The organism is Amycolatopsis sp. N2S4-7 (assembly GCF_058119595.1).
This window is the reverse complement of record NZ_CP172299.1, coordinates 10,155,133-10,211,204: the sequence shown is the minus strand read 5'-3', so window position 1 is coordinate 10,211,204 and position 56,072 is coordinate 10,155,133. Positions and strand designations below refer to the sequence as shown.

The window sequence follows — 56,072 nt, the reverse complement described above, 5'->3', positions numbered from 1 at the left end:
GCCGCCACCAGGGCGGACGTGGAAATGACCATCGTCTGGGGGTTCGCCGGTATCCGGGCCTTCGATCTGGCGCAGGCGGTGGTCGCCATGAGCAGCGGCTCGCTGCAAACATCGACCGCACCCGGAGTGGATCTCGCCGTCCTCTTCCTCGTGCTCATCGAATCTCTTGCGCTCTGTTCGTGGCTGGTGCGGCGGCGATCCATACGGCCGTTGCAGTGGCCGGTCTCGGCGGATTTCGGTGCCGCCCTGCTTGTGCTCTGCTCATCACTGATCTACGTCGCTCCCGAAGACCGCACAAACGTCTGGGTGATGTGGTCCTACCCGGTGACGCTCTCCACCACGGTCCTGATCGGTGCAGCATTGGCTCGCTGGCAATACGCACTCGTCACGTCGGCGCTGATCGCGGCAACCTACGGCGGGGTCGTCGCATTGCCGTTGACGGGCACCCCTGCGGGACAGGCCACCTCGATCGCCAACGCACTGGCTTATCCAGGGTTCGCGATGGTGTCGTACCTGTTCATGAGCTACCTGCGGCGGCTTGCCGATACGGCTGACGGCGCCAAGGCGAGAGTGGCCGAGCTGGAACGCGACCGGAGCAGGGCCATCGTCCACGACCTCCTGCCGTATTTGCGGCTGGACAGGTTCGCGGACGCAGACCTCGACGCACGGCTGGCGATGGTCGCGCAGGCCGGCCGTACGTATGAACATATGCGTTCGTTCGTCGACGGCACTCAGCACCCGTTGCGCGTGCGAGACCGGATCCAAGCCGTGCTGGACCTCCGGCCGCGTCCCAACGTGCGGGCCGTCATCGACCTCGAGCCGTCGATCGAGCTGCCGGAGGACGTGCTGGACCACTTGCACCGTGCTCTGGACACCGCGCTGGCCAACGCAGAGCAGCACGCGCCGGGCGCGGCCATCGTCGTCACCGCCCACGGTGACGACACCAAAGTCATGGTGACTGTTCGCGACAATGGCCCAGGCTTCGACATGTCGACAACTCCACCCGGGTTCGGCATCGCCGAGGTCCTCGTCCGGCACCTCGCCGTCGTCGGCGGCGTGAGCCGGATAGAGTCGGCGCCCGGCCATGGCACAGAAGTCCACATCACCGTGCCGAGGAAGCAATGAACGATGCGACCGGTGGACCGCCTTCCGCTCTGCCTCTGGCAGCGCCGGACGAACCAGTGCACTACGTTCTCATCGACGATGAGCCTCGCTACCGGCAGGGTCTCGGGCAAGTCGGCGAATTTCCGCTGACCCAAGTGGGCAGTTGGGGGACCATTGACGACTTCGTTCATCTCCAACAGAACGGTTGCCACGTCGTCGTGTTGGATCTGTGTCTGAACCGGCAAACCGGCGATACGGCAGTCCTACAAGGCGTGCGAGCCATCAGCAAACTCGTGCACGAGCACGGCCAGCGCGTCCTCATCTACACCGCCGAAGCGCGGCCGGAACCCATCGCACGCTGCGTGGCCGCCGGCGCGGCCGGGTACGTCAGCAAGTACCTCGGCGACGACCGCACACTGGCGCAAGCGGTGATCGAGATCGGCCGCAATGGCACCATCGTGACCTCCGCCCTGCACGACGCCCTACGCCAGTTGATCAGGCAATGCCGCGACGTCCGGCTGTCCTTGCCACTCGAGGAGACACTGGCGCTGCTCGACCGCGGTCTGTCCGACCAGGAGGTCGCCGACCGCCTTCACAAGTCGAAGCGCACGATCGAGGAGCACAAGCGCAAGATCCTCGAGCTGTTCGGCGAACAAATGGAGAACCGCCAACGCGGCTTCGGCGACCTGCGCCACGAGTACGGCGTCGGACCCGGTGATCTCGTCAACGACCAACCCGGAAACCGGCCCGCGAGGGGACTGCTCAGACGAGCGTTGTCCTGGCTGGCCAAGAGCGAGCGACGTGCCTGAAGTTCCAGCCACCTCACATCAGGGTCCGGAGAACCGGGGCAACGCCACAGTGTCCGACCACCGTCGGAAGCTCATCCAGGTGTCGATGCGCTGCAGCGCCGCGCGGAACTCACACCACCGCTCAAACGTCCTCTTCTGCCGATGTGGGTACGACCGTGCTACCGCGGACCGGTGCGGTCAGGTGATCCGGCGGGCAGATCGGCGGCGAGGAAGGGAGCCAGGAGGCGGAGCAGCTCCTGGGGGCGGTCCAGCGGAATGATGTGACCGCAGTCCTCGATGAGGTGACCGGTGAGGTCATCGGCGATCGGGCGCAACTGCCGTTCCAGTGCGCGGCCGACCGGGTGGGCGCCGATCGCCATCGTGGGCGTCGTGAGCCGGCCGGTTGCCACGACCTCGCCGATCTGGCGCGCACTGGCCGGCTGGGCACGATAGTGGGAAAAGGCGCAGCGCAGGGCGTCGGGCCCGGTGTAGGCAGCGGCGAAGGCGTCGCGGATCTCCGGCGGCACACCCCGCCCGTGGGTGCCTGCGGCAAGGAACCAGTCCAGGTACTCCGCCTCGTGTCCGAGCAGGACCGTTTCCCCCAGCCCGGGAACGGAGTGGAACCCGAACCACCACGGCGGCCCCGCGGCGAGGAAGTCCTCGGCGCCCGGCAGAGTACCCAGCAGCGACTCCATCACGACGAGTCGCCGGACCCGGTCCGGGCGCCGCATGGCGAGCAGGAAGGCGACCGGGGTGCCGGCGTCGATGGCGACCACGGCGGCGTCGGGTTCGCCGAGGGCGTCGAGGAGGCCTTCGGCGTCGGCGGCCAGCGTGCCGGCGTCGTACCCTTCCGCCGCGCGGGTGCTGGCGCCGAGCCCACGCAGATCCGGGGCGATGACGCGGTGGTGGTGCCGGGCCAGGGGGCCGATGATCTCGGTCCAGAGCCGCCAAGTGTGCGGAAAGCCGTGCAGCAACAGGATTGCCGGTCCGGCGCCGGCGACGGCCACGTGGGCTTGGATGCCGTTGGTGGCGATCCGCCGCAGCACGATGTCCGCGCCGGGCCTTGCCGAAGTGGTCGCGAATGGCGTGCCGAGCACGTCGCCTCCTAGGGAGTTACCATTGGTTACCAGGGAACGGTAGGTAACTTCAGGTGTGCTGCCAAGACGGCACCTTCTCCACAGGTGGTGAGCTCCAGGTGACCTCCCCGGCGACGCGCCCGGCCGGAAGCGGGCGCGGTGACTTGTTCGATCCCGGGTGCCCGACCCGCAAGCTGCTGGACCGCATCGGCACGAAATGGACCTCGATGGCGGTCAAGGTCCTCGCGGAAGCTGCTCCGCACGAGGTGCGTTTCGCCGAGTTGCGGCGCCGGATGCCGGGTGTCTCGCAGAAGATGCTGTCGGTGACCCTGCACAGCTTGATCCGCGACGGCCTCGCCGCTCGCAGGGTGGAGCCCACCGTGCCCCCACGCGTGCACTACCGGCTCACCGACCTGGGCTCGTCGCTCGAGGTCCCGCTGGCGGCACTCCGGAGTTGGGCCGAGGAGCACATGGCGGAGATCGACTGCGCCAACGCGGCCAGCGACGCCCGGATCGATCCTGCCGACGGAGAGTGAGGGTCGCCCGCGAACCACACGCACCCGGCGGGGGCCGCTAGGCGGTCCGCGGGGCTTCGCGGAGTATCCGCCAGCACAGGTAGAGGCAGGCGCCCGCCGAGGGCGCACCTCCCAGCAGCGTGGCGGCGATGCCGAGTGCGGTGGTCTGGCCGGCCACGTACAGCGGCACCTGCACCGCCGTCGCGATGGCGCACTTCACCACGAACACCGCCGTGCACAGCTGGTAGCGCCGCCGCGCTGCCGGGTCGCGCCGCCAGCCGAACCGGTCTCGGCGCACCACCCCCATCACCACCCCGACCACCGGCCACCGCACCAGCATCGACAGCAGGAAGACCGCCCCCTGAGCGGCCTGGATCACCACGGCCGGGAGGTAGAAGTTGATCGCCTGCCCGGTGGTCCCGGCCAGCAGGGCGGAGCCCCCGACGATGGCCAGCCCGATCGCCGCCGACCAGTAGCGCCGGTCGGTCCACACCCGCACGGCCGCGAGCACCGCCACCCCGCCGACGGCGATCAGCGCGGCGGTCCACACCCGGCCGGTCAGCAGGTAGGCGACCAGGAACACCACCCGGGACGCGACGCCCTCGACGACCGTGCGCCAACCGCCCACCGCGTCGAACAACGACAGGGACTTCCGGGTCAGCACGTCGAGGCTCATGCGCTCGCCTTCGCCGCGACGGGCGTGAAGCTGGTGCGGCGCATGGTGTCCTCGTAGGCGCCGATCGCGTCGAGCAGGCCGAGCCGGCCACGGTGCGCCTCGGCCAGCACCTCCCCGAGGCGGCGGGCGTCCCGCATCGCCAGGTTGCCACCGAAACCCGGGGCCAGGTGGATGGCGTCGCCGATGACCGTCACCGGACTGGCGGGCCAGGCGGGCACCGGCGGGATCGTCCCGATCCGGAGCGCGGCCGTGACGTCCGGCCAGGCCTCGGCGACGATCAGCCGCAACGTCGGGTGCAGGTCCGCGGCCAGGTTCCGGGCCTGGCGCCACACCGTGGCCGGTGAGCCGACCCGTTCTCGTGTGCTGGGCAGGGCCCACATCACGTAGTCCTCGGCGTCGACGACAGCGCGGGAGTTCAGCGCGGGCAGCAACTCCTCCCGCGCGGTCACCGGCCGCCGGGTGAACCGCAGCACGCCCAGCACCATCGTCGCGGCGCCCACCCGCGCGGCGGCCGGGCTGTCACCGACCAGCCCCGGCAACCCGGTGCCGGCCACCGCTCGCAGCGGAGTCGCGCCCATGATCATGCGTCGTCCCGTGTCGGCCACCCGCGCATCCGGCAGGTACTGGCGGCGAACCGCCGAACCGATCCCGTCCGCGCCGACCAGGACGTCCCCGGTGTCCGTTCCACCGTCGGCGAAGAAGACCCGGACCGTGCCATCGGCGCGCTGCTCGAATCGCGTGAACTCCGCTCCGAACCGGACGACGTCGTCCAGCCCCGTCAGCAGCACCGCCCGGAGCAACGGCCGGTCGACCTGGCGGCCCGGCCGCGCCCGGCCGGCCGAACCGTCGGACGGCTGAGCGCCCACGACCGTCAGCTCTCCCGCCACATCGGACAGCATCAGGGTCTGCTCGCGCGGCCCTCCCATGGTGGCCTCCGCCATCGCGGCGTGCGCCGGGGGCAGGCACGCCCTCAGCGCCGCCACGCCCCGGTCGTCGACGTGCAGGCTCACGCCCTGCGGACGTCCCTGCGCGCCGTCCCGCTCGTACACCGCGACGTCGATGCCCGCCCGGCGGAGCCCGTGGGCCAGCGTCAGCCCGCCGAGACCGGCCCCGATCACGATCACTCTCATGTCCGCACCCTTTCTTCACCACCTGATGAAGAACACGCTACGGCGGGTTCGGGCAAAACTCCACCGATCGATGAAGAAAGGGTGCTAGGCTCCGGTGGTCATGACGGAAGACGGCACCCACGGCCGCCCCGGACGCTGGCGGTCCGGCGCGGAGAGCAAGCAGCGCATCCTCCGGACCGCGCGCGAACTGTTCGGCGAACACGGTTACCGCGCCACGACCGTGCGCGCGATCGCCACCGCGGCGGGGGTCGACCCGGCCATGGTGTTCTACTTCTTCGGCACGAAGCAGGCCCTGTTCGGCGCCGCCGTCGAGATGTCCGGCACCGTCCCCCCGGCCATCGAGTCGATCTTCGCCGGCGGCCTCGACACCATCGGCGAGCGCATCGTCCGGACCCTGGTGGAGAACCTCGACAAGTCCGGCCGCACCCCCCTGGTGATGCTGACCAGATCGGCCCCGACCGACGCCCGGTCCGAAGCACTGCTGCGCGAGTTCATCGACCGCGAGATCACCGACCGGCTGGCGACGCTGCTCGGCACACCGGACGCCGCCCTGCGGGCCGCCATGGTCAACGTCCAGATCCTCGGTCTCACGGTGGCGCGGTACATCATGCGGATCGAACCGATCGCGTCCTCCCCCGTCGACGAACTGGTCGAACGGTTCGGCCCCCTCGTCCAGCACTGCCTGACCGGACCCACGGCATCATCCTGACCGCGGTGTGACGGTGGCCCCGCGGCCCTCGGCTTGCCTCCGCGCCCGGTGAGGCCACGTGGTCCCACGCGTCGATCGTTGGCCGTGTCTCCGCACAGTCGATCGTGGGTGGGGCGGCGAGATCGTCGGCGACCGGGTCTGCTCGGCCGACGTTGGACCATTCGAGTGGCGTAGGCCGCCGAGTATCAACGAAGCGAGCTCGCCGAGCGTGGCGCTGGTCGCGGGTCCGGACCAACCGGACCCGGCGACACGAAGGAGATCTCGTGGGACTCACCCGGCAAGAGATCCGAAACGCCAAGGCGTCCGGTACACGATGGAGACGCGGATGAACGCGCGATCAAAGCTGTTCCGGGCGATCGCGTTCACCGCCACGATGACCGCAGCCTGCTTGCTGCCGGTGTCGGCCTCCGCCGACACCGGGTCTCCGGCCGCCCCTCACCGCGGCGACCTCGGCCCAGCCGCGGCCGGAGACCGGGTGCAGCGATCGGGCACCCACTCCCACGACCTCACCGGTGACGGGGTGCCGGACCTGCTCGCCCGTCAGCCCGACCTGAACAACGGCTCGCTGTGGGTCTACACGAACTCGGGCAAACTGCAAGGCACGTCCACGTTCAACGCGAAAACGCTGGTGGGCACCGGGTGGAACTCGATGAACTGGGTCGGTACCGCCGAAATCACCGGCGACGGCGACGAGTACGAAAAAGTCAGTGAGCCGCCCGCGGATCTGATCGGTCGTCGCGCGTCCGACGGCGCGCTCTTCGTCTACCCGCACAGTGGCGTCCTCAACGCCGGGAGCACGTTCAAGCCGGCGATCCAGATCGGCACCGGCTGGAACAGCATGGTGTGGATGACTTTCGCCGACGTGACCACCGACGGGTTCGACGACATCATCAGCATCGACGCCCAGGACAACTGGTGGGTCTACCCGCACAGCGGCACCTTCAACGGCACTTCCACCTTCAAGGCGCGCGTCCAAGTCCGGAAAGGACGGCCGCTGTGGCAGCTGATGCCGACGTGGAGCCGGGAGAACGCCGACATGGTCGGCGTCTCGACCGCCACCGGAGAGATGATGGGGTGCGCCCACACGAACAAGTTCAGCGGCCTGGACACGTTCCACACCGACTGTAAGACGCTGGCGCCGCCCGGGACGTTCGCCCAGCCCACCACCTCGTGGATCTCGCTGGTCGACGCCGACAGCAGCGGCACCGACGACGTGCTGAAACGGTTGCCCAACGGACAGCTGACGGTGTACCCGTTCCTCGGCTGGAACCACGCCCCCGTACTGGGCAGCCCGGTTGTGGTCGGCTCGGGCTGGAACATCATGGATCTGATCACGTGAGGGCGGCGATGAAGTCACGTTCCCTGAAGCTGGCCGGCGTGCTGACGCTCGTCACCGCGTTGCTGATCAGCCCGCAGACCGTGTCCGCCGGCACCGTCCCGGCCACCACGGCGCAGACGGCCGCGGTGGCCTACACCGCCGACTCCCGGCTCAACGACGCCGAACTCCCGGTCGACCCCGTCACGTTCGACGAGTGCGACCAGAACTACACCGACCCCGGCCCGTATTGGTTCAAGAACAGGTTCAACATCTGCCGGAGCGTCATCCTCCGGATCATCTACCGGAAGCTCGTCGACGGCGCACCGAAGGAAGTCGGACGCGGCTACTTCCGCAGCACGCTCATCGGTGTGGCGCAGGACAAGGAAAGCCGGATCCGGTTCGGCCTCCGGGTCAAGTACCTGTACACCGAAGACGAGGAGATCTCCGACGGTCACATCACGTTCGGGCTCGAATGCTTCAACAACGACCCGCAACGCGTGAGTGCGTGCAACCATCCCACGGCCCCGGTGGACAGGACGGTCGCCGAGTGGCGGAGCCCGGCCGGTGCCGAACCGATCTACTGGGACGCGACGACCTCCACGACTTCTGTACCCGAGGAGAAGTACAAGGTCGAGAAGCGCGGCTTCTTCGCCTTCAACTTGGTGGAATCGGCCGTGTTCGCCGGGCTGCCGACGGTGGTCAGGCAACCGCAGGAGTTCTTCCGCTGCGACTCGGCGACCTACGCGACACGAGGCAGCCATTGCGTCTTCACGACGGTCACGCCCACGCTGGTTTTCGACCTTCACGATCCGGGCTACGGGGAGTCGGCCGCGTTCATCAAGGACGCCCAAGAGGACATCACCAGGACCAAGCCCGGGCTCATCGGCAAGGAGGTGCCCGGCCGCTTCCGCGAGACCACGCTCACCTACCTCTACCCCGGCTACGACGTCGGCAACACGAAGAACGGCTCCAGGAACAAGATCCGGCGGGTGTGCAAGGCCGGATGGGGCGCCAAGTACACCAAGGACACGAACGGGAATTCTCGGCAGTGCGACGAATACCCGTTCGCCAGCACCTACCAGAATTCCGCGCGAGTCGACGAAAGCACGAAGTGGAGCTACGCGGTCAGAGCGATCGCGGCGACCCACAACGAGGCAGGCGGCCGTCTGCTCGCCAGTTGGTACGGCCGTGAACACATGCTCGACGGCGACGGCTTCTACGTCGTAGTGCGCTAGGCGAGAGCACCCGGGCGGACCTCACGGCGAGAACGATCTCGACAACGGGTCCGCCCGGGCATGACCAACCGGATCGGTGCGGCCTGGCCTTCATATTCCTCTGCCGGCCCTCCTCCTCTCCGGATCAACGGGACCGACGGTGAGGAAGCGCCCCTGCCACAGGCCGTAAAGCTCGGTCAGGAGGTCTTCGGTCAGCTCGACGCCGAGCCGGCCCAGCGGTGTGACCCCGTCGGCGCCCATCAGCAGGTCGTACATCGCGGCCGAAATCGTCGCACGGGGACCGGCGGTGTAGTCGAGGTAGATCTCGTGCGAGACTCCGGGACCGCCGCCGGGTTCGGGAGCGAGCCGGCGGACGACCTTCGTCACCGGCCGGAAACCGACGGTGAAGTCCTCCAGCGCCAACGGCAGCTCGGTCCGCCTGCGCACCACGAAGTCCTCGATCACCAGTGCGTCGAGGGTCGTCGTGAGGTAGCTCGCGAGGACGTCCTCGACGGACTGCACGATCGGCTCCGCGTTGTTGTTGAACGACGTGTTGAGCAGCACCGGGGTGCCGGTCAGCTCACCGAAGCGCGTGACGAGCCGGTGGAACCGCGGATTCGTCTCTTCGGTGACGACCTGGACGCGCGCGCTGCCGTCGACGTGGGTCACCGCGCCGAGCAGCTCCCGGCGGTCCGCGCGCACCGGCACGACGAACGACATGAAGTCGTGGTGTCCCACCGTCTCCGGCAGATCGAAGTAGTCCGCGGCCGACTCCGCGGTTACGACCGGGGCGAACGGGCGGAAGCTCTCGCGCTTCTTCACCATGGCGTTGATGCGCGTCTGGTTCTCCTTCGGGCGCGCGTCGGCGAGGATGCTGCGGTTGCCCAGCGCACGCGGCCCGAACTCCGAACGGCCGTGCGCCCAGCCGATCGCCTCGCCGGCGGCGAGCAGGTGCGCGGCGGCCTCGACGATGTCGTCGGCCCGCTCGACGTCGACGAGCGGGCTCCACGACTTGAGCGTCCGCTCCAGCGAGTCGAGGTCACCCAGCTCCGGGCCGAGACTCGCGCTCGTCAGCCGCGGCAGCGGCCAGACGCGTTCGCCGAGGTCCCGCGCGACAGCGAGGGCGGCACCCTCGCTGGACCCGGCGTCGTGCGACGCCGGGTGGATGAACACCTCGTCGAACAGGCCGGAGGAGAGGATGCGGCCGTTGAGCGTCGAGTTGTGGGCGACCCCGCCGCCGAACGCCAGGTTCCGCAGGCCCGTGCAGCGTGCCCAGTGGCCGAGCACGTGCATCGCGATCTTCTCGGTGACCTCCTGCAGGCTCGCCGCGAAGTCCATGTGCGCCTGCGTGAACGGTTCACCGCGACGACGGGGGTGGAGACCGTGCTCCCGGAGGACCGCGGTCGTCCGGTAGACCACGCCCCCGCGCGGGACCAGCTCGTAGGTACCGTTCGGGCCGAGCGAATACAGCGTCGAGAAGAGCGCGCGATACGTGGCCGGGTCGCCGTAGGGGGCGAGACCCATCACCTTGTACTCGTCACCGAAGCCGTAGCCGAGGTGGCGGGTTCCGTACAGGTAGAACATGCCGAGCGACTTCGACGCCGGATACGACCCCAGCTCGAGCAGCTCCGGCCCGTTCGACCGGTAGATCGTGGTGCAGTTCCGCTCGCCCGCCCCGTCCATGACGACGATCAGTGCCTCGCTCATGCCCGACCGGTAGTACGTCGACATCCCGTGCGCCAGGTGGTGGGGCACGTAGTGGAGGATGTCCGGCGGCGCCGCCCAGCCGAGGTCGAGACGAAGACGTTCCAGGATCATTTCGCGCGAATACCGCGTCGGCACCCTCGCGTGCTCGGTGTAGAGCTGCTGGAACATGTCGTCGATGCTGTCTTCGGTGAAGTAGTAGCCGATCGCGTCGACGTCCGCCGGAGTGGCCCCCGCGCTCGCGAGACATTCCCGGATCGCGTTGGCGGGGAACTTCGTCGTCTTCTTGATCCGGTTGAGCCGCTCCTCCTCCACCGCCGCAACGAGAACCCCGTCACGGACCAGGGTGGCGGCGGCGTCGTGCAGGTAGTGCTCGCCGAGGTTCGGCACCACGTCGGCGTCCGCCGCGGACACATTCCCGTTCAGGCCAAGAACCAGCATGCCGTCCCCCTCCGCGGGCCGGGCGCCCGCCATGATGAACCAACCCCAGAATCAGTGCGCGCGGGACATGGATGAGCAGACTCAGGTGACACCCCACCGGTTTGCCGGAATCGACAGCTTCACCCGAAATGTCCGGTCTGTGTCGAACGCGAGCGATCCGCCTCACACAATTCGCAAACCCCAGTCCTGCTTATTGTAGCCGGGGGGTTTAGCGGGTCAAGTACTTCCCCGCGAATTTGACATACATTACTTCGGGCACGATTAGCACCGGAAGCGGGCTTGTCGAGCGCGGACAGGAACTGATATTACGGCCGACGGAATCGACCGGAACGGCCGACCTTGGCCAAGATCAAGTCAAGGGAAGTCACCCGATCGCCCGCCCCCGGTTTCCGCTGCGACGTTTCGCTTCAACCGCCGGTCCTTCGGGTCCGCATCGACGCCCCGGCCCGGGATCCGCGCGCAGCTGCTCACGGGACTCGGGAGCGGCGGCCGCTCGGAGGTGTCCGCGATGGTCGGCCCTTCCCCCAGCTTGCGTTCGCGACGATCAGGGGGCCTGGTGCACCACCCGAAGAGACCCGCGGCCTCGATCCGGAACCGGGAAAGCAGGGACGAGAAGCCGGTGTCGCTCGTGGCGGTCCTGCCGGCCTCGGCCCTGGCGCTGACCGGCTGCGGCGAGCCGGGGCAAGCCTCCGCGCCGGATGGGTCGGCGGGTCCGCGGCAAAGCGCGAAGCCGACGGTCCGCGAGCTGGACCGGGAGTACCTGACATGAGCAACGTCATCGCCTGGTCGTGCGCAACGGCTCCCACCCACCACGCGAGGTGCTCACCAGCGCCGGCGCGGTGCAGGTGACCGCACCGCGGGTCAACGACCGCCGTGTCGATCCCGACACCGGCGAACGGAAGCGGTTCGCCTCGGCGATCCCGCGGGTCCGGCTCGTCGGCGCCGATTCCCCCATTACGGCGCGAGATCACCGCCGAGCAGCTCGGCGGACCGGTGCTCCTGCGGCCCCTCCGCAGCGCGGCGCGGCACCGGGAAACGGTGCCGCGCCGCCCTCATGTCCGCCCGGCGACGTCACCAGTAGCGGACCCAGAGTTCGTAGTCGTCGCCGGGGACCCAGCTGCCGTTGATACAGACGTAGCCCAGCCACTCGCCGCGGCCCACACCATCGCGTCCGCGGTTCTCGCAGTCGGACTTCCACACGTAGTAGCCCGTGAAGTAGTAGCCAACCGGCCCCGGGCCCGGCCCGTCGACCGCGGCGAGCACCGCTTGCGTCTGCGTGGTCCCGGCCGGTGCCGCCTGGGCCGCCGTGGGCGCGACCGCCGCCAGCGCCAGCGCCGCCGCGGCGACCGGCAGCACGCGCAGCGCCACGGTCCGGGTCTTCCTCGGCTTCGTCGTTGTCGTCCGCTCGGATCTCATACAGCCCCCTCCGTTGATGTGCCCGGCCGCCCGAATGCGCCCGGACGTTCACTTTCTGGCACGTTGCCCCTGCACTCGATCGCACGCCCCCCGACCTCGAATCCGTGGCCGGGGCGATCGCGTTCTCGACGATCAAGTCATACCGGCGCGGCGGTGTTCAGTGGAGGCTTTGACCTGCCCGAACGACAATCGCTGAACAACAAGGCCGGGTTCGTCACCGGCGCGGCCAGGCCGCGGCTGCTGGACAACACCACCTGAACACGCTCAGCAAGGCGGGTTGTACGGGATACCGGGGAAATAGCGATCCCAGGTGGTGCGGTCGACCGGCGAGTCGGCCAGCATGCATACGCGGGCGCCGGCGACGCCGGGGTCGATGTCCCAGAGCCGGGCGGTGTGGTCCTGGCCGGCGCTGGCCAGGGTGTGCCCGTCGGGGCCGAACGCGACCGAGTACACGCGATCGGTGTGCCCGGTCAGGTCGGCCAGGGCGGTGGGGTGTTCCCGGTCGTGGACGTCCCACAGCCGCACCTGTCCGTCCGCGGCCGCGGACGCCAGCGTGGCGCCGTCGCCGCTGAACGCCACCGAATAGACGACGTCCGGGTGCACGATCAGACCGGTCGTGTCCCGCGGCTTGTCCGGGCTCGGGTTCGGCGGAAACCTTTCTCTGCCTCGGGGGTTGTCCAGGTCCCACAGGCGTACCGTGGCGTCGCGGCCGGCGCTGGCCAGGAAGTGGCCGTCCGGGCTGAACGCCACCGACTTCACGTCGCTGTCGTGGCCGCTCAGCAGTGACGGCACCAGCGGGTCCGCGGGGTGGGTGATGTCCCAGATCCAGATGTTGCCGTCGTCGCCTGCGGCGGCGAGTCGGCGACCGTCCGGGCTGAATGCGAGTTCCTGGATGCCGGCGCCCACCGGGATTGTCGCAACGGTGTGCGGTGATCGCGGATCGCTGACGTCCAGCAGTACGACGACGCGGTTGCTGCCGCCGGCGGCGAGCAGTTTGCCGTCGTGGCTGTAGGCCACGGTGTTGACTGCGTCGGTGAAGCCGGGCAGTGCCGGGCCCTGTCGGGTGATGTGGCGCAGATCGTGGGTGTCCCAGAAGCGCACGGTGTGGTCCGCCGAGGCCGAGACCATCGTGCGGCCGTCCGGGGCGAACACGACGGAGTTCACCGGGCCCTGGTGGGCGGCGAGGACGACCGGCTTGTCGGGGGTGGCGATCTTCCGCACCAGGATCGTGCCGTCGTAGCCGGCGGTCGCGACGGCCTTGCCGTCCGGGGACAGCGCCACGTGGTACACGGCGTTGCTGTGTCCGCCGAGCAGCGTGCCGGCCAGGTCCCACAGCCGGACTCCGCGGTCGTCGCTGCCGGTGGCCAGGCTGTGCCCGTCGGGGCTGAACGCGGCGGAGTACACGGCACCGGCGTGCCCGGCGAACGTGATGAGTTCGGCCAGTTCCGTTTTGCCGACGGTCCACAGCCGGACCATTTGGTCGGTGCTGGCGGCAGCCACGGTTCGCCCGTCCGGGGCGAAGGCCACTGCGCGGATCACGGCCGCACGGGTGAAGGCCGACGCAGTCTGGGTGGCGTGCGCGGGATCGGTGACGTTCCACAGTCGCAGGGTCTGGTCCGCGCCGCCGCTGACGAGGGAACGCCCGTCCGGGCTGAACGTGATCGTGGAGACGTCCCCCGCGTGGCCGGTCAACGGGGCGCCGGTGGCCACCGGGCGGCGAGGGTCGGTCGTGTCCCACAATCGGATCGTCCGGTCGCTGCTCGCGGTGGCCAGCAGCTTGCCGTCCGGCCGGAACGCCACGGACAACACCGTGTCGGCGTGCCGGGTGATCGGATCACCCAACGGAGCCGGGTGTTCCGGGTCGGAGAGGTCCCAGAGCCGTACCGTGCGATCGGTGCTGCCGGTGGCCAGCGTTTTCCCGTCGGCGGTGATGGCCACGGCGTTCACGCAGTCGCTGTGGCCGGTCAGGGTGATCGGGTCGGCGGGACGGGCGGGCTTGCGGATGTCCCAGATCCGGACGGTGTGGTCCCAGCTCACGCTGGCCAGCACGCCGTGCCCGAACACGACGCCGTTGACGCCGGCCAGGTGCCCGGCCAGGTTGGCGAGCATCTTGGGGTGGTGGCGTTCGCGGACGTCGTAGAGCCGGATGGTGTGGTCCATGCTGGCGCTGGCCATCAGCGTGCCGTCCGCCGAGTACGCCACCCCGCCGACCGCACCCCGGTGCCCGGGCAGCTGCGTGGCATACGGCGCACCTGACGTGCTCAGCAGGGCGCCGCGGGCCTCCGGCGTGGGCGAGATCCGGTACGCCGCCAGCGCCAGCTGAGCCGACAGCGCCGGATGCGCTGCCCGCTCCGCCGACGCCTCGATGGCCCCCCGCTGGGAAACGGCGATGTTCCGGTCCCGGGCCGCGCCCAGCTCGGACCGGAACGCGTACACGCCGGCCGCGACGGCCAGGAGCAGCAACACCGACAGCACGGCGACCAGCTGCCGCAGCCTGCGGCGCTGCCGGTGCTCGCGCACCTGTTCCTGTTCGCGGGCGGCGATGCTGGCGTCGAGGAACTCTCGTTCCCGCGCGGTCAGCTGCTCGCTCGTGCGGCCGGCCCACTCGCGGGCGGAATCCAGGCGAATGCCCCGATAGAGGGCGCCGGGGTCCCGGTCGAGCGACTCCCACGCGTTGGCCGCCTCGGTGACCTGCCGGTGCACCCGGCGGCCGTCACGGTCCTCGGCCAGCCACTCACGCAGCCGCGGCCACGACCGCAGCAGCGTTTCGTGCGTCATCTCGACCGAATCCTTGCCCAGCATGACCAGCCGGGCCGCGGCCAGGCGCTCGAGCACGAACGTCAGCTCCGGGTCGCTGTCCAGCTCGTCCAGGGCGACCCGCGCGGTGACGTCGCCGACGTCGTCCCGGACCGCGGTCAGCCTCAGGAACAGCCGCCGCACCAGCAGCTGCTGCCGGGGTTCCAACTCGGCGTACAGGTCCTCGGCGGTGTTGGCCAGTGCCCCCTCGATGCCACCCGCGGCCTCGAAGCCGGTCAGCGTCAACGTGTTGCCGCGTCGGCGACGCCACGTTTCCAGCAGGGCGTGGGAAAGCAGCGGCAGCATGCCCGCATGCCCGCTGACCTGGGCGACCAGCGCGGTGAGCAGTGAGCCTTCCACCCGCGTTCCGGCGCGGGCGGCCGGTTCGACGATGACCTCCCGCAGTTCCTCGGCGGTCATGGCGCCGACTGCCACCTGAGCGTCCCGCAGGTGGGCGAGCAGGTCGGGCGAGTCCATGCAGTGGCCGTAGAAGTCCGCCCGCACGCCGAGCAGCACGCGGCACCGGCTGTCGGCGTCTTCGGCCAGGCCGACCAGCCGGGAGATGAACTCGTCGCGCTCGGCGGCGTCCTGGCAGCGGGTGTAGACCTCTTCGAACTGGTCCACCACGATCAGCGTCTCGCCGTTCCCCGCCGGCAGCGCGTCCATCCGTTCCGACGGGTGTTCGCCCGGTGTGAACAGGACGACGTTCCGCGCCGGTTCCTGCCATCGGTGGATGACGCCGGCTTGCAGCAGTGAGGATTTGCCCGCGCCGGACGGGCCGAACACCCCCACGAGCCGGTGCGTGGCCAGCCGCTGCAGCACCTCGTCGACCAGCCGGGTACGCCCGAAGAACGTGTCCGCGTGCTCCGCTCGGAAGGCACTCAGCCCGATGTACGGCGGTTCCTGTCCGTCCGCTTCACCCGAGGACGGCCGGCCGGCCAGCTCTTCCGCCACCTGCCGCCAGCGCCGCTCCCAGGCGGCGACATCGCCGGCGCAACCGCGCACATACGCGAGGGTGACCGGCAGGCTGGGCAGTTTCCTTCCGGACGCCGCCTCGGACAGCGACGCCGCCGAGTAGTGCACCCGCCGACCCAGTTCCCGGTATGACGGACTGCCCGCTTTGGCCCGCAGTGCGCGCAGATCCGCCGCGAAAGCCAGCACCGACTCGTCCCCCAGCCGCAGCGGCTGCTCACGACGTGGCACTCCCCCACCCCCGAATCCATTGTTGGGGGGTGGGCGTGACCACGTCCAGCACATCCCCCGTGCGGACGAATCAGTCCGGAGGCGACGGCACCAGGCCCAGCGCACCAACCGGGTGTTCATCGACCGGTCGCAGACCAACCCCGCCAAGGCGACGGTCGCGCCCTGCCCCTGCGCGGCGGCGACCGACCGTCCGTGTCCACCCCGATCACCCGGGACGCAGCCGAAACCTGCCGCCACGGCACGCGTCACCCACCACGGCGACCTGCTCGCCAAGCCTCAGGTACTCGGACGCACACTCGGCGGAAGGAGCGAACTCGCCTCGCCGCCGTGCAGTTCTGCCCAGCGGCCGGGGCGTTTCGGCAGCACGACGTCCTCGGCACCGGCCGACCAGCCCGCCGGCCGGGTGCGAACGGCGTACCACTCCGTCCGTGCCCAGGCTCGTGCCAGCCCCGGCGGGGCGGCGAACGATGCCCCGGAGAAGTCGGCGTGACCGGTGAACCGGGCCTCGGCGAACCGGGTCCTGGCCGCGAACCGCACGTCGCGGACGGAAGTCCGGCCGGCGAATCCGGCGGCGATGGCGTCGAACGGCCCGCCGAACCGTGCGCCGGTGAAGTCGGTGAGTCCGGAGAACCTGGCCTGCTGGAAGCCGGTGGGTCCGGCCACGGTGGCTCCCGGGAACGAGGCCGTACCGGTGAAGGTCACCCGGTCGAAGCTCGCCGCGCCCCGGATTTCGGCCTCGCGGAACCGGGCGTGCCCGGCGAAGCAGGAGTCCGCGAACGTGACGTCCCCGGTGAAGACGGTGCGGACGAACCGGGTGGTGCCGCCGAGGCGCACCTCGTCGAAGGTGAGGTCGCGGACCTCGCAACCCGAGAGGTCGACGGCGGTGAGGACGGCGAACTCGACCCGGAGGTCGATGCCGTTTCGGGGTCCGGCAGGTAGCGGTGGGACGTCGTCCAGGCCGGCACCCGCCGCCGCACGGCGCTCTTGCGCAGGAGGAAGATACGCCCGTCTGCACGGCGAGAGCGACGAGGACAACGTCGAGCACGGCCTGTGCCGCCGCCGGCGGAAACCGGACACGGACGGAGTGTGCCCGGGAGAACGAATCCGGGACAGCGAGATACTCGGAGGCCCTCCACCGGAAGCGGCGACCGCTCGTCGCCGCCGCCGAGACGCCCGGTCAGCCGGTGCGATCAGCGCGGGAACCGCCGGGGCGGACACCGTGGTACCTCTCTTGCGGTCCTCATCGAGGAGCTGTCGCGGCGTCGCGAAGGCCGGTTCCTCAGGAGTCCCGTCTCCAAACTTCAATACCCTGGTCAGCGACGGTGGACCTGTTCGAGAGGGGGCAGTACGTGGTCACGATGGTGCGTTTGCTGGGAGAAGTGGACGTGCTGGTCGACGGGCGGCCAGTGAATCTCGGCACGCCGCGCCAGCGATGCATCATGGCGGTACTCGGGCTCGAATCGGGCCGCGTGGTGACGGCTGACCGGTTGGTCGCGCGCGTCTGGGGTGCCGATGTCACGCCGCGGACGCGGACCACCCTTCACGGGTACATTTCCCGGTTGCGCGCGGCGATGGCCCAGGCCGACGGGATCAGCCTCGTGCACCGTTCCGGTGGTTACGCCCTGATGACCGACCCGGATCTGGCGGCGGTCGACGTGCACCTGACCCGCGAGCTCCGCACGAACGCCCGGCGCGACGACGAGCGAGCCGTGCCGTTGCTCACGGAGGCACTGGGGTTGTGGCGGGGAGAGCCGCTGACCGGGTTGGGCGGGGACTGGGCCGAAGCCGAACGCGCGCGGCTCGAGCAGGAGCGGCTGGTCACCTGGCAGGACCTCGTCGACGCCAAGCTCCGGCGCGGGATCGGCAAGGAACTGGTGGTCGCCCTCTCGGCCCATGTCAGGGAGCACCCGCTCGACGAACGAACCGCGGGCCAGTACATGCTGGCCCTGCACCAATCCGGACGGAGCGCTGAGGCGCTGCAGCACTACCAGCTGGTCCGCGGCCTCCTCATCGACGAGCTGGGTGCGGACCCCGCTGCCGCGCTCCAGGAAGTGCACCGGCAAATCCTGGCCGCCGACCCGCCGCCGGCACAGGCGGCCGGCACGCCGGGGGCGGCGACTGAGCCGGTTCTGCCGCGGCAGCTTCCTGCCGCGCCGGCGTCGTTCGTCGGTCGCCGTGCGGATCTGGCCGACCTGGACGGTTGGCTGACCCCTCCAGGTGCTGCCGCCACAGTCGTGATCTCGGCGATCACGGGCGCCGGCGGGATCGGCAAGACCTGGCTGGCGCTGAGCTGGGCGCACCGCCACGCCGACGAGTTTCCGGACGGCTGGCTCTTCGTCGACCTTCGCGGGTTCAGCCCGGCGGATGAGCCGATGCCCCCCGAAGTGGCGGTGCGGGGGTTTCTCGACGCACTGGGCGTGCAGCCGGCGCGGATCCCGCCTGCCTTGCACGCGCAGACCGCGCTGTTTCGCAGCCTGATCGCGGACAAGCGCATGCTCCTGCTCCTTGACAACGCCGCTACCACCGCCCAGGTCGAACCGCTGCTGCCGGGGACCTCGACCTGCGCTGTGGTGGTGACGAGCCGAAGGCGGCTGTCGGGTCTGATCACCGGGCACGGAGCCCGGCAGCTCCTGCTCGACGTGCTCACCGACGTCGAAGCTCGCACGTTGCTGGCCGACCGCCTCGGCGAGGACCGGCTCGATGCCGCCCCGGCTGCGATCGACCAGCTGATCGGACTCTGCGGCGGGTATCCGCTGGCGTTGAGCATCATCGCGGGCCAGGCCCAAACCCGCCCGCACCTGCCGCTGTCGGTCCTGGCGGACGAACTGCGCGAGCTGGGTCTCGGTGCCCTGGAGGACGACGACCCGACCGCCAGCCTGCCCACCGTGCTGTCCTGGTCCTACCGGACCCTCACCCGCGAGCAGGCCGCGATGTTCGCGCTACTCGCCATCTCGCCCGGCGCCGACATCAGCCTTCCCGCCGCCGCCGGCCTCACCGGATTCCCGTTGACGGACGCCCGGGCTCACCTGCGCGCCTTGGAGGACGCCTCCCTGATCACGCGAGACGCACGCGGCCGCTACGGCATGCACGATCTGATCCGGCACTACGCCGGCGACGTCGCCCAGCGAGACCTGACCGGAGAAGAGCGCGCTGCGGCTCTGCGACGAATTATCGACTTCTCCATCCACACCGGCTACGCCGGCGAACGGCTCCTGGCGCCCTACCGTCCGTTGATCCGGCTTGAGCCGCCGGCGCCGGGAAGCCAACCGCAGCCGCTGCACGACGTCGTGGGAGCGGTGGCCTGGTTCGAGTCCGAATACGCCACTCTGCGGGCCGCCCAGCAGCTGGCTATCGGGCTCGGCTGGCACCGCGAGGTATGGCAGCTGGCCTGGACCTTGACCACGTTCCACTATCGCCAGCGTGATCTCGAGGAGCGCCGGGCGGTCTGGCAAATCGCCTTGGAAGCCGCGGAGCAGCTCGGTGATCCCGAGGCTGTCATCGTCGCGCACGCGTACCTCGGCCACGCGCACGCCGAGCTCGCGAGATACGAGGAGGCTGCGGAACACCTGCGCATCTCCCTGGCGTCGGCCGAGCAGCACAACGACCTTGCCGGGCAGGCATACGCCCACTACTTGCTCGGACAGTCCCTGGGGTACCAGGAGAAGTACCGGATGGCGATCGACCACGTCGGCCGGGCGTTGGAGTTGTTCCGCACTCTCGACCAGCCGGTGTGGGAGGCGTTCGCGCTCAATCATCTCGGCTGGCATTTCGCCTGCCTCGCCGAGTACGACACGGCCCGTGAACACCTCAAGGCCTCGGTCGCCTTGTACCGGCGGGATCATTCGGCGCCGAACGAGGCTCATCCTCTGGGCAATCTGGGCTACGTCGCCCACCACACCGGCCGGTATGACGAAGCACTCGGCTACTACGCAGAGTCCCTCGCTCTGCTGCGCGAATTGGGGGACTTGCGGTACGTCGCCGTGGCGCTGGACTGGATCGGCCAGACCCATTACGCACTCGGGCACTACGACGACGCCGGAGCGAAATGGGAGGAAGCACTCAAGCTCTACCGAGAGCAGGGCCGCGATCACGCCGCGGACCGCATCCAGGACCAGCTGGACGCTTTGGAAAACCGGTCCTGACAGCGGGATCCGGCAGCCGTGGCCGCTCGAAGACGAGTACGGCCGACGAAACTCACGCACCGTTCGGCCTGCCACGAGCACCCGCTCCCCGTGGCCGCCCCCTGCGGCCACGAAGAAGAGCATGCAGGCTCCGAGGCGTCGGGCCAGACAATCCGGCCCCCGCCGAATCCTCGGTGGACCCGATCCGGACGTGCGGGGCGATACGGCCCGTGAGGGAGTACGTCGGGTGCCGTAGAAGACTGGCGACAAACCGCGGTCACCGAGCAAGCGTGACGTGCGGGAAAAGGCTCTTGCGGACCCGCCGCGGAATTGCGAAGACGGCTCGGGCGCGATTCGCCGCGTAGTGGAGGCCCACTCGGGCGGAGCGCCGGAGAGCCGCCGCCGGCAGTGCCCGTTCGGCGGCCCTCGGCAGAAGGAAGTTTGTCAGCCACCGCCAGTGCTCCCCGGCGCGCGTCCAGACCCAACGCGGTACCGACTCCCGTGCTCGGAGGTTCCTGGACATCACACCGTTCCCACGGTCCCGCTGATCGCCTACAGCAGCCTTATTCAGTAAGTCAAGACCCCGGCGGACCAGAGCACCTGAAGCGGTACCCCCAAGCGGAGCAGTCGGGTACCTGCCTCCGGACCATGGCTATGATCCTGCGCATGGTGTCGCCAAACCGGGGACCACTCCCGCGTATCGTCGAGAAAGCAACCGCTTAGTAGGCTCGCGGGCACGAGCCCGCTTCTCAACGACGAGGAGGTCCCCCGTGACCGATTCCCCTTCCCGTGTCGCCGTGGTCACCGGTGCCGGCCGCGGCATCGGCGCCGCCGTCGCGGCCCGGCTGGCCGAGGACGGCTTCGCCGTCGGACTGCTGGACCTGGACGAGGCCGGCGTCAAGCAGGGCGCCGAGGCGATCGTCGCGAAGGGCGGCAAGGCCGTCGGTGTCGCGCTGGACGTCAGTGACGCCGAGCAGGTCGAGGCCGCCGTCACCCGGGTCGCCGACGAGCTCGGCCCGCCGGTCGTGCTGGTCAACAACGCCGGCATCACCCGCGACAACCTCCTCTTCAAGATGACCGAGCAGGACTGGGACTCCGTGCTCGGCGTGCACCTCAAGGGCTCCTTCCTGATGACCCGCGCGGTGCAGAAGTACATGACCCAGGAGAAGTACGGCCGGATCGTCAACCTGTCGAGCACCTCGGCGCTGGGCAACCGCGGCCAGGTCAACTACTCCGCGGCGAAGGCCGGCATGCAGGGGTTCACCAAGACCCTCGCCATCGAGCTGGGCAAGTTCAACGTCACGGCCAACGCGATCGCGCCGGGCTTCATCGCGACCGACATGACCGCGGCGACCGCCGAGCGGCTCGGCATGAGCTTCGAGGACTTCAAGGCGGCGGCCGCGTCGCAGATCCCGGTGCAGCGCGTCGGCACGCCCGACGACATCGCCAACCTGACCTCGTACCTGGTCAGCGAGGGCGCCGGGTTCGTCTCGGGTCAGGTCATCTACGTCGCCGGCGGACCGAAGGACTGAAACCATGCGCGAATTCGACAACCTCGACGAGTTCGCCGCCGCGGTCGGCGAGCACCTCGGGTACAGCGAGTGGCACACGATCACCCAGGACCGGGTGAACCAGTTCGCCGACGCCACCGACGACCACCAGTGGATCCACGTGGACGAACCGCGCGCGACCGCGGGCCCGTTCGGCGGCACCATCGCCCACGGCTTCCTGACGCTGTCGCTGCTCTCGGCGTTCGGGCCGAAGATCTACCGGGTCAACGGCATCCGGATGGGCATCAACTACGGCCTCAACAAGGTGCGCTTCCCGCAGCCGGTGAAGGTCGGCTCGAAGGTGCGCGCCGGCGCCGAGCTCGTGGAGATCACCGACATCCCGGGCGGCAAGCAGGCGGTGTCGCGCTGGACCGTCGAGATCGACGGCGAAGCGAAGCCCGCGTGCGTCGCCGAGTGGGTCACCCGGTTCCTGGCCTGAGGTGGCCCCGCCGGGCAGGACGACCCGGGCAGCGGCACTTTCGCGCGAAAGTGCCGCTGGGACCCGCCGCTGTACGCCATACCGACTAGTCGGTATGCTCTCCCCGACCGAGCTTGAGGAGGCCGAATGAGCCGGACCGACCCCCCGGGTCTCGACCTGGGCCGACTGCGCGCCCACCTGGACGCGCACCGGCCGGGCCTGGTCGCCGGGGAGCTGACCGCGGACGTCGTGGAGGGCGGCCGGTCGAACCTCACCTACGTGGTGGGCGACGGCCGGTCGCGCTGGGTGGTGCGCCGCCCGCCGCTCGGGCACGTGCTGCCCACGGCGCACGACATGACCCGCGAGTTCCGGGTGATCTCCGGCCTGCGCGACACCGCCGTGCCGGTGCCCGAGGCGTTGCTGCTCTGCGAGGACGCCGACGTCATCGGCGCGCGGTTCTACGTGATGAGCTTCGTCGAGGGCACGCCGTACCGGACCGCGGACGAGCTGACCGCGCTCGGCCCGGACCGCACCCGGGTGATCGCCGACGCGCTGGTCGACACGCTCGTCGACCTGCACGCGGTGGACCCGGCGGCGGTCGGGCTCGGCGACTTCGGCCGGCCGGAGGGTTTCCTGGAGCGGCAGCTGCGGCGCTGGAAGAAGCAGCTCGACGCGTCGCGCAGCCGTGACCTGCCCGGCATCGAGGACCTGCACGACCGGCTCGCCGCGGCGGTGCCGGTGTCCGGGAAGCCGTCGATCGTCCACGGCGACTACCGCTTGGACAACGTCCTGGTCGACAAGTACGACAGGATCTCCGCGGTGCTCGACTGGGAGATGTCGACGCTGGGCGACCCGCTGACCGACCTCGCGCTGCTGGTGGCCTACGCCGAGCGCGACAAGGTGTCACTGCAGTTCGTCTCGAACGCCAGCTCGGCCCCCGGGTACCCGGCCACCGACCAGGTTGTCGCCCGCTACGCCGAGCGCTCGGGCCGGGACGTCTCGCAGCTGAACTGGTACGTCAGCTTCGCGTTCTTCAAGCTGGCCGTGATCCTGGAAGGCATCTACTACCGCTACCAACAGGGCCAGACGGTCGGGGCGGGCTTCGAGGGCGTCGGAGCCGGTGTCCCGATGCTCATCGCGCACGGCAACGAGATTCTCAAAGAGGAGAAGTAAATGGACTTCGCGTTCGACGAGAAGACCGAGGAGCTGCGCGGGAAGCTCCTCGAGTTCATGGACTCGCACATCTACCCCGCCGAGCCGGTGTTCGAGCAGCAGCTCGCCGAACGCGACGACCCGTGGGCCATCCCGCCGGTCATGGCCGAGCTCAAGGCCGAGGCGCGCAAGCGCGGGCTGTGGAACTTCTTCCTGCCCGGCGAGCACGGCGCGGGCCTGACGAACCTGCAGTACGCCCCGCTCGCGGAGATCACCGGCCGCAGCATCCGGCTCGCCCCGACCGCGCTCAACTGCGCGGCCCCGGACACCGGGAACATGGAAGTGCTGGCCATGTTCGGCAACGAGCAGCAGCAGAAGCAGTGGCTGGAACCGTTGCTGAACGGCGAAATCCGCTCCGCCTTCGCGATGACCGAACCGGACGTCGCCTCCTCCGACGCCCGCAACATCGAGACGGCGATCCGGCGCGACGGCGACGAGTACGTCATCAACGGCCGCAAGTGGTACATCTCCGGCGCGATGAACCCCGCGTGCCAGATCTTCATCGTCATGGGCAAGACCGACCCGGACGCCGCCCCGCACCAGCAGCAGAGCATGATCCTGGTCCCCCGCGACACGCCGGGCCTGACGGTCAAGCGCGGCATGCACGTCTTCGGCTACGACGACAGCGACCACGGCGGCCACGCCGAGGTGCTCTTCGAAGACGTCCGCGTGCCGGTGGAGAACCTCATCGCCGGCGAGGGCGACGGGTTCGCCATCGCCCAGGCCCGGCTCGGGCCGGGCCGGATCCACCACTGCATGCGCGCCATCGGCATGGCCGAGCGCGCGCTGGAGCTCATGTGCCGCCGCGCGATCTCCCGCGAGGCGTTCGGCAAGCCGATCGCCCAGCAGGGCGTCGTCCAGGACTGGATCGCCGAATCGCGCGTCAAGATCGAGCAGCAGCGCCTGCTCGTGCTGAAGACCGCGTGGCTGATGGACACCGTCGGCAACCAGGGCGCGCACACCGAGATCCAGGCGATCAAGATCTCCACCCCGATCACCGTGGAGTGGATCCTCGACAAGGCCGTGCAGGTGCACGGCGCGGGCGGCGTCAGCCAGGACTTCCCGCTGGCCGCCATGTGGGCCGGGAACCGCACGCTGCGCCTGGCCGACGGGCCGGACGAAGTGCACAAGCGCTCACTCGCCCGGCGTGAGCTGAAGAAGTACCTCTCGGAGGGCGCCAAGTGACTGTCACCGCCGAAGACCTGACCCGCCAGGTCAGCGAGTTCCTGGCTGCGCACGACCCCGCGTCGGCCGACCGCATGGAGTTCCTGCGGGCCCGGTTCGACGCCGGTCTGGCCTGGATCCACTTCCCCGCCGGGCTCGGCGGGCAGAACGCCCCGCGCGCGCTGCAGTCCGTCGTGGACAGTGCGTTCGCGGACGCGGGCGCCCCGGACAACAACCCGCGCCGGATCGGCATCGGCCTCGGCATGGCCGCGCCGACCATCCTCGCCTTCGGCACGCCCGAGCAGCACGAGCGCTTCCTGCGTCCACTGTGGACCGGCGAGGAGGTGTGGTGCCAGCTGTTCTCCGAGCCGGGCGCCGGCTCCGACCTCGCGGCACTGGGCACGCGGGCGGTGCGCGACGGCGACGACTGGATCGTCACCGGCCAGAAGGTGTGGACGTCCGGGGCCCACGAGTCGCAGTGGGCGATCCTGGTCACCCGCACCGACCCGGACGTGCCGAAGCACCAGGGCATGACGTACTTCCTGTGCGACATGACCGCACCCGGCGTCGAGGTCCGGCCGCTGCGCCAGATCACCGGCGAAGCCGAGTTCAACGAGGTCTTCCTGACCGAGGTCCGCATCCCGGACACCCAGCGCCTCGGCGCGGTCGGCGAAGGCTGGAAGGTCGCGCAGACCACGCTGATGAACGAGCGCGTCGCGATCGGCGGGCACGTCCAGCCGCGCGAAGGCGGGCTGATCGGCATCGTCGCGAAGACCTGGCGCGAGCGGCCGGAGCTGCGCACGCCGGAGCTGCGTGACCGGCTGGTCCAGCGCTGGGTCGAGGCCGAGACGCTGCGGCTGGCCGGCACCCGGTTGCGCCAGCAGCTGACGGCGGGCGCGCCCGGACCGGAGGGCTCGGCGATGAAGGTCGCCTTCTCGGAGCTGAACCAGGCGCTGACGGGCCTGGAGGTCGAGCTGCTCGGCGAAGAGGGCCTGGCCTACGACGACTGGACGTTCCGGCGCCCGGCGATCGTCGACTTCACCGGCCGCGAGGCCGGCTACCGCTACCTGCGCGCGAAGGGCAACTCCATCGAGGGCGGCACCTCGGAGGTCCTGCGCAACATCATCGCCGAGCGCGTGCTGGGGCTGCCCTCGGAGCCGCGCGTCGACAAGGACGTCGCCTGGAAGGACCTCCCCCGATGACTGACCTGCTCTATTCGGACGTCGAAGAGGACCTGCGGGCTTCGGTCCGCGACCTGCTCGCCGCGAAGGCCGACGCCTCGGCGCTGCTGGCGCGCGTGGAGACCGCCGAGGGCTACGACCTGAAGCTGTGGCGCACGCTGGCCGACGAGGTCGGGGTGGCCGGGCTGGCGGTGCCGGAGGAGCTGGGCGGCCACGGCGCGTCGGCCCGCGAGGTGGCCGTCGTGGCCGAGGAGCTGGGCCGCAGCGTGGCGCCGGTGCCGTTCCTGGGCAGTGTCGTGCTGGCGACGACGGCGCTGGTGCAGGCCTCCGCCGGTGACTTCGTCCGCCGGCTGGCGACGGGGTCGGCGATCGGGGCGCTGGCGGTCCCGCTGACGACGGCGCCGGGCGCGGGCTTCCCGTCTTCGGTGACGGCGTCCCCGGACGGCACGCTGAGCGGGCGGGTGGGCACGGTCGCCGACGCATCGGTGGCGGACCTGCTCGTCGTCCCGGCCGCCGGCCCGGACGGTCCGGCGCTGTACGTCGTCGAGGCCGCGGCCGCGACGGTGACCGAGCTGGTGTCCTTCGACCTGACGCGCCGGGTGGCCGACGTGGAGCTGTCGAACGCACCGGCGGTGCTGGTGGCGTCGGGTCCCGAGGCGGCTTCGGCACTGGAGGCGGCCCTGTTGTCCGGCGCGGGCATCCTCGCGTCCGAGCAGACCGGGGTCGCCGAGTGGGCGTTGACGGAGACGGTGCGTTACCTGAAGGGCCGCTACCAGTTCGGCCGCCCGGTCGGCGGGTTCCAGTCCCTCAAGCACCGGCTGGCCAACCTCTACACGGACCTGGTGCTGGCCCGCGCGGCAGCGCGGTACGCGGCGGACTCCCTGGCCGCGGGCACCGACGTGCCGATCGCGGTGGCGGTGGCCCAGGCCCGCAACGCGCCGATCGCGGTCCGCGCGACGGAGGAGGCGATCCAGCTCCACGGCGGCATCGGCATGACGTGGGAGCACCCGGCGCACCTGTACCTCAAGCGCGCCAAGGCGGACGAGCTGGCGCTGGGCACCCCGGGCAAGCACCGGGCCCGGCTGGCGGACCTGGTGAACCTGCCTGCTTGAGAGCGGGGCGCGAGTGGGTGAAGGCCTTCCCGAGGCTCGGGGAGGCCTTCACGCACGTCGGAGCCTGGCGCGGCCGGACGTCGACCGCGCGGAGCACCGGCAGCACCCGGCGGTCCCGCTCGCACGAGCCGGGGCCCGGACTCACGAAATTTATGAAGACTCTTCAGTTTCTTTGGTATTTTCGCTCATCTGAGCGAAAATTTGTGAGCCGGGCCACTGCCCGGGTAAAAGGGTGACAAAAATGCCCTTCTTCCCATGGTTTCCCCCGCCCCCCGGATCTAGCCTGTGCGCCATGGAAACAGCCGCCGCGCCGGCCGACGCCGGTGCGCTGGAACAATTGACCGTCACCGTGGGTGATCACCACCACAGCGCGCTCGCGGCCGGGCCCGCCTCGGGCGAGTTCGTCCTGTTCCTGCACGGCTGGCCCGAATTCGCCGACGCCTGGACCGAGCAGCTCCACGCCCTCGGGGAGGCCGGCTACCGCGCCGTGGCCGTCGACCAGCGCGGCTACGCGGCGGGTGCGCGCCCGGACGGCGTCGAGCACTACTCGATCGAGCACCTGATCGGCGACGCGCTCGCCTTCGCCGACAGCCAGGGTGCCGGCCGGTTCCACCTGGTCGCCCGCGACTGGGGCGGCATGGTCGCCTGGGCGATCGCGTCCGCCCACCCGGACCGGCTGCGGTCGCTGACCGTGCTCTCCACGCCCCACCCGGCGGCCCTCCAGCGCGCGGCCGCGACCGACGACGGGCAGTTCCACGACCTCGGCTACATCCGCTTCTTCCGCCGCGGGGTCGGCAAAGCCGAGAAATACCTCTTACGCGACGAAGCCGCGCAATTACGCGCTGTCTACAATCGCCGGATTCCGGCCTGCTACGTCGAACGCACGGTCGCCCGCCTTTCCGAACCGGGCGCGCTGACCGCGACGCTGAATTGGTACCGCGGCGCCACCAACGACCTTTTCGAGGTCCCCGCCGGCCGGATCACCGTGCCGACGCTCTACCTGTGGGGCAGCGAGGACCCGTACCTGGGCCAGAGCGCCGCGGAACTGACGGTCCACCACATCGACGCCGACTACCGCTTCCAGATCGTCGAGGGCGCCAGCCAGTGGATGGCGATGGAGGTCCCGGACGAGGTGAGCGCCCTCCTGCTCGACCACGTCCAGCGGCACTGAACGGCTAGGCGGCAGGCGGGCGGAGGGCGTCCAGGAGCAGGTCCGCGTAGTGGTCGCCGATCTGGCGGGCCGACAGGGAGCCGCTGCGGCGGTACCAGGAGCCCAGGTGGTGGACCGAGCCGAAGAAGAAGTCGACGACCACGTCGGCCGGTTTGTCCGTGCGGAACTCCCCCGACGCCTGGCCCTCTTCGATCAGGCCGCGGAAGCGCTCGTGGTACTTGCGGCGCTCGGCGCGCACCGCCTTGCGCTTGTCCGGGGACAGCTGGTGCATCGACTGCAGGAAGATCGTGTTGTCGTCGAGGTTGTCGATGCTGGACACCACGACGTCGGACGCCGCGGCGGCGAGCCGTTCCCGCAGCGGGGCGTCGGACGAGGCGACGCTCTCCAGCTGGCGGGTCTGCTCGCGCAGGACGCGGGCGTAGATCTCGTAGAGCAGGTCGTCCTTCGAGCCGAAGTAGTGGTACATCGCGCCCTTGGTGACGCCCGCCGCCTCGACGATCTCCTGCACGGACGTGCGGTCGAAGCCCTTCTTGGCGAACAGCTTCGTGGCGTGCTCCAGCAGCCGCCGGGGCACGGCGGCCTGGTCGTCACCGGCCGCCTCGCCCGGTTTCCGGGTGCTTGCTCGGGTCACGGCAAGTACCCCCTTCCCACGTCAGGGTGCCCAGGATAACGGCTCAGCCCGCCCACGCCAGGAACCGCCGGGGGTTGTCGACGAGCATCGTGGTGATGTCCGCTTCGGACACCCCGCGCTCCCGCAGCGCCGGCAGCACGTCCCGGGTGATGTGCAGGTAGTGCCAGTTGGGCGCGATCGCCGGCAGCTGCTCGGCGGGCAGCCAGTCGATGTAGCAGGACGCGTCGTGCGAGAGCACCATGCTGCCCGCGTAGCCGCGTTCGCACAGCGCCGCGACGGTGTTCACCCGCTCCTCGAACGGCAGCAGCAGGTCGAGGCCGAAGCGGTCCATGCCGAGCAGCGACCCGCGGTCGGCCAGCTCGGTCAGGTAACCCAGGTCGGTCGAGTCGCCGGAGTGCCCGACCAGCACCTTGCCCAGGTCGACGCCTTCGTCTTCGAAGATCGCCTGCTGCTCCAGGCCCCGCCGGGTGCCCGCGTGCGTGTGGGTCATGATCGGCGCGCCGGTCTCGACGTGCGCCTTCGCGACCGCCCGCAGCACGCGCTCGACGCCGGGGGTCACGCCGGGTTCGTCGGTGGCGCACTTGAGCAGGCCCGCCTTGACGCCGGTGCCCGCGATGCCCTCGCGGATGTCCCCGACGAACATCCCGACGAGCGGGTCCTCGCCCTGCAGCAGCGTGCCGGGCCCGCGGAAGTGCAGGTAGTGCGGCACGTCGTTGTAGGTGTAGAGCCCGGTCGCGACGACGATGTTGACCTCGACCTCGGCGGCGACCCGCTGCACGCGCGGGATGTACCGGCCGAGCCCGATCACCGTGGGGTCGACGATCGTGTCGATCCCGGCGTCCTTCAGCTCCTTGAGCCGCCGGATCGCCTCAGGGACGTGCTCGTCCTCCTTGAACCCTTCGTGCTCCGGGTAGTTGGCGACGAACTCGGGGCTCAGCACGAAGAGGTGCTCGTGCATGAGGACCCGGCCCAGCGCTTCCGGCGCGATCGCGCCGCGGACAGTCTGGACCACCGCGCTACCCCCGTGCCCGGAGTTCGCGGCGGAGGATCTTGCCGCTCGTGGTCTTCGGCAGCTCGTCGAGGACTTCGATGGCGCGCGGGTACTTGTAGGCGGCGAGCCGTTCCTTGCACCAGGCGACCAGCTCCGCGGGGTCGGCGTTCGCGCCCGGCGCCGGGCTGACGTAGGCCTTCACCGTCTCGCCGCGGTATTCGTCGGCGATCCCGACGACGGCGGCTTCGCGGACCGCCGGGTGCGTGTACAGCACGTCTTCGACCTCGCGCGGCCAGACCTTGAAGCCGGACGCGTTGATCATGTCCTTCTTGCGGTCGACGACGTAGACCCAGCCGCGTTCGTCCATGAACCCGATGTCCCCGGTGAGCAGCCGCCCGCCGGGCAGGGCCTCGGCCGTCGCGTCCGGGCGGTTCCAGTAGCCGGAGACGACCATCGGGCCCTCGACGGCGATCTCGCCCGCCTGCCCGAACGGCAGCTCCTCGCCGTTCTCCCCCAGGATGCGGACGATCGTGTCCGGCACCGGCAGGCCGATCGAGATCGTGCCGGACTCCGGGTCGATCGGCGCCTCCAGGGGGCCGGGGACGACGATGCAGCCGGCGGTGGTCTCGGTGAGGCCGTAGCCGTTGTGGATGTAGTGCCCGGTCTTCGCCCGGAACGCCTCGACGACGGCGGGCGGCAGCGCGGCGCCGCCGGAGTACAGCAGCGCGAACGACGCGAAGTGTTCGCGGCTGAACGACGGGTGCGCCATCAGGGCCATGTAGGCCGTCGACGGCCCGACCGTGTACGACGGCTTGTGCTCGAGGAAGGCGTCGAGCACGACGCCGGGTTCGAAGCGGTAGGCCAGGGCGAGCGTGCCCTCGATGTCGATGGCCGAGCCGACTTCGCAGACCATGCCGGTGATGTGGAACAGCGGCGCGAGCCCGAACAGCGTCGAGCCCGCGGGCAGGCCGCTGAAGGAGCCGAGGCCCGCGGCGTTGGTGCCGACGTTGCCGTGGGTGTTGGTGGCGCCCTTCGGCGTGCCGCTCGTGCCGGAGGTGTAGCTGATCAGCGCGGTGTCGTCGAGCGCGAACGCGGGCTCCGGCGGCTTCGGGCCCGGGGTGGCCGCGGCCTCGAGCAGTTCGACGGCGCCCGGGGTCTCCTCGCGGACGACCTTGCCCAGCACGCGTTCGTCGTCGCGCGTCTGGAACTCCAGTTCGCTGGTGGTGAGCGCGATTTCGACGGGGCTGTCCGCGACGGTCTGCGCGATGTAGGCGTTCCACCCCCGCTGGGAGCAGACGATCGCCTTGACGCCCGCGTCGGTGAGCACGTGCGTGAGCTCGCGCTCGCGGTACATCGGGTTGACCGGCACCACGATCCCGCCGGCCTTCCAGGCGCCGAGCAGGGCGATCACGAACTGCGGGATGTTCTGCAGCACCAGGGCGAGCCGGTCGCCGCGGGCGAAGCCGTGGTCCGCCAGGTACCGGGCGACGCCGTCGGAGAGCTCGTCGACCTCGCGGTAGCTCAGCCGCGCGTCGAAGTACGCGATCGCGGCCCGGTCGGGGACGTGGTCCGCGGCGCGGCGGAACGTCTCCGGCAGGGTTGTCGCCTTCGCCGGTCCCGCGGTCCGCACCCGTTCGTCGTAGCTCGCGAGCCAGGGCTTCGCGTCGTACCAGCTCATCCAGCGACCTCCTTTGGACACCGACCGGTCGGTATGCCGACGCTAGGAGGCCGCGGCGGTCCGCGTCAAGACCCGGGTTCGGCAAGAATGGCGCAACGCAATTCCCGGCGCCCCGAACAATGTGGTCAGACACCGCCCTTCACCGGGAAATACGGCCACCGGTTCGGAATGGTTCAGATTTTCTTCCCGAGGTGTCTCACACTGGACAAACCCCTGGCAGAGGGGCCACCATGGCGTCGGCAACCCGATCACCCGCTTCCCCCGAAAGCGCCTGCGGTTGCCCGTATGTTCACGCTAACGCCCACACATTCGCAAAGGGAGTCATTCATGCCTGCTACCGCTGGACGACATCGCCTCTCCCGGCGGACGAAGATCGCCACGGCGGCCCTGGGCCTCGGGATCGCGGCCGGCGCCCTGGTGATCGCGACGACCGTCGGCGACCCCGGCAGCGCGAACGCCGCCTCGGGCGGCCAAGCCGCCGGGCAGATCACCTGCCCCGACGTGGCGAGCCGGCTGCCCGCGATCCCCGCCCAGGCCCAGGCCGAGGTGCAACGCAACCTCGAGCTGCTGAACACGCAGCTCGGCGAGGCCAACAACCGCCTGGCCACCAGTGCCGGGCAGGGTGGCCCGAACTTCGTGCAGAACGCCATCCTCGGCCCGCTCGAGGACAAGCGCACGTCGACGATCGACCGCATCGCCATCGCCATCGGCCGCCAGGGCGAGAAGCCCCAGGGCCTCGGCGGCCTGGCGGCGTGCTCCCTGGGCGGGCAGGCCGGGACCGGCGCGGGCGCCGCTTCGACGGCACCCGCCCAGGACAACGGCGGCAACGCGGGCAACGGCCAGAGCGGCAACACCGGGAACACGGGCGACACGGCCGGGCAGATCAGCTGCCCCGACGTGGAAAGCGCCCTCCCGGCGATCCCCGCCCAGGCCCAGGCCGAAGTCCAGCGCAACCTCCAGCTGCTCGACACGCAGCTCGCCGAAGCCAACAACCGGCTCGTCACCAGCGCCGGCGAAGGCGGCCCCAACTTCGTGCAGAACGCCATCCTCGGCCCGCTCGAAGACAAGCGCGTCGCGACGATCAACCGGATCGCCACGGCCATCGGCCGCAACGCCGACAAACCGCAGGGCCTCGACGCTCTCGCTCCCTGCACCCGGTGAACCCACGGGCCCGGCGGGGCGGTGCCTCGCCGGGCCCGTGGGTCAGCCGGCCGCCAGTGCGCTGATCCGCAGGAACCCCCGCGCGGTCATCGTGACCCGCACCTCGGCGGTGTCGACCGGGTCGAACGAGATCGTCGTCGGGTCGTTCGACCCGGTCCCCCACGCGATCCGGGGGTTCCGCACCGGTTCGAAGCCGCGGGCGGTCCGGTACGCGACTTCGACCGCGTCCGGCAGCACCCGCGTCCCGTCCACGACGAAGTTCGCCGTGACCGTGGCGAGCCGCCGGGACGTCGGCCAGGCGAGCGACACCCAGTCCCGCGGGCGCGGCCGGCTCACCGCCTTCAGCGTCGCGGTCGCCTGCTTGACGTAGTAGTTGGACCAGCCGGTGGCCGGATCGCCGTCGAGCATCGCCGACGGCAGCGTGTCCGGCGCGCCCGAGTAGCTCGCGTCCGCTCCCGGCGCGTCCGCCGGCGCGGCCCGCTCCACGGCCCGCGCTCCCGGGCCGTGGCGCTGCCCGAGGTTCGTGCCCGCCAAGGTGACCTTCCCCGGCGCCAGGCCCGGGGCACTCGCCGTGACGGTGATCGGGCCGCGGCCGCCGGTCGCCGCGATGACCGCGACGGCCTGGCCGTGGAACGCCGGGATCGTCGGCTGCTGGTAGCTCTGGGCGAGTTCCTGCCGGCCGTTGTCCACCCCGGCGACGCGTCCGGGCCCGCGGACGGCGAACCGCAGCACCGGCTCGGCGCCGGGCACGACGATCCCCCGCGCGTCCACGACGGAGGCGGTCACGAAGGACATCGCCCCGGTGTCGCTGCGGGGTTCGGCGGTCAGCGTGACCGCGTGCGGCGGACCCGCCGTGACCAGTCGGTCACGGGCCACCTCGCGGCCGCCGGAGCGGGCGATCGCGGTCAGCGTGCCGGGCTCGAAGGGGACGGTCCAGGTCAGGTGCAGCTTGCCGGTCCCGCCGTTCGGGCTGGTGTAGCTGCCGGAGGGGTCGTTCTTGTCGTCCCCCACCGGTTCGGTCGTCTCGAGGTACGGCCGTCCGTCCACTGTGGTCTTGCGGTCGAACTTCTTCGTCCCCAGCGATCGGCCGTTGAGGACCAGCTCGACGGTGTCCGCAGTGGAGTAGACCCAGACCGCGACCGGTTCGCCGGGCCGGTGGTCCGTCCAGTCCATCGGGGTCAGGTGCACCATCGGCGCGGTGGTCCACTGGCTGCGGAACAGGTGGAAGGCGTCCTTGGGCAGGCCCGCGCTGTCGACCGCGCCGAAGAAGGACGTCTTGACGGGGAAGACGTCGTACGGCGTCGGCTCGCCGAGGTAGTCCTGGCCGGCCCACAGGAACTGGCCCTGGCAGAACTTCCGGTCCCGGTCCTTCTTCAGCGAGTACTCGCCGCTGAACGTCCACGACGCCAGGTTGTTGTCGTAGGACGACGTCGCCCGCTTGCCCGGCGTGTGGTTCTCCCCCGTGTTGAGCAGGTCCGGGTCCTGGTAGACCCCGCGCGTCGAAGTCTCCGACGAGGACTCCGACTCGAAGAAGAACTTGTCCGGGTACTTCGCGTGCAGCCCGTCGATCGACTGGGCGGTGTTGTAGTTGACGCCGAGGCCGTCGAGCTGCCGGAGGATCAGGTCCTGCGGCGAACCCGGCGCGGGCACGCTCCGGTAGCGGTCCGAGCCCATGACGACCGGCCGCGTCGGGTCGATCGCCCGGACCGCGGCGATCAGCGACGCGGCGATGGCCGGGCCGCCCGTCATGGACGCGTCCGGCACCTCGTTGCCGATCGACCACAGCACGACCGCCGGCGAGTTCTTGGCCGCGTGGACCATTTCCGCGATGTCGCGGCCGCTCCACGCGTCGAAGTCCCGGTGGTAGTCGAACTCGACCTTGCCGGTCCGCCAGCAGTCGAACGCCTCGACCATCATGAGGATCCCGAGCCGTTCGCAGACCGTCACCAGCTGCGGGTCGGGCGGGTTGTGCGCGGTCCGCAGCGCGTTGACGCCCATCGCGAGCATCAGCCGCAGCTGGCGCTCCAGCGCCGCCGGGTCGACGACCGCGCCCAGCGCGCCCTGCGACGAGTGCAGGTTCACCCCGCGCAGCTTCACCGGCACGCCGTTGAGCGAGAAGCCGTTGTCCGGGTGGAATTCGGTGTACCGGAAGCCGAAGTCCACCGTGGTCGTGTCGAGCACGCGCCCGGCCACGACGACGTCGGTGCGCACCCGGTACAGCTGCGGGGAGCCGGTCGACCAGAGCCGCGGGCGCCCGGCGTCGTGGGTGGTGACCGCCGTGGCCGTGCCCCCGGCCGGGACGGCCACCGTGGCCGAGCCCCTGGCCGCCACCCGGCCCGCCGGGTCGGTGACCGTCGTGCGCACCTCGGCCGTCACCGGCGTGCCGGAGTCGTTGACGACGTCGGTGGCCACCCGCGCGGTGCCGCGGCCCGCGGCGACGTCCGGGGTGGTGACGAAGGTGCCGTGCCGGGCGACGTGCACCGGTTCGGTGACGACCAGGCGGACGCGGCGGTAGATCCCGCTGCCGGAGTACCACCGGCTGCTGGGCAGCGGGTTCACCGCCCGCACGGCGAGGACGTTCGGCGTCCGGCCGTCGGTGTGCAGCCGGCCGGTGAGGTCGAAGGCGAACCCGGTGTAGGCGTACGGGTGGTTGCCGAGCAGGGTGCCGTTCAGGTACACGTGCGCGTCGGAGTAGACGCCGTCGAACTCGACCGAGACGCGCTTGCCGGCGAGGGCGGGCGGCAGGGTAAACGCTTTCCGGTACCAGCCGAGGCCGCCGCGGAAGAAGCCGGACGCGCTGCTGGTGCGGCCGTCGGCGACCGGCGGCAGCTCGATGCTCCAGTCGTGCGGGACGTCGACGACCTGCCACGCAGAGTCGTCGAAGGCGGGCTCCGCGGCGCCGTCGAAGCGGCCGTCCGGGTCGGTGACGCCGTCGGGGTTGGCGAGGGCGAACCGCCAGCCGGTGCCCAGGTCCGTCGCGCGGCCGGTGACGGCCAGGTCCGGGCGGGCGAGGGCGCCGGCGGCCCGGGCGGCGGGCGCGAAGGCCGACGTGACGACGGCGGCTCCGACGCCGCCCAGGACCAGCCTCCGGCTGGGCCCGCTCGGTTCTTCGTTCGACATCGGGGGCGTCCCTTCCGGCGGCAGTGCGGGCGGAAAGCACTATCGCACAAGGGTTTCCCGATCAACAAAGGGTTCGATAATTTCGAACTCGCACTCACTCACCCAGCGCGCCGATCACCTTCCGCAGCACCTCCCGCGCCCCCGCCAGCTCCGCCGCGGTGACCCCCGCCGCGGCCAGGGTCTCGCGGCGCGCGGGTTCGCTGGCCGCCCAGAGGCGGTCCAGCACGGCCGTGCCTTCGGGCGTGCACGCCAGCAGCGGCGAGCGCCGGTGCGCCGGGTTCGGCTCCGCACGCAGCTGCCCGGCCTCGAGCAGGTTGTCGACGACCCGCCGCACGGCCTGCCGGACCAGGCCGAGCCGCCGTCCGATCCCGGGCACGGTCGACGGCTCTTCGGAGACGGCGCTGAGCACGTGCCAGCGCGCGACGGTCGTGCCGTGCGCCGCGGCTTCCCGCTCGCTGAGCCGGCGGCTCAGCCCGGCCAGCTCGTAGACGTCGGCGATGAGCAGGCGGTAGGCGGCGACTCCCTCGTCCATGGTGGACAGCATACTGCCAAAGTGACAGCATGTTGTCATGACACCCCCTGTGCTGGCCGAGGTGCTCCTCGCCGACGCGCCCCGCCCGGAACTCGCCGGCCGTCTCGCCGTCTTCGCGCCGCTGATCGGCAGCTGGGCGCTCGTCGTGGAGAACGTCCGCGACGACGGCGGCACCGACGTCACCGACGGGGAGTGGCACTTCGCCTGGGCCCTCGACGGCCGGGCGCTCACCGACGTCTGGATCAGCCCGTCCCGCGCGACCCGGGCGGCGGGCGGGCCCGACGGCGAATGGGGCATGAGCCTGCGCTTCTACGACCCGGCGATCGAGGCGTTCCGCTCCACGTGGCTCGGGCCAGGGCGCGGCTGGGTGATCCCCTTCGCCGGCACGCCCACCCCGGACGGCTTCCGCCTCGACGCGGAGGGCCGGTCGTGGATCTTCTCCGAGCTGACCGCGGACAGCTTCGAGTGGCGGGCCGAGGAGACCGCGCCCGGCTCGGCGGCACCCCGGGTCCGCCAGCGCTTCCACGCCCGGCGCGTGACGGCGGCCCAAGCGACCGCTTAGTCTGGAGGCCGACCCCGAGGAGACGGCCATGACAGAGTCCACTGTGGATGGTGTGCGGTACGCGGTGGCCGGCGCGGTGGCCACGTGCACGTTCGCCAAGCCGGACCGGAACAACGCGATGGACGTGCCGATGCAGGCCCGCTACGGCGCCCTGCTGCGGCAGGCGGACGCCGATCCGGAGGTCCGCGCGGTCGTCGTCACGGGGGGCGGGCAAGGCCTTCTGCCCGGGCGCCGACCTGGGGTTGCTGGACACCATCGCCGCCGCGCCGCCCGCCCAGGGCGGCGGGCACGAGAACTTCCGGGACGTCCTGGCGGCCATCTCGGTGGGCGTTCCGGTGGTCGCCGCGATCAACGGCGGCTGCGCCGGGCTCGGATTCGTCATCGCCTGTTCGGCGGACGTCCGCTTCGCCGCCGCGGGCGCGAAGTTCACCACCGCGTTCGCCCGCCGCGGCCTGATCGCCGAATACGGCATCGCGAAGCTGCTGCCGTCCCTGGTCGGCGCGGGCCGGGCCCGCGACCTGCTGCTGTCCGGCCGCACGTTCACCGCGGAACAGGCGTGCGACTACGGCCTGGTCCAGGAGGTCGTGCCGGCCGAGGAGCTGCCGCTGCGCGCGCACGCCTACGCGACCGAGCTGGCGACTTACAGCGCGCCGCGCTCGATGGCGGTGATGAAGGAGCAGTTCACGCGGGAGGCCGGGCTGCCGCTCGAGGAGGCGGCCCGGGAGGCGACGGCCCGGATGCTGGAGTCCTTCGGCCGCCCGGAGCTGGCCGAAGGACTGGCGAGCTGGAACGAACGCCGTCCCCCGCGTTTCCCCGCGTACCCGGGCGACCGATGAGTTCCCGGTGCCGCGCCCGTCCGTACCTTCGTCACTGAAGCTCGACGGAAGCAGGTCCCATGGCGAAGCTGCTGTACGCGTTCTCGATGTCGGTCGACGGGTTCATCGCCGGACCCGGCGGCGACATGTCCTGGCTGACCCCCCACCTCGGGCCCGATCCGGTGGTCGACGAGCTGATCCCGGACATCGGCGCGCTGCTGGTCGGCCGCCGCACGTTCGGCGGCGACGATCCGCACCGGGGCACCGAGGGCGAAGGCAAGGCGTTCGGCGGCGGCTGGGAGGGACCGCAGTTCGTGCTCACCCACCACGCCCCGGCCCCGGTGCCGGGCGTCACCTTCGTCGGCGACCTGGCCGAGGCCGTCGCCGCGGCGAAGGAGGCCGCCGGCGAGAAGTACGTCAACATCCTCGGCGCCGACGTCGCCCGGCAGTGCCTGGCGGCCGGTGTGCTCGACGAGATCCTCGCGTTGCCCGTCCCGGTGCTCCTCGGGGACGGGGTCCGGATGTTCGACCACCCCGGCGGCACCACCGTCGCCCTGGAGCTCCTGCGCCCGAACTGGTACCGGGTCCGCTAGGGGCGCATCCCGAACGACGGGCGGCCCAGCAGTTTCGGCAGCACGGCGTAGGCGTCCCCGATCCAGTCGCACAACCGGGCCCGGGTCTCGCGCGGGTCGATGACGTCCTCGACCGAAAACCGCTCCGCCGTCAGGAACGGCGAACGCACCGCGTCCAGGCGCGCGCGGATCTCCTCGATCCGCGCCGCCCGCTCGTCGCCGGCCGCGTCGAGCTCGGCGCGGTACGCCGCCTCGATCCCGCCTTCGACCGGCAGGGAACCCCAGTCGCCGGACGGCCACGCCCAGCGGCGGACGAGGCGGTGCCGGTTGACCTGGCCCGCCCCGCCGACGCCGAACACCCGCCGGACGATCACCTCGGCCATCGGCACCCGCGCCTGGTACACCGCGGTCACCGCGCGGGCGCCGTGGCGGATCGCGCCCGCGCGTTCGGCCGCCGCGCCGATCACCATGCCCGCCTGGTCGGTCAGCGACACCAGGGGCAGGTGGAACGTCTCGCAGAGGTCGACCAGCCGGGTCATGACGTCGGCGCCCTCCGGCGTCAGCGTCGCGCCGCGGTACGGATCGGTGGCCAGCACGCCGACCGGGTGCCCGGCCAGCCGCGCGAGACCCGCGTAGGCCGAGCCGCCCGACACGGCGTAGTCGAACACCGAACCTTCGTCGAAGACGCCGTCGAGCAGGGGCCGCAGCCGGTACGGGTGCCGCCGGTTGCGCGGCACCAGCGACAGCAGCGCCTCGTCGGCCCGGTCCACCGGGTCCGCGGTGGACGTCACGGGCGGCAACGCGTCCACAGAGGACGGCAGGTAGGACAGGAACCGCTTCGCCACCGAGAAAGCCTCGGCTTCGGACGCGACGATCCGGTCCACCGCGCCACTGCGCCGGTGGACGTCCGCGCCGCCGAGCTCCTCCTTGGTGAGGTCCTCCCCCGTCGCGTGCTTCACCACCGGCGGGCCGGCGACGAACAGCTGCCCGACGTCCTCGACCAGGACGTTCAGGTGCGCCATCACCGCCCGCGCGGCGCCGAGCCCGGCGACCGGGCCCAGGCACAGCGCGACCACCGGCACCGCCGAGAGGTTGTCGACCACCAGGTCCCAGCCCGGGTTGACCGGGACGTAGGTGAACCCGTGCTGCTCCAGCATCTTGACGCTGCCGCCGCCCCCGGTGCCCTCGATCAGCCGCACCATGGGCAGCCCGAGCTCGTTCGCGAGCCGCTCGGCGTAGACCTGCTTCTCCATGATCGCGGCGTCGGCCGCGCCGCCGCGGACGGTGAAGTCGTCGCCGCCGATCGCCACGCGGCGGCCGTCCAGCCGCGCGGTGCCGACCACGAAGTTGGCCGGGGTGAACGCCTCGAGCGAGCCGTCCACATAGGACGCGGTGCCCGCGAGCGCGCCGATCTCGTCGAAACTGCCGGGATCGGCCAGGGCCGCGATCCGCTCGCGGACCGTCGACCGCCCGGCGGCGTGCTGGCGGGCCACCTTCTCCGGCCCGCCCATGCGCTCGGCCAGCGCGCGCCGCCGGGCGATCTCGTCGACCTCCGGCTGCCAGTTCATTCCGCCTCGAGGGCCGCTTCGACCTTGCGCTGCAGCTTGTTCATCCCGCCGAGCCACCGGTCGGTCTCGGTGGCCCGCGCCGCGTAGTAGCCCGCGACCTCGGGGTGCGGCAGGACCAGGAACCGCTTCTCCTCGATGGCCGTGAACAGCGCGTCCGCCACCTGCTCCGGCTCGATCGCCGACGCGCCCATCAGCAGCTGCCCCGCGGTGCCGGTGCTCTCCAGCATCGCGGTGCGCACGCCCTGCGGGCAGATCGCCTGCACGGTGACACCGCGGTGCCGGTAGGTCGCCGACAGCCATTCGGCGAACGCCAGCGCGCCGTGCTTGGTCACCGAGTACGGCGCGGACCCGAGGCTGGTCAGCAGCCCAGCCGCGGACACCGTCGCGACGAAGTGGCCCTGGCCGCGCTCGAGCCACGCCGGCAGCAGCAGGTTGGCCGCGCGGACGTGCGCCATGACGTTGACGTCCCAGGTGCGCGCCCAGACCTCCTCGGGGCTTTCCGCGCCCCCGAAGGGCGCGATCCCCGCGTTGGCGCAGAAGACGTCGATCTCGCCGAGGGTTGCGCGGGCGCTCTCGATCAGCTTCGCGACGCCTTCGGGGCTCGCGACGTCGCCCGCGAACGCGGTGCCCTTCACCTCGGCGGCCACTTCGGCGGCCTTGTCGCCGTCGAGGTCGGCGACGACGACCTGGGCCCCGTCGGCCGCGAAGCGGCGGGCCAGCGCGGCGCCGATGCCCCCGCCGCCCCCGGTGACGACGACGCCGGTCACAGGCCACCGCCCAGGGTCACGCCGCCGTCGAGGACGACGGTCTGGCCGGTGATCCAGCCCGCGTCGTCGGACAGCAGGAACGCGACCGCGCCCGCGATGTCGGACGGGAGGCCGAGCCGCTTCATCGGGTAGGCGGCGGCGACCTCCTCCTCGCGCCCTTCGTACAGCGCGGTCGCGAACTTCGTCTTGACCACGGCCGGGGCGACGGCGTTGACGCGGATCTTCGGCCCCAGCTCGGCGCCGAGCTCGACGGTCAGCCGGATCAGCGCGGCCTTGCTGACGCCGTACATCCCGATGCCGGGCGAAGCGCCGAGGCCGGCGACGGAGGCGACGTTGACGACGGCGCCGCCGTGCTCGCCCATCCACGCGTCGCGGGCGCGCTTGGTCCAGCCGAGCGGCGCAAGCACGTTGACGCCGAGGATCTTGGCCGCGGCGGCCGGGTCGATGTCGAGCACCGGGCCGTAGACGGGGTTGATGCCGGTGTTGTTGACCAGGTAGTCGAGCCGCCCGAAGGTCTCGATCGTCTTGGCGATCGCCTCGTCCTGGTGGTCGGTGTCGTCGGACTTGCCCGGCACGAACATGGCGACGTCCGGGCCGCCGAGGGAGTTGACCGCCTCTTCCAGCGCTTCGGGCTTCCGCGCGGTGATGCACACCTTGGCGCCGCGCTCGACGAGCGTCTTCGCGATCCCGAGGCCGATGCCCCGGCTGGCCCCGGTGACGATCGCGACGCGATCCTTGAACGAGTTCACGGCTGGGTGTCTCCTTCGTGTGGTGCCCGGCACATACCAAGCAGTCGGTCAGTGGCCATTATGCGCGATGCGGCCAGGGTCTCAAGGCCGCGCGCGTCACACCACTCCGCGCCGCAGCGCCTCGGCCGCCCGCTCGAGATCGGCCCGGACGGCCCGCGCGACGCCGGTGGCGTTCTTCGCCAGGTGCCGCCGGAGGCTGCGGGCGTGCACGTCCCACAGCCCGGCGATCGCCGTCGCGGTGATCCGGGTCGCGGGGTCGTCGGAGGTCGCGCCGGACCGGGCGGCCAGCGCCTCGGCCGCCACGTCGGTCAGCCGGTCGAGGGCCTCCCGGTTGTGGGCGGCCAGCGCCGGCGTCGACCGGATCAGCTCGCCGAACCGCCGGACGTCGGCCCAGCCGTGGCGGCGCGCCGCCGAGGCGAGGAAGGCGAGCTCCTGCCCGAGCACCTCCAGCGCCGCGTCGAGCGGGGCGGTCGCGGGGTCGGCGAGCCGGGCGCACAGAGCGTCGGCCTGGGCGTCCCAGCGGTCGGCGAGCAGGGCTTCCTTGCTGCGGAAGTGGTTGAAGACGGTCTTCTCCGTGACGCCGCAGGCCCTGGCGACGTCGGCGACGCGGACCGCGTCGAACCCGCGCTCCAGGAACATCCGGGTCGCGGTGTCCGACAGCAGTTCGCGCAGTTCCCGCTTCCGCCGCTCCCGCAGCGACTCGGCATTTGGCACCGCCTCAGCATACAGCCCGAGTACTGTTTACAGTGACTGTAACGAACGGAGGCGTCCCGTGACCGGATTCGAGATCGTCCAGGAGTACCCGCAGCCCCGCCCCCGGGTCTGGCGCGCGCTCACCGACCCGGCCCTGGTCCCCCGCTGGACCTCGACCGGCCGGGGCGGCCGCCCGGAAGGCTTCGCCCCGGAGGTCGGCACGCGGTTCCGGTTCGTCGGCAGACCCGTCCCCGGCTGGGACGGTGTCGTGCGCTGCGAGGTCCTCGCGGCCGACGAGCCGGAGCTGCTGAGCTTCAGCTGGCGCAACCAGGAGACCGACGCGCCCAGCACGGTCCGCTGCCACCTCGAGGAGACCCCGGCGGGCACCCGCCTGACGTACCGGCACACCGGCTTCCGCGGCGTCGGCGGCTTCTTCACGGCCCGGCTGCTGCACCGGGTCCGCCGCCGCATGCTGACCGAAGGCCTGCCCGGCGTCCTCGCGGACACCGACTGGTAGCCCGGCAGCACAGTCGGCGATCCCGGCGGCGTGGTGACGGCGTGCCCGCGGGGAACGGCGTTCACGCGTTGGCCGGATCGGTGGTGCCGGCTCCGCGCGTCCGGATCGACGGCACCGTCCGGCGCTCGTGCGCGCCCGTGCCGAGGACCTCGAACCCGGCGTCGGCGATCATGGCGAGATCGGCCTGCGCGGCCTGCCCTTCACTGGTGAGGTAGTCGCCCAGGAACAAGGAGTTCGCCAGGTGCAGGGCGAGGGGCTGCAGCGAACGCAGGTGCATCTCCCGCCCGCCCGCCACCCGGATCTCCTTCGCCGGGCAGGCCAGCCGGGCCAGCGCGAGGATCCGCAGTGCGCGCGACGGCGTCAGCTCCCAGGTGCCGGCGAGCGGGGTGCCGTCGAACGGCATCAGGAAGTTGACCGGGATCGAGTCGCTGTCCAGGGCGCGCAGGGCGAAGAGGGCGTCGATCAGCTCGTCGTCGCTTTCGCCCATCCCGACGATCAGGCCCGAGCACGGGGACAGCCCCGCCGCCTTCGCCTTTTCGACGGTCGCCACCCGGTCGTCGTACCCGTGGGTCGAGCAGATCTCCCCGTACCGGGACTCGCTCGTGTTGAGGTTGTGGTTGTAGGCGTCGACGCCGGCGTCGCGCAGGCGCTCGGCCTGCCCCTCCCCCAGGATCCCGAGGCAGGCGCACACCTCGACGCCCGCATGCGCCGACTTCACCGCCTCGACGACTCCGGCGACGCGATCGACGTCCCGGTCGCTCGGTCCCCGTCCGCTCGCGACCAGGCAAACGCGGGACGCGCCGCCCTCGATGCCCGCGGTGGCCTGCCGGACGGTCTCCTCGGCCGAGAGCCACGAGTACTTCAGGATCCGCGCCGACGAGCCGAGGCGCTGCGAGCAGTAGCTGCAGTCCTCCGGGCAGAGCCCGGACTTGAGGTTGACGAGGTAGTTGACCTTGACGCGGTTGCCGAAGTGCGCGCGCCGGACCCGGCCGGCCGCGGCGACCAGGCCGAGCACGTCCTCGTCGGGCGTCGCCAGCACCGCTCGCGCGTCGTCGCGCTCCAGGACACCGCCGGCCAGCTGCCGGGAGGCCAGGTCATCGAAGGTTTTGAACACCTGTCAAATCTTAGGTGGGCGCGGCCGGGCCGAGCAAGGCCACGCAGCGGTGCCGGGCACCCTGTCCGGTTGAAACACTGTGCTGGTGAAGGTGACCCGAGCCCAGATCGTCGACCGGGCGTACGACCTGCTTCGCGAACGCGGGCTGGGCAGCCTGTCCATGCGGCGCGTGGCCATGGACCTCGGCGTGCAGCCGGGTGCCCTCTACTACCACGTCGAGAGCAAGCAGGAACTGCTCGCCGTCGTCGCGGCGCGCGTCCTCGAGGAGTTCCCCGCGTCGGCCACGGACCCCCGCGATGCCGCGCGGCAACTCCGCAGGGCGCTGCTCGAGGTCCGCGACGGCGCCGAGGTCGTGTCCTTCGTGCAGGCGTACCGCCCGGACATCCTCGCCCCGACGCAGGCACTGCACCGCCTGTTCGCCGAGCGGCTGGGGTCGCGCCGGGCCGCGTGGGCCGCCCGGACCGTCGTCCACTACGTCCTGGGTTTCGTCGCCGAAGAACAGAACCGGGCCGAACTGGTGCGCGCCGGGATCGTCGACGACGAACCCGGCCGCGCCGCGGAGTCGGCCGAGGCCTTCCTGTTCGGCGTCGACGCGATCCTCAACGGACTCGGGACCCCTGGCGGGTGATCGACGCGGCGCCGGCCGAGAGCAGGGCATCCCGGTTCTGTGCCGCCCATGCGTCCAGGTGGATCGGCGGCCGCCCCAGCAGCTCGCCGACCGTTCCGGTCGTCACCGCGGCATGGTCCATCCGGCCGTCGTGGAGCTGCCGCAGGAACTCCGCTCCGCTCGCCGCGTACGCCGCGTCCATGAAGGTCAGGCTGTCCGACAACGGCGGCAGCCGGTCGGGACTGATCACGTCCACGGCCACCTGGGTCCCGAGCCCACGGCCGAGGGCATCCGCCACGCCGGGACCGTCGAGCAGGTCGGTCGACAGCCAGTACTCCCGGCCGTGGTGGCTGCCGGGTCCTTCGGCGAGCACCTTGGCGGCCACCGCCGCGAGATCGGCGTTGGCGACGAACCCCATCGGCTTGTCCCCGATCGGCCACACCAGGCGCCCGGCTCGCAGCGGCAACGTGGTGACGAGGTTCTCCATGAACATGTGCGGGTGCAGGTGGGTCCAGGCCACGCCGCACCCCTCGATGTACCGCTCGACCAGCTCGTGCCACGCGAAGTGCGGATCGGTGGACTTGCCGTTGCCGAAGACGCCCAGGTGGACGACGTGCCGGACCCCGGCGTCGACCGCCGCGTCGACGATCGTCTTCGCCTGGTGCGTCATCGCCGAGGTGTAGCCGGTCATCAGGAAGAGGCGATCGATTCCGGCGAGCGCGGCCGGGAACGTGCGCGCGTCGTCAAGGTCCAGCTGCACCGCCTCCTTCCCCTGTTCCTTCCAGCGCCGCACCACATCCGACCGGCGCGCCGCACGGACCGGGACGGCGTCCGCGGCCTCCAGCCGGGCCGCCACGGCACCGCCGGTCAGCCCGCTCGCGCCGAGGACCAGCACACGGTTCCCGCTCATCACGCCACTCCTCCGTCGCCATACGACAGCACTTGCTGTCGCATGAACGACAGTGCTCGCTGTTGTAGGCTTTGTCAAGGAGGGCAGATGCGCACCTGGAGCGAGGACAACCCGAAAGCGCTGCTGATGGCGCGCAAGCGAGACGCGATACTGCAGGCGGCGCTGAACGCGTTCCTGACGGAGGGCTATGCCGGCAGCTCGGTGAACCGGATCGCGGCGGCGGCCGGGGTCTCGATCAAGACCCTCTACCGGCACTTCGAGGACAAGGACGACCTGTTCGTGTCCGTGATCCAGGCCGCCTGCGAAACCCCGGACGACGACGCGGAGCCCGCGTGGTTCACCCGGATCCCCCCGCAGGGCCTGGTCGACTGCGGTCGCGAACACCTCCGGCACCTCACGAGGCCCGACCAGCTGGCGTTGTACCGCGTCGTCGCGAAGGAATCGCAGCGCTTCCCGCAGCTGGGCCGGCGTTACCGGCGCGACGTGCAGGGGCACCGGGTCGGCCGCTTCGTCCGGTACCTCGACCGCTGGCCCGCTGAACTCCGCGAGCGCATCACCGACCCGGTCCGCGCCGCGCTGGTCTTTTCCGGCCTGCTGTGCACCGACGCCGTCGAGAACGCCTTGCTCGGCGGCCCCGCCCTCAGCGAAGAAGCGATCGCCGACCGGGCACAGCGCGCGGCCGAAGACTTCCTCGCTCTCCTCAGCGCGAATCGCCTGTGACCGCCGAGGCGATCTCTTCTTCGGTCAGCGTGGCCGCGGTGTGCTCGACCGGGCCGCGAAAGCCGGCCAGCAGGTAGGTGCCCAGGCACTTCTCCGGCGGTGGGGCGTGGGCGCGTTCGCCCAGTTCGACGAGCCGGCCGAAGAACGTGGCCAGCACTTCCCGCACGAGGGCGTCCTTGGTGCCGAACCGCCGGTACAGGGTGGCCGGGCCGACGCCGGCCGCCCGCGCGACGTCTTCCGGACCGGCGCTGGTGCCCCGTTCCGCGAAGACTCGTTCCGCCGCGGCCAGCAGGCGCGCGCGGTTCTCGGCGGCGTCCCGGCGCGGGCCACGGCCGGCCGGGGGCTTCGGTGAGCCGGACACGACGCGCTCCCTCCGGTCAGCTCCGCGGGTCGATGCCGAGCAGCGCGGTCAGGGCGGCCACGCTTTCCTCGGTGTCCAGGTTCCCGGCCACGGTGACGAGCGCGTCCGCACGCTCGCCGTCGACGGGGCCGTGGACATTCGGCCGGAACTTGCCCTCGACCTCCGCCGCGGTGGCCGGGTGCCGGGGATGCCCGCGGAAACCCGCCTGGCGGTGCTCGAGGGTCGTGCCGTCCCGCAGGACGATCTCCACCCGGGCGCTGAACACGGGGTCGCCGTCGGGGATGGGCATCGCGTACGGCTCCACCAGGTCGCCGGCGGCGAGGCCGGCCTGGTGATCGAACCCGCGTGGAGGCGCTTGACCTCGCCACCGCTGCGGTCGTATTCCATGGTGCCGCCGGCGTCGCTCGCCGCGATCCCGAAGGCGTGGGTGAGCTGTCCGGGGCTCAGCCCGAGCACGACCCCGGCGGCCGCCGCGACCCCGCACACGCCCAGCACCTTCGAGCCGTGCCAGCCGGTGGCGACCATCGTGGTGGTGGCGGCTCCGAGCGCGGCCATCACCTGCGTGCCCGCGACCACGGCGGTGATCAGGTGCCGCCCGGGGACACCGTGGCGTTCGGCCAGGGCGAGCGCCGCGGGAACGACGGCCGACGCGGTGTGCCAGCCGAGGGCGGGGGCGTCGTCGTATTCGCTGCTGTGGCCTCACGCGGGGCGGTAAGTGGTGACCGTGCCGCCGTGGCTGAACGTGCGGGTCTCCACCGGGGCGAACGGCCGCGGCCGGAAGGATCCCGTGAACGCGGGGAGACCGTCGCCCGCGACGACCGGGTAGCGCTTGAACACCAGCTCGTCGATCTCCGGCAGCAGTTCTCCCGCGAGCCGCGCGCCGCCGCAGAGCCAGATGTCCGCACCGGGCTCTTCTTTGAGCCGGCGGACGGTGGCCACCGGGTCGGTGACGAGCTCGACCGCGGGGTCGGCGATCTCGCCGAGTGTCGTCGACGCCACGTACTGCCGCAGGTGGGGGTAGGGGCTGGTGATGCCGACGTCGAGCACCACCCGGTAGGTGCCGCGGCCCATGACGACCGTGTCGAACCGCTTGTTCGGCACGCCGTCGAGCCCGATGCGCGGCCGGATGTGGGCCGGCATGGTCTCCGGGAACTCCGCCCGGAGGTACTCGACCATGTCCGGCGCCTCCGCCGGGTAGAAGCCGGCCTCGCCGCCCGGCCCGGCGATGAACCCGTCGATCGAGACGGCGATGCAGTAGACGAGCTTGCGCACGAAACCCCCAGAACACCTCGAACGTAGTACTTTGCCTGTAGTGGTCGAACGTTAACACTACAAGTGGAGTGGTTCCAAGTGATGGCGCGGCGCAATCCCGAACGACGGGCGGCCCTGCTCGACGCGGCGATCGAGGTCCTGGCGGCGGAAGGCGCGCGCGGGCTGACGTTCCGCGCGGTGGACCAGCGGGCCGCGGTGCCCACCGGCACCGCCTCCAACTACTTCTCCGGCCGCGAGGAGATCCTCACCGGCGCGGGCGAGCGCGTCTACGAGCGGCTGGTGCCCGACGATGCGACGCTCGCCGCGCCCTTCGACGGCCCGCGCGACCGCGCCCGCCTCACCGAGCTGATGCACGAACTCCTCGAGCGGGTGGCGGCGTTCCCCACGGGTTTCCTGGCCCTGCTGGAGCTGCGGCTGGAAGCGGCCCGCCGGCCGGAACTTCGCGAGGTGCTCACCAGACGGATCCGCGCGGACCTGGACTTCAACGTGGAGAACCACCTGAAGACGGGCCTTCCCGGCGACGCGACGACGGTCAAGCTGTTGTGGCTGGCCCTGAACTGGCTGATCGTCGAGCGGCTGACGCTGCCCGGTCTGCTCGGCGTCCAGGAGCGCCGCGACCTCGTCGACGCCCTCGTCGAGCGGCTCACTCCGTAGTTGTGGATCACGACGTCGACGAAGCCCGGATTGTCGAAGGACGCGGCCGTCCGGTCGAAGGTCGCCTCTCGAACCGCCGGCCGAAGCCGCGCGGCCAGGGGCGGACGACCCGCGCGCCCCTGGCGGTGAGCCACGGGACGACCTCGTCGCAGGCGTGCACGTCGAACGGGAAGCCGTGCGCCGGGACGACGGGCCATCCGTCGTCCGGACCGTCTTCCGGGTAGCCGATCGCGAGAGTTCCCGCGTCGACAGTCTTCCCATCCGGCTCCCGTTCGGCCGACGCTGGCACAGCGGTGCCGGCGTTCGCGGGTCCCGTGCTCAAGGCGACCCGGTGAACGCCGCCACCGCGGCGCGGAATTCCGGCGGGGACACCGCCGGCGTCGGGCGGTGCGCGGTCGCCGCCCGGACCGGGGCCAGCGCCGCCGACACCGCCTGTTTCGCCGCCAGGACCGCGACGCGCGGCTGCGCGCCGATCGCCGTCACCACCTGGCCGACGGCCGCGTCGAGCTCCTCGTCCGGGAGCGAGCGGTTCACCAGGCCGGCCGCCGCCGCGGCCGGGCCGTCGAGGAGGCGGCCGGTGTAGAGCAGTTCGCGGGCCAGGGCCGGGCCCGCGAGGGTGCTCAGCCGGGCCGCGAAGGCCGGGCTCGCGAGGATGCCGTGCCGGGCGATCGGCATGCCGAGGCGCGCCGAGTCCGCCGTGAACCTCAGATCGGCCGCGAGCGCGAGCTGGCAGCCCGCGCCGGCGGCGACGCCGGTGATCGCCGCGACCACCGGCACGGGACAGCGTTCGACCGCGCGGAACGCCGATTCCATGCGGGCGAACGAATCCTCGACGGCGTCCACGCCGGCCCCGGCCCACTCGGTCAGGTCCGAGCCCGAGCAGAAGGTGCCGCCGCGGCCGCGGAGCACGATCACCCGCACGGCCGGATCGGCGCCGAGCCGGGTGACGACCTCCTCGACCGTGGTCCACGCCGTGCGGGTGAGGGCGTTGCGCCGTCGCCCGGAGCCGAGGGTGACCGTGCCGACCCCGGCGTCCACAGTGGACGCGACGAGCTCCGTGGCGAGGTCGGCGGTCATCGCAGCGCTCCCCGGGACCGGAGGTCGGCGAGCAGCTCGGGACCGGCACCGACGGCGCTGAGGACGTCGTCGGTGTGCTCGCCGTGGCCAGGCGGCGGTGTGCGCACCCGCGGCGGGCTGGCCGAGAGCTTGACCGGCGACCCGACCGTCCGGACGGTCCCGGCGGTCGGGTGCTCGACCTCGGTGACCATGCCGCGGGCGACGACCTGCGGGTGCTCGAGCGCCTCCCCGACGGTGTTGATCGGCCCGACCGGCACCCCGGCCTCGGCCAGCAGCTTCGCCCACTCCTGCGCGGACCGTTCGGCCAGGGCTCCCTCGATCATCGGCAGCAGCTCGCCGCGGTGGCGGACCCGGTCCGGGTTGGTGGCGAACCGCGGGTCCTCGACCAGGTCACCGAGGCCGACGGCGCCGGCGAACCGCCGCCAGAGCCCGTCGTTGCCCGCGGCGACCATCAGGTGGCCGTCGGCGGTCGGGAACGCCTGGTAGGGCACGATCGTCGGGTGCGCCGAGCCGTACCGGCCCGGCGTCACGCCGGTGGCGAAGAACCCCGAGGCGACGTAGGTCAGCCACGAGATCTGGCCGTCCAGCAGCGAAATGTCCACCCACTGGCCCCGGCCGGTGCGCGCCCGCTCGTGCAGGGCGGCCAGAATGCCGACGGTGGCCCACATCCCGGCGGCCAGGTCGGCGCCCGACACGCCGAAGCGGGCCGGGGGGCCGCCCGCTTCGCCGGTCACGCTCATCACCCCGGACAGCGCCTGGGCGATCGCGTCGTACCCGGCCTCGCCGCTCATCGGGCCCGTCTGCCCGTAGCCGGAGATCGACGCGTAGACGACGCGGGGGTTGATCTCGGCGACGTCGTCGTAGCCGAAGCCGAGCCGGGCGGCGGTGCCGGGCCGGAAGTTCTCGACCACGACGTCGGCGGTGGCGGCGAGTTCCCACAGCAGCCTGCGGCAGTCGGCGTCCTTCAGGTCGAGGGCGACCCCGCGCTTGTTGCGGTTGACGCTGAGGAAGTACGCGGCGGTGCCGCCCTGGAACGGCGGGCCCCAGGAGCGGGTGTCGTCGCCGCCGCGGGCGTCCTCGACCTTGATCACGTCCGCGCCGAGGTCGGCCAGCGTCATGGTGCAGAACGGGCCGGACAGGATGCGGGACAGGTCGAGCACGCGCAGGCCACCGAGGGCCCCGGGGTGCTCCGCCCAGGCCGAGCTGGTCATCGACGTCTCCTTATTGGCTAAGTGGCTGAGCCACTTGGAGGAAGGGAAGGCCTCCGCCGTCATCGGGACGACGGAGGCGCGGCGGCGATCAGGCTTTCGCCGACTCCGGCGTGGCCACGACCGTGGCCGGCACGGCGTCCGGGACCCGCCGGGGCATCAGCACGAGCGCGCCCAGCGAGAGCACCGCGCAGCCCACGATGTACCAGCTGATCCCCACGCTGGAGCCGGTGCCCTGCAACAGCGCCGCCGCGATCAGCGGGGCCGGGCCACCGGCGATCACCGAGGCGAGCTGGTAGCCGAGCCCGGCGCCGCTGTAGCGGACGTTCGTGCCGAAGCTTTCGGCGATCAGCGCCGCCTGCGGGCCGTACTGGATGTCGTGGACCAGCAGGGAAACGACGATCGCCAGCAGGGCCATGCCCGACGACCGGGTGTCCAGCAGGGCGAAGTAGGGGAACGCGTAGAGCCCGGTGCAGACGATCCCGACGCCGTAGACGAGCCGGCGGCCGAAGCGGTCGGACAGGTGCCCGAACAGCGGCACGCTGACCAGGCCGACGGCCGCCGCGATCAGGGTGTCGTCGAGCAGCTCGCCGCGGGGCATCCCGAGCTCCTTGGTGCCGTAGGTGAGCACGAAGGTGATGAACAGGTAGAACGGCGCCTGCTCGGAGAGCCGGACGAACGCCGAGGTCAGGATTTCGCGCGGGTGCTTGCGGATGGCCGTCCACACCGGACGGCGTTCGACCGCGCGGGTCACCTTCACGGCGGCGAAGTCCGGGCTCTCCACCACCTTCAGCCGGACCCAGAGCCCGATGCCGATCAGCACGACACTGGCGAGGAAGGGTACGCGCCAGCCCCACGCTTCGAACTCCGCGCCGCTGACCGACGTGCAGAGCTTGACCATCGCGGTCGACAGGAGCAGGCCGAGCGGGACGCCCAGCTGCGGGAGGCTCGCCATCAGCCCGCGGCGCTTCGCGCTCCCCCACTCCATCGACATCAGCACCGAGCCGCCCCACTCGCCGCCGACCCCGATGCCCTGCACGACCCGCAGCACGGTGAGCAGGATCGGCGCGGCGACGCCGAGCGCGGCGAAGCCGGGCAGCAGGCCGATGGCGACGGTGGCGAAGCCCATCAGCAGCAGCGTCGTCACCAGGGTGGCCTTGCGGCCGATCCGGTCGCCGAAGTGACCGAAGATCGCCGCGCCGACCGGGCGGGCGGCGAACCCGACGAACAGCGTGCTGAACGACTCCAGCACGCCCGCGCTCGCCGAGCTGCCGGGGAAGAACAGCTTCGGGAAGACCAGGGCGGCGATCGTGCCGTAGAGGAAGAAGTCGTACCACTCGATGGTCGTGCCGACGGTGCTGGCGATGACGGCGCGCCTGCGGTGCACGCGGTCGGGGGCGGGTCGCGACATGAAAGCCTCCATTGGCTCAGCCACTTAGCCACTAGGTCAGTGATCCGGCACACTGCTAGACTGACGGCCGTCTGTCAAGGGGGTCGTGTGTCCGATTCGCTCCGTCCGGTAACCCGTCCGCGGCTGTACGAGCAGGTGATGGCCCAGCTGCGCGAGCACGTGGAAGGCGCCGGCCTCAAGGCGGGCGACCGGCTGCCGTCCGAGCGGGACCTGGCCGAACGGCTGCAGGTCAGCCGCGCCTCGATCAAGCAGGCGATCGTCGTGCTCGAGGTACAGGGGCTGGTCGAAAGCCACCACGGCGGCGGCGTCTATCTCCGCACGGACACGCTGAACCCCGAGCCGGTCGCGGCGCTGGTCGACCGGCGCCGCCGCCTCCCGGACGTGCTCGACGCGCGCGAAGCGATCGAAACGAAGCTCGCCGAGCTCGCCGCTCTGCGCCGCACCGACGAGGACCTGGCCGAGATCGACGCCGCCCTCGACGCCATGCGCACCGAAATCGACGCGGGCGAACGCGGCGAGGACGGCGACCGCCGGTTCCACGCCGCGATCACCGCGGCCGCGCACAGCGCGCTGCTCGCGGAGTTCATGAAGGAGATCCGCGCGGGTGTCGCCGAGAGCCGGCACGAATCCCTGCAGCAACCGGACCGGCCGCCCCGCTCCCTGACCCAGCACCGCCGGATCGCCGACGCCGTCCGGGCGCGGGACGCCGCCGCGGCCGCCGCGGCGATGAAGGAGCACCTGGAAACGGTGAGCCGGGTGCGCCTGCTCAGCTGGAACCCCGACGCCTGAGCCGGCTCAGCTCGGCGCCGGCCGGCCGTAGGAGCCGGGCCGGCCTCGCCGCTCCCACCAGTCCCAGGCGTAGCCGGGGTACACCCACGGGCTGTCTTCGCCCCGCTCCAGGCAGCCGTAGGCGATCAGGGCGTCCCGGGCCGTCTTGCACTCCGGGTGCCTTGCGGCAAACGCTTCCACCGCCGGTTTCGCGCCCATCGTCCAGGCGCGGACCGGCGTCACGGGGTCGTCCGGGTACCACCAGGCGAACCAGTCGTCCTCGCCCCACAGCAGGTCGGTGACCCAGCGGAACGCGAGCCGGACGACGCCGCCTTCGGCCGCCGGGCCGCGCGCCGCGTCGAGCCGCGCCAGCCACGGCCGCAGGTTGTCGGAGGCGCACGCCAGGCCGCCGAGCAGCCGCACCAGCTCGCCGGACGGCTCGTTTTCCAGCACCTCCAGCAGGACGGCGGTCAACGCGGTTTCGGTGTCCCGTCGCTCGCCGGCGGGCCAGCTCGCGAGGTCGGCGTACGCCGGGCCGAGCCCGCGCAGCAGCAGGGCGCGGTCGCCTTCCCCGGCACGCAGCAAGGTGGCCAGGCGGGGCGCGAACCGGCGGAACAGGAACCGCCACTGCTGCGCCGACCAGTGGTCCCCGGCGTCGGACAGGGCCGAGGCGACGAGCCGGCCGGGCACGGCCGCGGGCTCGCCGGCGAGCAGCGTCAGCTCGCCGGCGGAGTAGCAGCGGGTGCAGCCGTCCGAAAGGTCCACTCCCCCATCATCGCAAGGTCCTCAGCGGAGCCGGATCACGATGCCGGTCAGTCCGTTGAGGACACTCGCCACGCCGGCGCGGACGGCCGCCGCCGCGCGGGCCGGGGTGAACGACGCCGGGTCGTAGCCCGTGGACGTGCCGAGTCCCTCGCCGCGGAACGAAGCGCCCGGCCAGCCGGCCGCGGTGACGTTCGCGGTCGGCTCGGCGAGCTCGGCCCCGAGCACGAGGAACTGCCGGTCGAGGTGGTTGGCCGTGACCAGGGCCAGCGCGTCGACGAGGTCCTGGCCGGCGGTGATGATCAGGTCGGGCGCCAGCCGCACGGCCTCGCCGATGCTTTCGGGGAACCGGCCGGGGTCCGCGGCGGTGACGGTCTTGAGGCTCACCCGCTCCTGCTCGGCCCAGCTCGTCACCGCGGCCACGAGCGTCCGGGTCGGCGCGTCGTCCCCGGCGGTGAGCAGCACCACCCGGTAGCCCGGCGACGGCCGGACCCCGTCCCAGGACCCGGGGCTCGGCGTGATCGTCGCTTCCGGGGTCGGCGACGTGGTGACGAACCCGGGGCCGAGGACACCCACCGCGCTGGGCGCCGGGTGGGGCGCGGACCAGTCGCCGGGAGAGCCGCACCCGGCGGCCAGGACGGCGATCGCGGCCAGGGTGCCGGCAGCCCGGAAGCGCACGCTGATGGTCCTTTCGAGACGCGGAAGTCGTCCCCTTCCTACCCGATCGCGAGCCGCGTGCGACGTCCGTCGGCATCCGGTCGCCGGGTGTTCGCCCGCGGTCCCCCCGCCGTTCGCCTGGCGCCAGCAGGCTGCGGGTCGCACCGCAGAAAGAGGAACCCATGCCGGTCGCCCGCCGACTTCTCGTCCCCGCCTTCGTCGTCGCCGCGTGCGCGACCCTGGCCGCCTTGCCGGGCGCCGCCCCCGCCTCCGCCCACGGCTTCTCGAGCACCGTGTACGCCGACCTGACCGCACCCGAACGGGGACACGTCCGCGCCTCGCTGGGCCTCGAGTACGACCTGCTCGTCGTCTCGGCCGCCGACGCCGGGCGCGACGATCCGCTGTTCCGGCAGGGCACCGCCGCGTTCGACGCCCGGGACGCGGCCGCCCAGTCCGCCGCCTTGCAGGCGCACGCGACCTCGGTCGCCGGGTACGTGACCGAGCGGTTCCGCGTCACCGCCGACGGCCGGCCCTGCACGCCGGCGCAGGACGGCGGTTTCGCGATCGAGCAGCGCGAGGGCGTGCCGTACGCGCGGATGGTCCTCGACTTCCGGTGCCCGGACGCCGAGGCGCACGAGGTGTCCGGTGCGCTGTTCCCGGACTCCGAGCAGTACGTCCGCGACACGAAGACGATCGTCACCTACGCCCTCGACCTGACTTCCGGCAGCGCCGCGCTCGACGCGCGGCAGCCGTCGATCTCCACCAGGCAGGCCTGGACCACCCGGTTCGGGGAGTTCTTCCGGCTCGGCGCGGAGCACCTGCTCACCGGGCTCGACCACATCCTGTTCCTGCTGGCGCTCATCGCGGGGTCGCGCCGCCTGCGCGAGATCGTGCTCGCGGCGACGACGTTCACCCTCGCCCACTCGGTGACCTTCGTGCTGGCCGCGCTCGGGCTCGTGCACGTGCCCGCCGCGGTCATCGAGCCGCTCATCGCGCTGTCGATCGCCGTCGTCGCGGCGTGGCCGCTGGTCCGGCTGTGGCGGGGCACGGCCGGTCTCGACGCCGGCGACGGCCACTTCAGCCTGGACCGGGCGGGCTGGATCCGGCTCGGCGTCGTGTTCTGCTTCGGTCTCGCCCACGGACTCGGGTTCGCCTCGGCGCTGGGCATCGACGCCGCGTGGTCGTGGACGCTGCTGTGGTCGCTGCTCGTCTTCAACCTCGGCATCGAGGCCGTGCAGCTGGCGCTCATCGCGCTGGTGTTCCCGTTGCTCGTCCTGCTGCGCCGCCGGTCCCCCGGCGCGCCGCGCTGGACGACCGGGGCGATCGCCGCGGCGGTGTCGGTGATCGGCCTGACCTGGTTCGTGCAGCGCGTTTCCGGGATGTGACCCGCGAGTTCTTCCGGCGGACGCAACCGGCGCGCCCGGCTTCGTTCACCTGCCCCACATCGGGGCCGTAAACGCTCTCCCCCGGTCATCTCCACCCCTCTGACCTGAAACGGACTCAACTCGATGAAGTTCCTCAGATCGATCGCGGCCGCGGCACCCGCCTCGCGCCGCGTCGCTCGCGGTCTCACCGCGGCGGCACTGGGCGTCGCCGTGGCGTTCGGCACCGGCCCGGTCACGGCGGCCGCCGCCGACGAGCCCGTCAAACTGTCCGGCATCGTCCTCGGTGTCGGCGCCCAGGAGTCCCAGCGCGTCGTGAGCTGGTACTCCTCCTCGAACACCGCCCAGGTCGTGCAGGTCGCGCCGGCCGACCGCGTCAAGGGCGGCAAGTTCCCGCCGAACGCGCAGACGTTCCCCGCCACCGTCACCGCGAACAGCGTCAACGGCGGCTTCAACGCGCACGCCACGATCGACGGCCTCCGTCAACGCACCGGCTACGCCTACCGCGTCGGTGCCGGCGGCAGCTGGTCCCCCGTGTATGCGTTCAAGACCCAGGACTTCCGCGGCGACTTCGACTTCCTGTTCTTCGGCGACCCGCAGATCGGCTCGTCGGGCAACGTGGCCAAGGACGGGGCCGGCTGGGCCGACACGCTGAACGTCGCCCTCGGCGCCAACCCGGACGCCGAGCTGCTCGTCTCGGGCGGCGACCAGGTCGAGACCGCGAACACCGAAACGCAGTGGGACGCGTTCCTCGCGCCCGACAAGCTGCGGCAGTACCCGTGGGCCGCGACCAT

The 56,072-nt window shown here is 71.5% G+C and carries 52 protein-coding genes and 2 pseudogenes (2 of these 54 only partly in view); 26 read left to right on the top strand and 28 right to left on the bottom strand.

What is annotated here, in order from left to right; all coding sequences use genetic code 11:
- Positions 1-32, bottom strand: partial view of a hypothetical protein gene (locus ACH54P_RS48295; protein ID WP_489910042.1) — the 5' portion only. The gene continues 529 nt to the left of window position 1, outside the view; the window shows 32 of its 561 coding nt (coding positions 1-32); the start codon lies at positions 30-32; its stop codon lies off the left edge, out of view.
- Between ACH54P_RS48295 and ACH54P_RS48290 the strand changes: the two genes are divergently transcribed.
- Together ACH54P_RS48290 and ACH54P_RS48285 are read left to right on the top strand one after the other, a co-directional pair.
- The gene (locus tag ACH54P_RS48290; RefSeq protein ID WP_489910041.1) at positions 25-1,125 is read left to right on the top strand and encodes a sensor histidine kinase; all 1,101 of its coding nucleotides are present in this window, start codon (positions 25-27) and stop codon (positions 1,123-1,125) included. The two genes, ACH54P_RS48295 and ACH54P_RS48290, sit on opposite strands and share 8 nt — an antisense overlap.
- Positions 1,122-1,913, top strand: a complete 792-nt coding sequence (locus ACH54P_RS48285) for a response regulator (protein ID WP_489910040.1) — start codon at positions 1,122-1,124, stop codon at positions 1,911-1,913. The genes ACH54P_RS48290 and ACH54P_RS48285 overlap by 4 nt, the downstream gene beginning before the upstream one ends.
- A 158-nt stretch (positions 1,914-2,071) precedes the next feature.
- Here the strand turns inward: ACH54P_RS48285 and ACH54P_RS48280 are convergent, their stop codons facing one another.
- On the bottom strand, positions 2,072-2,989 hold the full coding sequence (locus ACH54P_RS48280; protein WP_489910039.1) for an alpha/beta fold hydrolase: 918 nt from the start codon (positions 2,987-2,989) through the stop codon (positions 2,072-2,074).
- Between the two features lie 98 nt (positions 2,990-3,087).
- On the opposite strand from ACH54P_RS48280, the gene ACH54P_RS48275 reads away from it, so the two are divergent.
- A complete protein-coding gene (locus ACH54P_RS48275; protein ID WP_489910038.1) occupies positions 3,088-3,504 on the top strand; it encodes a winged helix-turn-helix transcriptional regulator in 417 nt (138 codons plus the stop codon).
- A gap of 37 nt (positions 3,505-3,541) precedes the next feature.
- On the opposite strand, the gene ACH54P_RS48270 is transcribed toward ACH54P_RS48275, so the two are convergent.
- Both ACH54P_RS48270 and ACH54P_RS48265 read right to left on the bottom strand, forming a co-directional pair.
- Positions 3,542-4,159, bottom strand: a complete 618-nt coding sequence (locus tag ACH54P_RS48270; RefSeq protein ID WP_489910037.1) for a DUF3159 domain-containing protein — start codon at positions 4,157-4,159, stop codon at positions 3,542-3,544.
- On the bottom strand, positions 4,156-5,289 hold the full coding sequence (locus ACH54P_RS48265; RefSeq protein ID WP_489910036.1) for an FAD-dependent oxidoreductase: 1,134 nt from the start codon (positions 5,287-5,289) through the stop codon (positions 4,156-4,158). Before ACH54P_RS48265 ends, ACH54P_RS48270 begins: the two co-directional genes overlap by 4 nt.
- A gap of 100 nt (positions 5,290-5,389) precedes the next feature.
- On the opposite strand from ACH54P_RS48265, the gene ACH54P_RS48260 reads away from it, so the two are divergent.
- The 3 genes from ACH54P_RS48260 (at position 5,390) to ACH54P_RS48250 (ending at position 8,551) form a co-directional block, all read left to right on the top strand.
- The gene (locus tag ACH54P_RS48260; RefSeq protein WP_489910035.1) at positions 5,390-5,998 is read left to right on the top strand and encodes a TetR/AcrR family transcriptional regulator; all 609 of its coding nucleotides are present in this window, start codon (positions 5,390-5,392) and stop codon (positions 5,996-5,998) included.
- 313 nt (positions 5,999-6,311) lie between these two features.
- The gene (locus ACH54P_RS48255) at positions 6,312-7,337 is read left to right on the top strand and encodes an FG-GAP-like repeat-containing protein (RefSeq protein ID WP_489910034.1); all 1,026 of its coding nucleotides are present in this window, start codon (positions 6,312-6,314) and stop codon (positions 7,335-7,337) included.
- Between the two features lie 8 nt (positions 7,338-7,345).
- The gene (locus ACH54P_RS48250) at positions 7,346-8,551 is read left to right on the top strand and encodes a NucA/NucB deoxyribonuclease domain-containing protein (protein WP_489910033.1); all 1,206 of its coding nucleotides are present in this window, start codon (positions 7,346-7,348) and stop codon (positions 8,549-8,551) included.
- Positions 8,552-8,641: 90 nt separating this feature from the next.
- Here the strand turns inward: ACH54P_RS48250 and ACH54P_RS48245 are convergent, their stop codons facing one another.
- Positions 8,642-10,675 carry a carbamoyltransferase family protein gene (locus ACH54P_RS48245; protein WP_489910032.1) on the bottom strand — a complete coding sequence of 678 codons (2,034 nt, stop codon included), beginning with the start codon at positions 10,673-10,675 and terminating at the stop codon, positions 8,642-8,644.
- A gap of 767 nt (positions 10,676-11,442) precedes the next feature.
- On the opposite strand from ACH54P_RS48245, the pseudogene ACH54P_RS48240 reads away from it, so the two are divergent.
- Positions 11,443-11,595: pseudogene (locus ACH54P_RS48240) on the top strand (IS256 family transposase); the annotation flags it as partial.
- Between the two features lie 151 nt (positions 11,596-11,746).
- Here ACH54P_RS48240 and ACH54P_RS48235 read toward each other — a convergent pair.
- The 3 genes from ACH54P_RS48235 to ACH54P_RS48225 form a co-directional block, all read right to left on the bottom strand.
- Entirely contained in the window at positions 11,747-12,091 is a 345-nt protein-coding gene (locus tag ACH54P_RS48235; protein WP_489910031.1) for a hypothetical protein, read from the bottom strand.
- Positions 12,092-12,355: 264 nt separating this feature from the next.
- Positions 12,356-16,090: an nSTAND1 domain-containing NTPase gene (locus tag ACH54P_RS48230; RefSeq protein WP_489910030.1), complete on the bottom strand. Its 3,735-nt coding sequence runs from the start codon at positions 16,088-16,090 to the stop codon at positions 12,356-12,358.
- 276 nt (positions 16,091-16,366) lie between these two features.
- Positions 16,367-17,167 carry a pentapeptide repeat-containing protein gene (locus ACH54P_RS48225; RefSeq protein ID WP_489910029.1) on the bottom strand — a complete coding sequence of 267 codons (801 nt, stop codon included), beginning with the start codon at positions 17,165-17,167 and terminating at the stop codon, positions 16,367-16,369.
- Between the two features lie 245 nt (positions 17,168-17,412).
- On the opposite strand from ACH54P_RS48225, the gene ACH54P_RS48220 reads away from it, so the two are divergent.
- The 8 genes from ACH54P_RS48220 to ACH54P_RS48185 all read left to right on the top strand — a co-directional run bounded on the left by ACH54P_RS48220 (position 17,413) and on the right by ACH54P_RS48185 (position 28,019).
- Entirely contained in the window at positions 17,413-20,232 is a 2,820-nt protein-coding gene (locus ACH54P_RS48220; protein WP_489910028.1) for an AfsR/SARP family transcriptional regulator, read from the top strand.
- 749 nt (positions 20,233-20,981) lie between these two features.
- A complete protein-coding gene (gene fabG / locus ACH54P_RS48215; RefSeq protein WP_489910027.1) occupies positions 20,982-21,743 on the top strand; it encodes a 3-oxoacyl-ACP reductase FabG in 762 nt (253 codons plus the stop codon).
- Positions 21,744-21,747: 4 nt separating this feature from the next.
- On the top strand, positions 21,748-22,200 hold the full coding sequence (locus tag ACH54P_RS48210; protein ID WP_489910026.1) for a MaoC family dehydratase: 453 nt from the start codon (positions 21,748-21,750) through the stop codon (positions 22,198-22,200).
- 126 nt (positions 22,201-22,326) lie between these two features.
- The gene (locus tag ACH54P_RS48205) at positions 22,327-23,352 is read left to right on the top strand and encodes a phosphotransferase family protein (RefSeq protein WP_489910025.1); all 1,026 of its coding nucleotides are present in this window, start codon (positions 22,327-22,329) and stop codon (positions 23,350-23,352) included.
- Positions 23,353-24,576, top strand: coding sequence for an acyl-CoA dehydrogenase family protein (locus ACH54P_RS48200; RefSeq protein WP_489910024.1), 1,224 nt, complete (start codon positions 23,353-23,355; stop codon positions 24,574-24,576). It begins immediately after the preceding gene.
- Entirely contained in the window at positions 24,573-25,757 is a 1,185-nt protein-coding gene (locus tag ACH54P_RS48195) for an acyl-CoA dehydrogenase family protein (protein WP_489910023.1), read from the top strand. The genes ACH54P_RS48200 and ACH54P_RS48195 overlap by 4 nt, the downstream gene beginning before the upstream one ends.
- Positions 25,754-26,848 (top strand): acyl-CoA dehydrogenase family protein, encoded by a 1,095-nt coding sequence (locus ACH54P_RS48190; protein ID WP_489910022.1) that lies wholly within the window; start codon positions 25,754-25,756, stop codon positions 26,846-26,848. Before ACH54P_RS48195 ends, ACH54P_RS48190 begins: the two co-directional genes overlap by 4 nt.
- A gap of 292 nt (positions 26,849-27,140) precedes the next feature.
- Positions 27,141-28,019, top strand: a complete 879-nt coding sequence (locus ACH54P_RS48185) for an alpha/beta fold hydrolase (protein WP_489910021.1) — start codon at positions 27,141-27,143, stop codon at positions 28,017-28,019.
- A 4-nt stretch (positions 28,020-28,023) separates the two neighbouring features.
- Here the strand turns inward: ACH54P_RS48185 and ACH54P_RS48180 are convergent, their stop codons facing one another.
- From ACH54P_RS48180 to ACH54P_RS48170, 3 genes are read right to left on the bottom strand one after another with little or no spacing between them, the layout of a single operon-like run.
- A complete protein-coding gene (locus ACH54P_RS48180; protein ID WP_489910020.1) occupies positions 28,024-28,650 on the bottom strand; it encodes a TetR/AcrR family transcriptional regulator in 627 nt (208 codons plus the stop codon).
- Between the two features lie 43 nt (positions 28,651-28,693).
- Positions 28,694-29,662: a phosphotriesterase family protein gene (locus tag ACH54P_RS48175; protein ID WP_489910019.1), complete on the bottom strand. Its 969-nt coding sequence runs from the start codon at positions 29,660-29,662 to the stop codon at positions 28,694-28,696.
- Positions 29,663-29,666: 4 nt separating this feature from the next.
- A complete protein-coding gene (locus ACH54P_RS48170; protein ID WP_489910018.1) occupies positions 29,667-31,319 on the bottom strand; it encodes an AMP-binding protein in 1,653 nt (550 codons plus the stop codon).
- 327 nt (positions 31,320-31,646) lie between these two features.
- Between ACH54P_RS48170 and ACH54P_RS48165 the strand changes: the two genes are divergently transcribed.
- Complete coding sequence (locus ACH54P_RS48165) at positions 31,647-32,480, top strand: hypothetical protein (protein WP_489910017.1); 834 nt, start codon at positions 31,647-31,649, stop codon at positions 32,478-32,480.
- 42 nt (positions 32,481-32,522) lie between these two features.
- On the opposite strand, the gene ACH54P_RS48160 is transcribed toward ACH54P_RS48165, so the two are convergent.
- Positions 32,523-35,600: a glycoside hydrolase family 2 TIM barrel-domain containing protein gene (locus tag ACH54P_RS48160; RefSeq protein WP_489910016.1), complete on the bottom strand. Its 3,078-nt coding sequence runs from the start codon at positions 35,598-35,600 to the stop codon at positions 32,523-32,525.
- A gap of 94 nt (positions 35,601-35,694) precedes the next feature.
- Positions 35,695-36,132, bottom strand: a complete 438-nt coding sequence (locus ACH54P_RS48155) for a MarR family winged helix-turn-helix transcriptional regulator (RefSeq protein WP_489910015.1) — start codon at positions 36,130-36,132, stop codon at positions 35,695-35,697.
- Between the two features lie 37 nt (positions 36,133-36,169).
- On the opposite strand from ACH54P_RS48155, the gene ACH54P_RS48150 reads away from it, so the two are divergent.
- The 3 genes from ACH54P_RS48150 to ACH54P_RS48140 all read left to right on the top strand — a co-directional run bounded on the left by ACH54P_RS48150 (position 36,170) and on the right by ACH54P_RS48140 (position 38,102).
- The gene (locus ACH54P_RS48150) at positions 36,170-36,694 is read left to right on the top strand and encodes a hypothetical protein (RefSeq protein ID WP_489910014.1); all 525 of its coding nucleotides are present in this window, start codon (positions 36,170-36,172) and stop codon (positions 36,692-36,694) included.
- Positions 36,695-36,936: 242 nt separating this feature from the next.
- Positions 36,937-37,530, top strand: a complete 594-nt coding sequence (locus ACH54P_RS48145; protein WP_489910013.1) for an enoyl-CoA hydratase-related protein — start codon at positions 36,937-36,939, stop codon at positions 37,528-37,530.
- A gap of 59 nt (positions 37,531-37,589) precedes the next feature.
- Positions 37,590-38,102, top strand: a complete 513-nt coding sequence (locus ACH54P_RS48140) for a dihydrofolate reductase family protein (RefSeq protein WP_489910012.1) — start codon at positions 37,590-37,592, stop codon at positions 38,100-38,102.
- Here ACH54P_RS48140 and ACH54P_RS48135 read toward each other — a convergent pair.
- The 4 genes from ACH54P_RS48135 to ACH54P_RS48120 all read right to left on the bottom strand — a co-directional run bounded on the left by ACH54P_RS48135 (position 38,099) and on the right by ACH54P_RS48120 (position 41,879).
- The gene (locus tag ACH54P_RS48135; RefSeq protein WP_489910011.1) at positions 38,099-39,649 is read right to left on the bottom strand and encodes an acyl-CoA carboxylase subunit beta; all 1,551 of its coding nucleotides are present in this window, start codon (positions 39,647-39,649) and stop codon (positions 38,099-38,101) included. The genes ACH54P_RS48140 and ACH54P_RS48135 overlap by 4 nt on opposite strands.
- Positions 39,646-40,416, bottom strand: a complete 771-nt coding sequence (locus tag ACH54P_RS48130; protein WP_489910010.1) for an SDR family oxidoreductase — start codon at positions 40,414-40,416, stop codon at positions 39,646-39,648. The genes ACH54P_RS48135 and ACH54P_RS48130 overlap by 4 nt, the downstream gene beginning before the upstream one ends.
- Positions 40,413-41,165 (bottom strand): SDR family oxidoreductase, encoded by a 753-nt coding sequence (locus ACH54P_RS48125; protein WP_489910009.1) that lies wholly within the window; start codon positions 41,163-41,165, stop codon positions 40,413-40,415. The genes ACH54P_RS48130 and ACH54P_RS48125 overlap by 4 nt, the downstream gene beginning before the upstream one ends.
- A gap of 96 nt (positions 41,166-41,261) precedes the next feature.
- Positions 41,262-41,879, bottom strand: a complete 618-nt coding sequence (locus ACH54P_RS48120) for a TetR/AcrR family transcriptional regulator (RefSeq protein WP_489910008.1) — start codon at positions 41,877-41,879, stop codon at positions 41,262-41,264.
- 58 nt (positions 41,880-41,937) lie between these two features.
- On the opposite strand from ACH54P_RS48120, the gene ACH54P_RS48115 reads away from it, so the two are divergent.
- Positions 41,938-42,375 (top strand): SRPBCC family protein, encoded by a 438-nt coding sequence (locus tag ACH54P_RS48115; protein WP_489910007.1) that lies wholly within the window; start codon positions 41,938-41,940, stop codon positions 42,373-42,375.
- A gap of 61 nt (positions 42,376-42,436) precedes the next feature.
- On the opposite strand, the gene bioB is transcribed toward ACH54P_RS48115, so the two are convergent.
- Entirely contained in the window at positions 42,437-43,489 is a 1,053-nt protein-coding gene (gene bioB / locus ACH54P_RS48110; protein WP_489910006.1) for a biotin synthase BioB, read from the bottom strand.
- Positions 43,490-43,574: 85 nt separating this feature from the next.
- Here bioB and ACH54P_RS48105 point away from each other — a divergent pair, with 85 nt between their 5' ends.
- A complete protein-coding gene (locus tag ACH54P_RS48105; RefSeq protein WP_489910005.1) occupies positions 43,575-44,117 on the top strand; it encodes a TetR family transcriptional regulator in 543 nt (180 codons plus the stop codon).
- Here the strand turns inward: ACH54P_RS48105 and ACH54P_RS48100 are convergent.
- Positions 44,089-45,006 carry an NmrA family NAD(P)-binding protein gene (locus ACH54P_RS48100; RefSeq protein WP_489910004.1) on the bottom strand — a complete coding sequence of 306 codons (918 nt, stop codon included), beginning with the start codon at positions 45,004-45,006 and terminating at the stop codon, positions 44,089-44,091. The genes ACH54P_RS48105 and ACH54P_RS48100 overlap by 29 nt on opposite strands.
- Before the next feature lie 87 nt (positions 45,007-45,093).
- Between ACH54P_RS48100 and ACH54P_RS48095 the strand changes: the two genes are divergently transcribed.
- A complete protein-coding gene (locus ACH54P_RS48095; RefSeq protein ID WP_489910003.1) occupies positions 45,094-45,726 on the top strand; it encodes a TetR/AcrR family transcriptional regulator in 633 nt (210 codons plus the stop codon).
- On the opposite strand, the gene ACH54P_RS48090 is transcribed toward ACH54P_RS48095, so the two are convergent.
- The 4 genes and pseudogenes from ACH54P_RS48090 to ACH54P_RS48075 form a co-directional block, all read right to left on the bottom strand.
- Positions 45,707-46,087, bottom strand: coding sequence for a TetR/AcrR family transcriptional regulator (locus ACH54P_RS48090; RefSeq protein ID WP_489910002.1), 381 nt, complete (start codon positions 46,085-46,087; stop codon positions 45,707-45,709). The two genes, ACH54P_RS48095 and ACH54P_RS48090, sit on opposite strands and share 20 nt — an antisense overlap.
- Before the next feature lie 16 nt (positions 46,088-46,103).
- A complete protein-coding gene (locus tag ACH54P_RS48085; protein ID WP_489910001.1) occupies positions 46,104-46,376 on the bottom strand; it encodes a hypothetical protein in 273 nt (90 codons plus the stop codon).
- A 98-nt stretch (positions 46,377-46,474) separates the two neighbouring features.
- Positions 46,475-46,723, bottom strand: a pseudogene (locus ACH54P_RS48080) (MmgE/PrpD family protein); the annotation flags it as partial.
- A 63-nt stretch (positions 46,724-46,786) separates the two neighbouring features.
- Positions 46,787-47,359, bottom strand: coding sequence for a dihydrofolate reductase family protein (locus ACH54P_RS48075; protein WP_489910000.1), 573 nt, complete (start codon positions 47,357-47,359; stop codon positions 46,787-46,789).
- Positions 47,360-47,440: 81 nt separating this feature from the next.
- Between ACH54P_RS48075 and ACH54P_RS48070 the strand changes: the two genes are divergently transcribed.
- Entirely contained in the window at positions 47,441-48,013 is a 573-nt protein-coding gene (locus ACH54P_RS48070) for a TetR/AcrR family transcriptional regulator (RefSeq protein ID WP_489917057.1), read from the top strand.
- 318 nt (positions 48,014-48,331) lie between these two features.
- Here the strand turns inward: ACH54P_RS48070 and ACH54P_RS48065 are convergent, their stop codons facing one another.
- The 3 genes from ACH54P_RS48065 to ACH54P_RS48055 form a co-directional block, all read right to left on the bottom strand.
- Positions 48,332-49,090 (bottom strand): enoyl-CoA hydratase/isomerase family protein, encoded by a 759-nt coding sequence (locus tag ACH54P_RS48065; RefSeq protein WP_489909999.1) that lies wholly within the window; start codon positions 49,088-49,090, stop codon positions 48,332-48,334.
- On the bottom strand, positions 49,087-50,301 hold the full coding sequence (locus ACH54P_RS48060) for a CaiB/BaiF CoA transferase family protein (RefSeq protein WP_489909998.1): 1,215 nt from the start codon (positions 50,299-50,301) through the stop codon (positions 49,087-49,089). The genes ACH54P_RS48065 and ACH54P_RS48060 overlap by 4 nt, the downstream gene beginning before the upstream one ends.
- Before the next feature lie 88 nt (positions 50,302-50,389).
- Positions 50,390-51,709 (bottom strand): MFS transporter, encoded by a 1,320-nt coding sequence (locus tag ACH54P_RS48055; protein WP_489909997.1) that lies wholly within the window; start codon positions 51,707-51,709, stop codon positions 50,390-50,392.
- Between the two features lie 87 nt (positions 51,710-51,796).
- On the opposite strand from ACH54P_RS48055, the gene ACH54P_RS48050 reads away from it, so the two are divergent.
- Complete coding sequence (locus ACH54P_RS48050) at positions 51,797-52,498, top strand: FadR/GntR family transcriptional regulator (protein WP_489909996.1); 702 nt, start codon at positions 51,797-51,799, stop codon at positions 52,496-52,498.
- A gap of 6 nt (positions 52,499-52,504) precedes the next feature.
- Here ACH54P_RS48050 and ACH54P_RS48045 read toward each other — a convergent pair whose 3' ends face one another.
- Together ACH54P_RS48045 and ACH54P_RS48040 are read right to left on the bottom strand one after the other, a co-directional pair.
- Positions 52,505-53,242 (bottom strand): hypothetical protein, encoded by a 738-nt coding sequence (locus tag ACH54P_RS48045; protein ID WP_489909995.1) that lies wholly within the window; start codon positions 53,240-53,242, stop codon positions 52,505-52,507.
- A gap of 21 nt (positions 53,243-53,263) precedes the next feature.
- Positions 53,264-53,917 (bottom strand): type 1 periplasmic-binding domain-containing protein, encoded by a 654-nt coding sequence (locus ACH54P_RS48040; protein WP_489909994.1) that lies wholly within the window; start codon positions 53,915-53,917, stop codon positions 53,264-53,266.
- A gap of 161 nt (positions 53,918-54,078) precedes the next feature.
- Here ACH54P_RS48040 and ACH54P_RS48035 point away from each other — a divergent pair, with 161 nt between their 5' ends.
- Together ACH54P_RS48035 and ACH54P_RS48030 are read left to right on the top strand one after the other, a co-directional pair.
- Complete coding sequence (locus ACH54P_RS48035; protein ID WP_489909993.1) at positions 54,079-55,281, top strand: HupE/UreJ family protein; 1,203 nt, start codon at positions 54,079-54,081, stop codon at positions 55,279-55,281.
- 123 nt (positions 55,282-55,404) lie between these two features.
- Positions 55,405-56,072: the 5' end (the start) of a purple acid phosphatase family protein gene (locus ACH54P_RS48030; RefSeq protein ID WP_489909992.1), read on the top strand. The gene runs 892 nt beyond the window's last position; the window shows 668 of its 1,560 coding nt (coding positions 1-668); its start codon is at positions 55,405-55,407; its stop codon lies off the right edge, out of view.

Excerpts from the sequence above, each read along its gene's own strand:
- ACH54P_RS48290 (WP_489910041.1), top strand. The coding sequence starts at position 25 with ATGACCATCGTCTGGGGGTTCGCCGGTATCCGGGCCTTCGATCTGGCG.
- ACH54P_RS48285 (WP_489910040.1), top strand. The coding sequence starts at position 1,122 with ATGAACGATGCGACCGGTGGACCGCCTTCCGCTCTGCCTCTGGCAGCG.
- ACH54P_RS48270 (WP_489910037.1), bottom strand. The coding sequence starts at position 4,159 with ATGAGCCTCGACGTGCTGACCCGGAAGTCCCTGTCGTTGTTCGACGCG.
- ACH54P_RS48265 (WP_489910036.1), bottom strand. The coding sequence starts at position 5,289 with ATGAGAGTGATCGTGATCGGGGCCGGTCTCGGCGGGCTGACGCTGGCC.
- ACH54P_RS48260 (WP_489910035.1), top strand. The coding sequence starts at position 5,390 with ATGACGGAAGACGGCACCCACGGCCGCCCCGGACGCTGGCGGTCCGGC.
- ACH54P_RS48255 (WP_489910034.1), top strand. The coding sequence starts at position 6,312 with ATGGAGACGCGGATGAACGCGCGATCAAAGCTGTTCCGGGCGATCGCG.
- ACH54P_RS48250 (WP_489910033.1), top strand. The coding sequence starts at position 7,346 with ATGAAGTCACGTTCCCTGAAGCTGGCCGGCGTGCTGACGCTCGTCACC.
- ACH54P_RS48245 (WP_489910032.1), bottom strand. The coding sequence starts at position 10,675 with ATGCTGGTTCTTGGCCTGAACGGGAATGTGTCCGCGGCGGACGCCGAC.
- ACH54P_RS48235 (WP_489910031.1), bottom strand. The coding sequence starts at position 12,091 with ATGAGATCCGAGCGGACGACAACGACGAAGCCGAGGAAGACCCGGACC.
- ACH54P_RS48210 (WP_489910026.1), top strand. The coding sequence starts at position 21,748 with ATGCGCGAATTCGACAACCTCGACGAGTTCGCCGCCGCGGTCGGCGAG.
- ACH54P_RS48205 (WP_489910025.1), top strand. The coding sequence starts at position 22,327 with ATGAGCCGGACCGACCCCCCGGGTCTCGACCTGGGCCGACTGCGCGCC.
- ACH54P_RS48200 (WP_489910024.1), top strand. The coding sequence starts at position 23,353 with ATGGACTTCGCGTTCGACGAGAAGACCGAGGAGCTGCGCGGGAAGCTC.
- ACH54P_RS48190 (WP_489910022.1), top strand. The coding sequence starts at position 25,754 with ATGACTGACCTGCTCTATTCGGACGTCGAAGAGGACCTGCGGGCTTCG.
- ACH54P_RS48185 (WP_489910021.1), top strand. The coding sequence starts at position 27,141 with ATGGAAACAGCCGCCGCGCCGGCCGACGCCGGTGCGCTGGAACAATTG.
- ACH54P_RS48170 (WP_489910018.1), bottom strand. The coding sequence starts at position 31,319 with ATGAGCTGGTACGACGCGAAGCCCTGGCTCGCGAGCTACGACGAACGG.
- ACH54P_RS48165 (WP_489910017.1), top strand. The coding sequence starts at position 31,647 with ATGCCTGCTACCGCTGGACGACATCGCCTCTCCCGGCGGACGAAGATC.
- ACH54P_RS48160 (WP_489910016.1), bottom strand. The coding sequence starts at position 35,600 with ATGTCGAACGAAGAACCGAGCGGGCCCAGCCGGAGGCTGGTCCTGGGC.
- ACH54P_RS48155 (WP_489910015.1), bottom strand. The coding sequence starts at position 36,132 with ATGGACGAGGGAGTCGCCGCCTACCGCCTGCTCATCGCCGACGTCTAC.
- ACH54P_RS48150 (WP_489910014.1), top strand. The coding sequence starts at position 36,170 with ATGACACCCCCTGTGCTGGCCGAGGTGCTCCTCGCCGACGCGCCCCGC.
- ACH54P_RS48140 (WP_489910012.1), top strand. The coding sequence starts at position 37,590 with ATGGCGAAGCTGCTGTACGCGTTCTCGATGTCGGTCGACGGGTTCATC.
- ACH54P_RS48135 (WP_489910011.1), bottom strand. The coding sequence starts at position 39,649 with ATGAACTGGCAGCCGGAGGTCGACGAGATCGCCCGGCGGCGCGCGCTG.
- ACH54P_RS48100 (WP_489910004.1), bottom strand. The coding sequence starts at position 45,006 with ATGAGCGGGAACCGTGTGCTGGTCCTCGGCGCGAGCGGGCTGACCGGC.
- ACH54P_RS48095 (WP_489910003.1), top strand. The coding sequence starts at position 45,094 with ATGCGCACCTGGAGCGAGGACAACCCGAAAGCGCTGCTGATGGCGCGC.
- ACH54P_RS48085 (WP_489910001.1), bottom strand. The coding sequence starts at position 46,376 with ATGCCCATCCCCGACGGCGACCCCGTGTTCAGCGCCCGGGTGGAGATC.
- ACH54P_RS48070 (WP_489917057.1), top strand. The coding sequence starts at position 47,441 with ATGGCGCGGCGCAATCCCGAACGACGGGCGGCCCTGCTCGACGCGGCG.
- ACH54P_RS48065 (WP_489909999.1), bottom strand. The coding sequence starts at position 49,090 with ATGACCGCCGACCTCGCCACGGAGCTCGTCGCGTCCACTGTGGACGCC.
- ACH54P_RS48060 (WP_489909998.1), bottom strand. The coding sequence starts at position 50,301 with ATGACCAGCTCGGCCTGGGCGGAGCACCCCGGGGCCCTCGGTGGCCTG.
- ACH54P_RS48055 (WP_489909997.1), bottom strand. The coding sequence starts at position 51,709 with ATGTCGCGACCCGCCCCCGACCGCGTGCACCGCAGGCGCGCCGTCATC.
- ACH54P_RS48035 (WP_489909993.1), top strand. The coding sequence starts at position 54,079 with ATGCCGGTCGCCCGCCGACTTCTCGTCCCCGCCTTCGTCGTCGCCGCG.